The organism is Saccharospirillum sp. (assembly GCF_040881935.1).
In the GTDB taxonomy this organism is placed as follows: domain Bacteria; phylum Pseudomonadota; class Gammaproteobacteria; order Pseudomonadales; family Natronospirillaceae; genus Saccharospirillum.
The window spans coordinates 1-46,268 of the sequence record NZ_JBBECH010000005.1; the positions used below are offsets into that span (position 1 = coordinate 1).

Annotated in this window: 46 protein-coding genes; 37 read left to right on the plus strand and 9 right to left on the minus strand. The window is 55.0% G+C overall.

What is annotated here, in order from left to right:
• Positions 1 to 22 precede the first annotated feature (22 nt).
• Together rluC and WEB54_RS00280 are read left to right on the plus strand one after the other, a co-directional pair.
• The gene (gene rluC / locus WEB54_RS00275; protein ID WP_368052689.1) at positions 23 to 982 is read left to right on the plus strand and encodes a 23S rRNA pseudouridine(955/2504/2580) synthase RluC; all 960 of its coding nucleotides are present in this window, start codon (positions 23 to 25) and stop codon (positions 980 to 982) included.
• Positions 983 to 1,018: 36 nt separating this feature from the next.
• Positions 1,019 to 2,008 (plus strand): S49 family peptidase, encoded by a 990-nt coding sequence (locus WEB54_RS00280; RefSeq protein WP_368052645.1) that lies wholly within the window; start codon positions 1,019 to 1,021, stop codon positions 2,006 to 2,008.
• A 30-nt stretch (positions 2,009 to 2,038) separates the two neighbouring features.
• Here WEB54_RS00280 and WEB54_RS00285 read toward each other — a convergent pair whose 3' ends face one another.
• On the minus strand, positions 2,039 to 2,614 hold the full coding sequence (locus tag WEB54_RS00285) for a nucleoside triphosphate pyrophosphatase (RefSeq protein WP_368052646.1): 576 nt from the start codon (positions 2,612 to 2,614) through the stop codon (positions 2,039 to 2,041).
• A gap of 131 nt (positions 2,615 to 2,745) precedes the next feature.
• Here WEB54_RS00285 and WEB54_RS00290 point away from each other — a divergent pair, with 131 nt between their 5' ends.
• The 14 genes from WEB54_RS00290 (at position 2,746) to WEB54_RS00355 (ending at position 13,430) form a co-directional block, all read left to right on the plus strand.
• On the plus strand, positions 2,746 to 3,273 hold the full coding sequence (locus WEB54_RS00290) for a YceD family protein (protein ID WP_368052647.1): 528 nt from the start codon (positions 2,746 to 2,748) through the stop codon (positions 3,271 to 3,273).
• A 91-nt stretch (positions 3,274 to 3,364) separates the two neighbouring features.
• Positions 3,365 to 3,547, plus strand: coding sequence for a 50S ribosomal protein L32 (gene rpmF / locus WEB54_RS00295; RefSeq protein ID WP_028669943.1), 183 nt, complete (start codon positions 3,365 to 3,367; stop codon positions 3,545 to 3,547).
• 6 nt (positions 3,548 to 3,553) lie between these two features.
• Entirely contained in the window at positions 3,554 to 4,561 is a 1,008-nt protein-coding gene (locus tag WEB54_RS00300; protein WP_368052648.1) for a hypothetical protein, read from the plus strand.
• A gap of 396 nt (positions 4,562 to 4,957) precedes the next feature.
• Entirely contained in the window at positions 4,958 to 5,896 is a 939-nt protein-coding gene (fabD, locus tag WEB54_RS00305) for an ACP S-malonyltransferase (protein WP_368052649.1), read from the plus strand.
• Positions 5,893 to 6,633 (plus strand): 3-oxoacyl-ACP reductase FabG, encoded by a 741-nt coding sequence (fabG, locus tag WEB54_RS00310; RefSeq protein WP_368052650.1) that lies wholly within the window; start codon positions 5,893 to 5,895, stop codon positions 6,631 to 6,633. The genes fabD and fabG overlap by 4 nt, the downstream gene beginning before the upstream one ends.
• An 88-nt stretch (positions 6,634 to 6,721) precedes the next feature.
• Positions 6,722 to 6,958, plus strand: a complete 237-nt coding sequence (acpP, locus tag WEB54_RS00315) for an acyl carrier protein (protein ID WP_127555348.1) — start codon at positions 6,722 to 6,724, stop codon at positions 6,956 to 6,958.
• Positions 6,959 to 7,040: 82 nt separating this feature from the next.
• On the plus strand, positions 7,041 to 8,279 hold the full coding sequence (gene fabF / locus WEB54_RS00320) for a beta-ketoacyl-ACP synthase II (protein ID WP_368052651.1): 1,239 nt from the start codon (positions 7,041 to 7,043) through the stop codon (positions 8,277 to 8,279).
• A 138-nt stretch (positions 8,280 to 8,417) separates the two neighbouring features.
• A complete protein-coding gene (gene pabC / locus WEB54_RS00325) occupies positions 8,418 to 9,239 on the plus strand; it encodes an aminodeoxychorismate lyase (RefSeq protein ID WP_368052652.1) in 822 nt (273 codons plus the stop codon).
• Positions 9,229 to 10,278 (plus strand): endolytic transglycosylase MltG, encoded by a 1,050-nt coding sequence (mltG, locus tag WEB54_RS00330; RefSeq protein ID WP_368052653.1) that lies wholly within the window; start codon positions 9,229 to 9,231, stop codon positions 10,276 to 10,278. The genes pabC and mltG overlap by 11 nt, the downstream gene beginning before the upstream one ends.
• Positions 10,275 to 10,895, plus strand: coding sequence for a dTMP kinase (gene tmk / locus WEB54_RS00335; RefSeq protein ID WP_368052654.1), 621 nt, complete (start codon positions 10,275 to 10,277; stop codon positions 10,893 to 10,895). Before mltG ends, tmk begins: the two co-directional genes overlap by 4 nt.
• On the plus strand, positions 10,892 to 11,848 hold the full coding sequence (gene holB, locus WEB54_RS00340) for a DNA polymerase III subunit delta' (RefSeq protein ID WP_368052655.1): 957 nt from the start codon (positions 10,892 to 10,894) through the stop codon (positions 11,846 to 11,848). The genes tmk and holB overlap by 4 nt, the downstream gene beginning before the upstream one ends.
• Positions 11,845 to 12,198 (plus strand): PilZ domain-containing protein, encoded by a 354-nt coding sequence (locus tag WEB54_RS00345; RefSeq protein ID WP_368052656.1) that lies wholly within the window; start codon positions 11,845 to 11,847, stop codon positions 12,196 to 12,198. Before holB ends, WEB54_RS00345 begins: the two co-directional genes overlap by 4 nt.
• A 78-nt stretch (positions 12,199 to 12,276) precedes the next feature.
• On the plus strand, positions 12,277 to 12,903 hold the full coding sequence (locus tag WEB54_RS00350; protein WP_368052657.1) for a TetR/AcrR family transcriptional regulator: 627 nt from the start codon (positions 12,277 to 12,279) through the stop codon (positions 12,901 to 12,903).
• Positions 12,903 to 13,430: a DUF1285 domain-containing protein gene (locus tag WEB54_RS00355; protein WP_368052658.1), complete on the plus strand. Its 528-nt coding sequence runs from the start codon at positions 12,903 to 12,905 to the stop codon at positions 13,428 to 13,430. The genes WEB54_RS00350 and WEB54_RS00355 overlap by 1 nt, the downstream gene beginning before the upstream one ends.
• A 199-nt stretch (positions 13,431 to 13,629) precedes the next feature.
• Here WEB54_RS00355 and WEB54_RS00360 read toward each other — a convergent pair whose 3' ends face one another.
• The gene (locus WEB54_RS00360; RefSeq protein WP_368052659.1) at positions 13,630 to 15,285 is read right to left on the minus strand and encodes an electron transfer flavoprotein-ubiquinone oxidoreductase; all 1,656 of its coding nucleotides are present in this window, start codon (positions 15,283 to 15,285) and stop codon (positions 13,630 to 13,632) included.
• A gap of 371 nt (positions 15,286 to 15,656) precedes the next feature.
• On the opposite strand from WEB54_RS00360, the gene WEB54_RS00365 reads away from it, so the two are divergent.
• The 14 genes from WEB54_RS00365 (at position 15,657) to gorA (ending at position 29,796) form a co-directional block, all read left to right on the plus strand.
• Complete coding sequence (locus WEB54_RS00365; RefSeq protein ID WP_368052660.1) at positions 15,657 to 16,409, plus strand: electron transfer flavoprotein subunit beta/FixA family protein; 753 nt, start codon at positions 15,657 to 15,659, stop codon at positions 16,407 to 16,409.
• Positions 16,406 to 17,332, plus strand: coding sequence for an electron transfer flavoprotein subunit alpha/FixB family protein (locus WEB54_RS00370; RefSeq protein WP_368052661.1), 927 nt, complete (start codon positions 16,406 to 16,408; stop codon positions 17,330 to 17,332). Before WEB54_RS00365 ends, WEB54_RS00370 begins: the two co-directional genes overlap by 4 nt.
• 368 nt (positions 17,333 to 17,700) lie before the next feature.
• Positions 17,701 to 19,872, plus strand: a complete 2,172-nt coding sequence (locus WEB54_RS00375) for a response regulator (protein ID WP_368052662.1) — start codon at positions 17,701 to 17,703, stop codon at positions 19,870 to 19,872.
• Between the two features lie 136 nt (positions 19,873 to 20,008).
• Positions 20,009 to 21,502, plus strand: coding sequence for a type II secretion system ATPase GspE (gene gspE / locus WEB54_RS00380; RefSeq protein WP_368052663.1), 1,494 nt, complete (start codon positions 20,009 to 20,011; stop codon positions 21,500 to 21,502).
• Between the two features lie 3 nt (positions 21,503 to 21,505).
• Positions 21,506 to 22,717 (plus strand): type II secretion system inner membrane protein GspF, encoded by a 1,212-nt coding sequence (gene gspF, locus WEB54_RS00385; protein WP_368052664.1) that lies wholly within the window; start codon positions 21,506 to 21,508, stop codon positions 22,715 to 22,717.
• A gap of 6 nt (positions 22,718 to 22,723) precedes the next feature.
• Entirely contained in the window at positions 22,724 to 23,179 is a 456-nt protein-coding gene (gene gspG / locus WEB54_RS00390) for a type II secretion system major pseudopilin GspG (protein ID WP_368052665.1), read from the plus strand.
• Positions 23,176 to 23,739, plus strand: coding sequence for a type II secretion system protein (locus tag WEB54_RS00395; protein ID WP_368052666.1), 564 nt, complete (start codon positions 23,176 to 23,178; stop codon positions 23,737 to 23,739). Before gspG ends, WEB54_RS00395 begins: the two co-directional genes overlap by 4 nt.
• Positions 23,729 to 24,103, plus strand: a complete 375-nt coding sequence (gene gspI, locus WEB54_RS00400) for a type II secretion system minor pseudopilin GspI (protein WP_368052667.1) — start codon at positions 23,729 to 23,731, stop codon at positions 24,101 to 24,103. The genes WEB54_RS00395 and gspI overlap by 11 nt, the downstream gene beginning before the upstream one ends.
• Complete coding sequence (locus WEB54_RS00405; protein WP_368052668.1) at positions 24,100 to 24,816, plus strand: type II secretion system protein GspJ; 717 nt, start codon at positions 24,100 to 24,102, stop codon at positions 24,814 to 24,816. The genes gspI and WEB54_RS00405 overlap by 4 nt, the downstream gene beginning before the upstream one ends.
• Positions 24,806 to 25,765, plus strand: a complete 960-nt coding sequence (gspK, locus tag WEB54_RS00410; RefSeq protein WP_368052670.1) for a type II secretion system minor pseudopilin GspK — start codon at positions 24,806 to 24,808, stop codon at positions 25,763 to 25,765. Before WEB54_RS00405 ends, gspK begins: the two co-directional genes overlap by 11 nt.
• A gap of 16 nt (positions 25,766 to 25,781) precedes the next feature.
• Positions 25,782 to 27,041, plus strand: a complete 1,260-nt coding sequence (gspL, locus tag WEB54_RS00415; RefSeq protein WP_368052671.1) for a type II secretion system protein GspL — start codon at positions 25,782 to 25,784, stop codon at positions 27,039 to 27,041.
• Entirely contained in the window at positions 27,038 to 27,538 is a 501-nt protein-coding gene (gene gspM / locus WEB54_RS00420; RefSeq protein WP_368052672.1) for a type II secretion system protein GspM, read from the plus strand. Before gspL ends, gspM begins: the two co-directional genes overlap by 4 nt.
• Positions 27,539 to 27,642: 104 nt before the next feature.
• Complete coding sequence (locus WEB54_RS00425) at positions 27,643 to 28,299, plus strand: GNAT family N-acetyltransferase (RefSeq protein WP_368052673.1); 657 nt, start codon at positions 27,643 to 27,645, stop codon at positions 28,297 to 28,299.
• Positions 28,300 to 28,404: 105 nt separating this feature from the next.
• Positions 28,405 to 29,796, plus strand: coding sequence for a glutathione-disulfide reductase (gorA, locus tag WEB54_RS00430; protein ID WP_368052674.1), 1,392 nt, complete (start codon positions 28,405 to 28,407; stop codon positions 29,794 to 29,796).
• Here the strand turns inward: gorA and WEB54_RS00435 are convergent.
• Positions 29,793 to 31,052: a tyrosine-type recombinase/integrase gene (locus WEB54_RS00435; protein ID WP_368052675.1), complete on the minus strand. Its 1,260-nt coding sequence runs from the start codon at positions 31,050 to 31,052 to the stop codon at positions 29,793 to 29,795. The two genes, gorA and WEB54_RS00435, sit on opposite strands and share 4 nt — an antisense overlap.
• Before the next feature lie 153 nt (positions 31,053 to 31,205).
• Here WEB54_RS00435 and WEB54_RS00440 point away from each other — a divergent pair, with 153 nt between their 5' ends.
• The 5 genes from WEB54_RS00440 (at position 31,206) to WEB54_RS00460 (ending at position 37,375) form a co-directional block, all read left to right on the plus strand.
• Complete coding sequence (locus WEB54_RS00440; protein WP_368052676.1) at positions 31,206 to 32,363, plus strand: sensor histidine kinase; 1,158 nt, start codon at positions 31,206 to 31,208, stop codon at positions 32,361 to 32,363.
• The gene (locus WEB54_RS00445; RefSeq protein WP_368052677.1) at positions 32,360 to 33,016 is read left to right on the plus strand and encodes a response regulator; all 657 of its coding nucleotides are present in this window, start codon (positions 32,360 to 32,362) and stop codon (positions 33,014 to 33,016) included. The genes WEB54_RS00440 and WEB54_RS00445 overlap by 4 nt, the downstream gene beginning before the upstream one ends.
• Before the next feature lie 81 nt (positions 33,017 to 33,097).
• The gene (locus WEB54_RS00450; RefSeq protein ID WP_368052678.1) at positions 33,098 to 33,847 is read left to right on the plus strand and encodes a hypothetical protein; all 750 of its coding nucleotides are present in this window, start codon (positions 33,098 to 33,100) and stop codon (positions 33,845 to 33,847) included.
• The gene (locus WEB54_RS00455; protein WP_368052679.1) at positions 33,848 to 35,554 is read left to right on the plus strand and encodes a cation:proton antiporter; all 1,707 of its coding nucleotides are present in this window, start codon (positions 33,848 to 33,850) and stop codon (positions 35,552 to 35,554) included. It begins immediately after the preceding gene.
• A gap of 84 nt (positions 35,555 to 35,638) precedes the next feature.
• On the plus strand, positions 35,639 to 37,375 hold the full coding sequence (locus WEB54_RS00460; protein WP_368052680.1) for a potassium/proton antiporter: 1,737 nt from the start codon (positions 35,639 to 35,641) through the stop codon (positions 37,373 to 37,375).
• 311 nt (positions 37,376 to 37,686) lie between these two features.
• Here WEB54_RS00460 and WEB54_RS00465 read toward each other — a convergent pair whose 3' ends face one another.
• From WEB54_RS00465 to WEB54_RS00490, 6 genes are all read right to left on the minus strand, one after another.
• Positions 37,687 to 38,079, minus strand: a complete 393-nt coding sequence (locus tag WEB54_RS00465; protein ID WP_368052681.1) for a hypothetical protein — start codon at positions 38,077 to 38,079, stop codon at positions 37,687 to 37,689.
• An 89-nt stretch (positions 38,080 to 38,168) separates the two neighbouring features.
• Positions 38,169 to 39,392, minus strand: a complete 1,224-nt coding sequence (locus tag WEB54_RS00470) for a tyrosine-type recombinase/integrase (protein WP_368052682.1) — start codon at positions 39,390 to 39,392, stop codon at positions 38,169 to 38,171.
• A gap of 409 nt (positions 39,393 to 39,801) precedes the next feature.
• The gene (locus tag WEB54_RS00475; protein ID WP_368052683.1) at positions 39,802 to 41,748 is read right to left on the minus strand and encodes a UvrD-helicase domain-containing protein; all 1,947 of its coding nucleotides are present in this window, start codon (positions 41,746 to 41,748) and stop codon (positions 39,802 to 39,804) included.
• Complete coding sequence (locus tag WEB54_RS00480; RefSeq protein WP_368052684.1) at positions 41,741 to 44,050, minus strand: ATP-dependent endonuclease; 2,310 nt, start codon at positions 44,048 to 44,050, stop codon at positions 41,741 to 41,743. Before WEB54_RS00480 ends, WEB54_RS00475 begins: the two co-directional genes overlap by 8 nt.
• Before the next feature lie 47 nt (positions 44,051 to 44,097).
• Positions 44,098 to 44,556, minus strand: coding sequence for a phospholipase D-like domain-containing protein (locus WEB54_RS00485; protein WP_368052685.1), 459 nt, complete (start codon positions 44,554 to 44,556; stop codon positions 44,098 to 44,100).
• A gap of 201 nt (positions 44,557 to 44,757) precedes the next feature.
• The gene (locus WEB54_RS00490; RefSeq protein WP_368052686.1) at positions 44,758 to 45,132 is read right to left on the minus strand and encodes a hypothetical protein; all 375 of its coding nucleotides are present in this window, start codon (positions 45,130 to 45,132) and stop codon (positions 44,758 to 44,760) included.
• A gap of 469 nt (positions 45,133 to 45,601) precedes the next feature.
• Here WEB54_RS00490 and WEB54_RS00495 point away from each other — a divergent pair, with 469 nt between their 5' ends.
• On the plus strand, positions 45,602 to 45,835 hold the full coding sequence (locus tag WEB54_RS00495) for a hypothetical protein (protein WP_368052687.1): 234 nt from the start codon (positions 45,602 to 45,604) through the stop codon (positions 45,833 to 45,835).
• A 57-nt stretch (positions 45,836 to 45,892) separates the two neighbouring features.
• Positions 45,893 to 46,132, plus strand: a complete 240-nt coding sequence (locus WEB54_RS00500; protein ID WP_368052688.1) for a hypothetical protein — start codon at positions 45,893 to 45,895, stop codon at positions 46,130 to 46,132.
• Positions 46,133 to 46,268 lie beyond the last annotated feature (136 nt).

The following is a 46,268-nucleotide window of genomic DNA, read 5'->3' on the forward strand; positions in this document are numbered from 1 at the left end:
GGTATGTGCAAAGCAGGTCATTGTGGCAAACGTCGAATTGTACGAAGTAGAAGAAGACCGGGCCGGTCAGCGAATCGATAATTTTCTGATCGGGCATTGGAAATCTGTTCCCAAGAGCCGAGTTTACCGGGTGTTGCGTAAGGGAGAGGTGCGTGTAAACGGTAAGCGGGTCAAGCCTGAGTATCGTCTGGAAGCCCAGGATACCGTGCGCATTCCTCCGGTTCGCATCGCTGAGAAACCGGTCAATACCGCCATACCCAGTCAGTCACTGCGCCACCAGCTTGATAAAGCCATTCTGTATGAGGATGATGTATTGGTTGCGCTGAACAAACCCCACGGTCTGGCTGTGCACGGCGGGTCGGGTATTTCGCTCGGCCTGATAGAATCTTACCGGATCATTCGCCCTGAGCTGAAGTTTGTCGAATTGGTACACCGGCTCGACCGTGACACCTCAGGCGTTGTGCTGATCGCGAAGAAACGCTCTGCATTGAAAGCGCTGCAAGAAGTCTTTCGGCATAAGACTGAGGTAAAAAAGGTGTATTGGTGTTTGGTGCACGGCCACTGGCCGGAAGATCAGCGCTTTATTGATGTACCCTTGCGCAAAAATGAAGCTCAGAGCGGGGAACGTATGGTCCGTGTCGCTCCGGATGGCAAGCCGTCTCAAACCCGGTTTCGGCTATTAAAGGCATTCGCCCGGTGCAGTTGGGTGGAAGCTCAGCCGGTAACCGGCCGGACACACCAGATCAGAGTGCATACCCAGTACGCCGGACACCCTATTCTGGGAGATTCCAAGTACCAGTCGAGTCGGGCCGAAGCGGTTGCCAGGGAGTTGGGTCTCGGTAGACTCTTCCTGCACGCGGCGCAATTGACCGTGCCGCACCCGGTTTCCGGGGAGTTGTTAACCCTGAAAGCACCCCTGGACCCAGTATTGGAGCGGCTGTTAACCTCCCTGGCAGAAACAAAAGCCAACAACGCATCCTGAAACATCTTTCCCAGTCACTGACAGGACATTGAACGAATGTTTGGAAAAAATTCTCAACCGGAATCGACGGACGATTCCTGGGCTGGCTCCCGCAAAGAATGGCAACTGATCGAAAAGGTTGTGATGGCCAATACCGTCGAGCTTAAAAAGCAACGGCGCTGGGGCATTGTTTTTAAGTCACTCAGCTTTATCTATCTGTTTGCGCTGTTATGGCTTTTTATCAGCAACAGCGATATCGGCCTCATGGTTCCGGAAAAAACCGGCGGACATACCGCCATTGTCGACGTTCGCGGGCTAATTGCTCAGAGCGAACCGGCCAATGCGGATGCCATTGTGACGTCGTTGCGTAATGCTATGGACCACAAGGACACCCGGGCGGTCATTGTCCGCATCAACAGTGGCGGGGGTAGCCCGGTGCAGTCAGCCTACGTATACGATGAGATTCAGCGTCTGCGGTCTTTGCATGAGGATGTGCCCATTCACGCGGTTATCTCCGATACCGGCGCCAGCGGTGCCTATTATATAGCGTCGGCAGCTGAGAATATTTATGCCAACGGGTCCAGTCTGGTGGGGTCCATCGGTGTAACGGCGGCCAGCTTCGGCTTCGAGGAGTTGATTGGGAAGCTGGGCATTGAGCGCCGCTCCTTTGCCTCTGGTGAGCACAAAACCTTCCTGGATCCGTTTCAGCCAGTCAATCAGGAAGAGCGGATATTGTTTGAAACCCTGCTCGGAAACGTTCATCAGCAGTTTATTGCGGATGTCAAAGAGGGGCGCGGTGACCGGCTGGTAACTGACAATGACAAACTGTTTTCCGGGCTGGTATGGACTGGTGCCCAGGCGCTGGACCTTGGTCTCGTTGATGGCCTGAAGTCGACCTCCGAGCTTGCCCGTGAACTGGGTTACCCCAACACCGTTGATTTTACGTTGAGAGCGTCACCCTTGCAGCAGTTTGCCCGTAACCTGGGCGTATCAGTGGCTGAAACTCTGGTTAAGCTGGGGGCTACCGAGTCGATTCAATTACGCTGACACGATACCAGTGGCCTAAGCAGTGGTACATCAGGGCAGGGCATAGCCCACCTGACGCAACTTGCTGGCCAGTGAGATTAATGGCAGCCCAATCAAGGCGTTTGGATCATCGCTGCGAACCGATTGGAACAGGGTGATCCCCAGTGCCTCAACCTTAAAACTGCCCGCACAGTCGAGCGGGCTTTCCTTTTCGATATAGCGTTCAATTTCTTCCCGGGTCAGATCCCGGAAAACCACCTCGGTTGTTACCACCCAAGCGTCGTCGCTGAAACCGGCAAGCGCCACACCGCTGTAAAATGTCAGGGAAGTGCCGGAACAGCGCGACAACTGATCGACCGCGCGCGCCACACTGCCCGGCTTGTCCAGCAGGACGCCCTGATAATCGGCAGCCGTCTGATCACTGCCGATTATCAGGTGGCTCGGGTAAGCCTTGGCCAGGCTCCGGGCCTTCCCCTGTGCGAGGCGAAGTGCCAAATCGAACGGCGTTTCACCGGGCAAGGGAGTCTCATCCATGTCTGGCTTGGACTGGTCAAACGGCAGATTTAGACTGGCCAGGCGTTCCGCCCGGTAGGGTGAGGTTGAGGCCAGCAAGACCGGTGGCAACATGGTCGCACTCCTTTAGGATTAGTATCAGTTGAATGAAACATCATAATAAAGGCGTGTAGCCTACTGTTTATCGGCCATTTGCGCCAAAAAGCCTTTGACTTGAACAGTCTCATCCGTATCATACCGCGCCTATGTCGAAATCCGAGCTCCCAGAACGCGTTGATGCCTATAAGTTGGCTGATCAGGGCCCCCAGAATCTTGAGGGTGTTGTGCCGTCAACCCGGTTGTCACGCCTGACGGATGTGGTGCTCAGTCAGGATGCCGAGTTTAAAGCCACTTTAAACTTTGATCGTGACGCCGAGCAGCGCCGCATCGTTACAGGCGAGGTGTCTGGGCAGGTTGTACTCGAATGTCAGCGGTGTTTGCAGCCAGTGCCTGTGGCACTGAACGGTCAGTTTACCATGGCCGTGGTGTACAACGACGAAATGGCGAAAGCGTTGCCTGCTGATATCGATCCATTGATGTTGCTGCCGGATGAACCTCTAGTGGTAGCAGAGCTGGTCGAAGACGAGTTGTTGCTGTGCTTGCCGATGCATGCGATGCATGACGATGGCGAGTGTCAGATACAGACTGAATTTAAACCGGATGAAGCCGAGGTTGAAGAAACCCCGGTTAAAGACAATCCGTTTAAGGTATTGGAATCTCTGAAGAGATCCTGACAGTTTCACAGTGATGGGTGGCCTGCAACCGGGCCATGCGTGTAGCACCCATGACTGATATTTTAAGTGTCCTATTTAGGAGGCCCCGGCCATGGCAGTTCAGAAAAGCAAGAAGACCCGTTCACGTCGCGGAATGCGTCGCTCGCATGATGCGTTGACTACAACCGCTCTGGCGGTTGATCCGACTAGCGGTGAAACTCATCGTCGTCACCACGTCTCTCCAGACGGCTTTTACAAAGGTCGTAAAGTTGTTGCTGAAGCGGACGTCGAGTAACACTCATTGGCTGCTCTGGCCATTGATCTAGAGGGAGGGGATTTCGGCCCCTCCCGTTTGCTTCCCGCCTCTATTCAGTTCTTCCAGAACCACCCCGAGCACAGTGGCACGCTCTTTGGCAGCGCATCGCTGCAGTCTTCCATGTCGTCCTTACCTGCTAATCTACGCTTCGAACCTTGCGCCGGTGCCTTGCCACCAACCTTGAATCCCGGTCGTTTATTGCGCCATGAATACGGCAGCAGCATTGAGCGGGCGGTATCCGAGTTAAAACAACAGCGCGTCGATGCCGTTGTTTCTTCGGAGCATACCGGTATTCTGATGGCGTTGTTGCATCGCCATGGGCGGGTGCACCCGGCGCTGGATCGACCGGTACTGGTCAGTTGGGTGCCAACGTCGAAAGACGCCATGTTAATGCTCGATCTGGGTGCTTCGTTCTCAGCTACCGCCGAACAGTTATTGGGGTTTGCCGCCGTTGGCGTGGCCATCGCCTCCGGGCAGTTAGCGCGCAAACCCCGGCTGGCATTACTTAATCTCGGTGTGGAAGCCAATAAGGGGCCGCAATCCATTCGTCTGGCAGCCGAGCATCTGGCCCGCTGGACGGAGATTGACTACCGTGGTTTTGTGGAAGCCGGAGAGGTTTTTCAGGGTGACCTTGACCTGGTTATTACCGATGGATTTACCGGGAACGCGGTAATAAAAGCCGCAGAAGGAACTCTGGACCTAACGCTGGGGGCCATCCGACACGCCTTAAACCGGGATGTGGTGGGTAAACTGCTAGGTTACATGTTGCGCAATCGGCTGCGCCCCATCATGCGACAGCTGGACCCAAGGCGCAGCAACGGCGCGTTATTGGCCGGTACTGATATGGCGTTGATAAAAAGTCATGGTGATGCCACCGGGGTGGCTTTTCAGGCAGCATTGACCCGTGCCGTGGAAGCCAGCGAGGGGCGGTGGTGTACAGCGATTCAGGCTCAGCTCGACACCTTGCTGGACACGTCGGCAGCGCCTAATTAAACAGTGCTGTCGCTTGATTTCTGAACTCACGTTTTGGAGCTTGCAACCAATTGAGTGTTAGGTGCCGGGGGTGCCTATCCGGGGGAGTCTGCAGCATGGATGCTGCAGTCTAGGCCCCATGGATGGGTTCACGCCGACCCCGGATCGGTACCCCCGGTGCCTAACACGGACTCATGGCACCAATGTACAACCGAACCCCAAAACATGAGTGATTAGAATTGAGGCGTCAATAATACGCTTCGTGCTGTTCCCAGAATTCATAAATGTTTTAACAGGGGTTGTCTTTACTGAGCGGCCGTTGCGACCATAATGCACGCCACTGGGAAGTTCAGTGTCGATGGTCCGAAGAACACAAGACCGCCGGGCTGACCCTCCATAACAACAGGAACGTATTGCATGAGCCAAAAACTCGCTTTCGTCTTCCCGGGTCAAGGATCTCAGCAGGTGGGCATGTTGTCCGATCTGGCTGAACAGTATCCGCTGATTCAGGACACCTTCGCAGAAGCCTCAAGCGCACTCGGTTACGACCTGTGGGCACTGGTTAGCCAGGGGCCGGCCGAAGAGCTGAACAAAACCGAAAAGACGCAGCCAGCACTGTTAACCGCGAGCATCGCCTTGTGGCGCTTGTGGCAAGCTGAAGGCGGTCAACAACCCGACTATCTGGCAGGCCACAGCCTGGGCGAATATTCTGCCCTCGTAGCCGCCGGTGTTTTGCCGTTGGCAGATGCAGTCGTACTGGTCGAAAAGCGCGGGCAGTTAATGCAAGCCGCCGTGCCAGCGGGGCAGGGTAGCATGGCCGCCATACTGGGGCTCGACGACCAGGCTGTGATTGATGGGTGTGTTCAGGCTGCCCAGGGCGACGTTGTTGAAGCCGTTAACTTCAATACCCCTGGTCAGGTTGTTATCGCCGGTTCAGTCGCCGCCGTGGAGCGCGCTATCGACCTGTTGAAAGCCGCCGGAGCCAAGCGCGCCATGCCGCTGCCGGTCAGCGTACCGTCGCATTGTTCGCTGATGCAAAATGCCGCGGCTCAGCTGTCGAGCCATTTGGACACACTCGACTGGCAAAACGCCGGGTTGCCCATTATTCAGAATGTGTCGGCAACCGCTGAAGACAACGCCGATACGCTCAAGCAGAACTTGGTTGAGCAGCTGTATCGTCCGGTATTGTGGTCGCAATCGGTTACCGAGCTGGCACGACTTGGCGTTACCGAAACGGTAGAATGCGGCCCGGGTAAAGTTCTGTCCGGGCTTAACAAGCGCATCGAGAAAACACTGACCTTGTCGGCCCTGGGGTCGCTGGCAGCCTTTCAGGAACGCATAGGGAGCAACGCATGAGCGATAACAAGTGGGTTTTGATTACCGGCGCAAGCCGCGGCATTGGTGCGGCGATTGCCGAGACACTGGGCCGTCAGGGCTACCGCATTGCCGGTACTGCCACCTCTGACTCGGGTGCCCAGGCGATTACCGAACGGCTCCAGGCGGCGGGAATCGACGGCGGTGGCTATAAGCTCGACGTGACCAATCCGGAATCGATCGATCAGCTAATGGCCGAGCTGAAAGAAGCTGACGCCACGCCCGAAGTCCTGATCAATAACGCTGGCATCACCAAAGATAATCTTTTCCTGCGCATGAAAGAGGCGGAGTGGGATTCGGTCATCGACACCAACCTGTCTTCAGCCTATCGTATGAGCAAGGCGGTCATAAAGTCGATGACCCGAGCCCGTTTTGGCCGGATTGTGAATGTTTCGTCGGTAGTTGCTTCCATGGGCAACGCAGGTCAGGCAAACTATTGCGCGGCCAAGGCCGGGCTCGAAGGCTTCACCCGATCATTGGCGCGGGAAGTCGGTTCGCGTAATATCACCGTGAATGCGGTGGCACCCGGTTTTATTCAGACCGATATGACACATGAGCTGCCAGAGGCCACACGCGAGACATTGCTTAAGCAAATCCCGCTGGGCCGGATGGGAGATCCGAACGAAATTGCCGCTGCCGTGGCGTTCCTGGTCAGTGACCAGGCATCGTACATCACGGGTGAAACCTTGCACGTGAACGGTGGCATGTATATGGGTTGATCGGCCAGTTTTGACTTGCCGGCAACGAATAACGTTTAATACACTAAATCGCACCTTGAAGTGCAATTCCAAGTAGGGAGTGTTCGTAATGAGCAACATTGAAGATCGTGTAAAGAAAATCGTCTGTGAACAGCTGGGCGCAAAAGAAGAAGACGTAACTGCGCAGGCGTCTTTCGTAGACGACCTGGGTGCTGACTCTCTGGACACCGTTAACCTGGTTATGGCGTTGGAAGAAGAGTTTGAAACCGAGATTCCGGACGAAGAGTCCGAGAAGCTGGGTACTGTTCAGGACGCGATCGACTACATCAACGCCCACCTGGGCTAAGTGCGGTAGCCATTCGGCTATACCGCTCTGGATTCAAGCCGTATTGTCGTCAGACAGTACGGCTTTTTATTTGGAGAACACTATGTCACGTCGAAGAGTCGTTGTGACCGGTTTGGGTTGCCTCAGCCCGCTGGGGAATGATGTTGCTTCTACCTGGGCTGGAATACTGGCAGGTAAGAGTGGGGCATCCAAAATCGAGAAATTCGATACCGAAAAATTCACCACAAATTTTGCCTGCATGGTGAAAGGGTTTGACCCTGCCGCTTACATCAATCCCAAAGACACCAAGAAGATGGATGGCTTTATTCAGTACGGCTACGCAGCCGCCATCGAAGCGATTCGGGATTCGGGCATTGAAGCCACCGAGAGTAACGCTCATCGTATCGGCCTGGCTATCGGCGCCGGGATTGGCGGGCTGGACACCATTGAGCGCAATCACGATATCCTGAACAAGTCCGGGCCACGCCGGGTGTCTCCGTTCTTCGTACCCTCGGCCATTATCAACATGATCGCTGGTTACTTGTCGATCGATTACGGATTCAAAGGGCCGAACATCGCCATTACCACGGCCTGCACCACCGGCACCCATAACATTGGTTATGCCGGTCGAACCATCGCTTACGGTGATGCTGATGTGATGGTGGCTGGCGGAGCAGAAATGGCTTCTACGCCGCTGGGCATTGCCGGCTTTGGTGCTGCTCGTGCGTTGTCGAACCGCAACGATGACCCGACCCGCGCCAGTCGTCCCTGGGACCGGGATCGCGATGGCTTTGTGCTGGGTGACGGTGCGGGCGTTCTGGTACTTGAAGAGTATGAGCACGCCAAGTCACGGGGCGCGACCATTTATGCCGAACTCGCCGGTTTTGGTATGAGCGGTGATGCGTATCATATGACTTCGCCTCCTGAAACCGGGGCAGGCGCCTGCGCGTCGATGCGTAATGCGGTTCTGGATGCCAAGTTGAACCCCATTGATATCAACTACATCAACGCACACGGCACCTCCACGCCAGCAGGCGACAAGGCTGAGACTCAGGCCGCCAAGTCGCTCTATGGCGCCGATGCTGACAAGATCGTCATGAGTTCAACCAAGTCGATGATTGGCCACTTGCTGGGTGCTGCAGGTGCGGTGGAAGCTATTTTCTCGGTACTCGCCATCCGCGACCAGGTGGCGCCCCCGACCATCAACCTGGATAACCCGAGCGAAGGCTGTGATCTGGATTACGTGCCTCATACGGCCCGTGAAATGCCGATCCAGCACGCCTTGTCGAATTCATTCGGGTTCGGTGGCACCAACGGCACGCTGATCTTCAGTAAGGTTTAACGGCCTATTAGCGGGGCAGGGGTAATTGAACATTGCCGTCATTTATCCCTGGCCTGCTAACGGTCAAACCTTCCCTGAACTGGGCGAGTTGCCCAAGTTCGGGTACACTGATGGCCGACTTCCTCGTGCCAGAATCCCATGTTAGCCTGCCTGCTCAACAGTCAACCGACCGACCATTTGCCGCTACCCAGTCGAATGCTGGCTTTCGGTGATGGCGTCTTTGAAACCTGTCTGGTGACTGGCCCGGGGGTGCGATTTGTTGACGATCATCTGCAGCGTTTGCGAGAAGGTATCGTCCGGTTGAACCTCGCCTGGTCTGATCAGGACCAGCAGCGTCTCCAAGCGGACATTGACACCTTGCTGAAGCCACTTAACTCAGTGGCTGTGCTCAAGATTATTCTGGGTCGGCAGTCAGCCGGCCGAGGGTACGATTACGATCCTGCAACCCAACGCACAGATCGCCTGCTGCAGCTCTTTGAATACCACCCGGCACCCTGGTACAAGACAGGCGCGCGGCTGGTAACCTCAGGGGTTCCGGCGTCGATTAATCCGGCACTGGCTGGCGTCAAACACCTGAACCGGCTGGATTCGGTGCTGGCCCGGCAATCAGCCCGCGAACGTCAGGCCGAGGAAGCCATTCTCTGCGACGGGGACGGCTGGGTCGTTGAAGGCAGCATGAGCAATGTCTTTTATCGTCGCCACGGTCGTTGGTTTACCCCAGGTCTGGATCGAGCCGGAGTGAACGGTATTATTCGCCGACGCTGGCTGCAGGTGGGTGACGATGCCCTGGTTGTAGCCAATATCAAGCCAAGCGACCTGACCGATTGTGAGGCAGTGCTCATCGGTAATACCTTGATGGGGCTGGTACCGGTGACTCATCTGGATGAAGCTCCCATTGCCCGCGCAAACGAGGCTGAGCTGGCTTCCCTACGAACCCAAATTGGACTGAATGTTGATTAAACGACTGTTAATTATACTGGCCCTGCTGATGTTTGGTGCGGGTTTTGGTGCTGTTTTCTACATCAAGGATCAAATCGATTCGCCGATGGCGCTGACTACTCCGGAAATCTACCCGGTACCGGCCGGTGCCTCTCTGCGGCGGGTTTTGAGCGATTTCGAGGCGAACGGCTGGATCCAGTATGCCCGGGCACATGAGTTGTGGTTGCGGTACCAGAAGCAGACGGCGATTCATCGCGGCGAATATCAGTTGCAGCCCGGTGACACTACCAGTGCGGCCATTGCCCGTATGGTCAGCGGCGAAAAAATTCAGCACAGCGTGCAGTTTATCGAAGGCTGGACATTTCGGCAGTACCTGACGGCGCTGGCGGCCAGCGAAGCCGTGACTCAGACGCTGACAGACACCGATACTGGAACCGTACTGGAAGCGCTGGATATCGATCAGCAACACCCGGAGGGCTGGTTTTTTCCGGATACCTACCTGTTTGAGCGCGGAACAACCGATGCTGACATCCTGAGGCAGGCACACGACCGGATGCAGCAAGAATTGGCCCGGGCCTGGGAAAGCCGGTCTGAATCAACTCAGGTGAATACTCCATACGAGGCCCTTATTCTCGCCTCTATTATTGAACGTGAAACCGGCGCGGCCTTCGAGCGCCCGGAAATCGCCGGTGTGTTTTCCCGACGTCTGGCTCAGAATATGCGTCTGCAAACCGACCCGACGGTCATTTACGGACTGGGCGAGGATTTCAGTGGCAACCTGACGCGCAGCCATTTGCGCCAGGATACGCCCTATAACACTTACACCAGAAACGGTTTGCCGCCAACGCCGATTGCCAACCCAGGGCGTGGTGCACTTGAGGCCGCCGTTGACCCGGCGGAAGGCACAACATTATTTTTCGTCGCTCGCGGTGATGGAACCCACCTGTTTTCTGATACCTACGAAGAACACAATGCCGCCGTTCGTCAGTACCAGCGTTTCCAGCGACGTGACGATTACCGCTCGGCACCACCGGTGGAAACCGAAGGAGACGGGTCGTGAACCCCCAGTTTATTTCCATTGAAGGCCTGGAAGGGGCTGGCAAGTCAACCCAGCGCACTGTGTTGGCCGCCTGGGTCGCGAAGCGTTTTGGCCAGCCCATGGTTACCCGGGAGCCTGGCGGGACCGTTATGGCCGAACAGATCCGCGAGGTACTGCTGGCTCATCATGATGAACCCGTCGATGTCCTGACCGAGCTGTTACTGATGTTTGCTGCCCGGCGTCAGCACTTCAGTGCGGCTATACGGCCTGCGCTGGCCAATGGCCAGTGGGTGGTGAGCGACCGGTTCACCGACGCCAGCTATGCCTACCAGGGGGGGGGGCGTGGCATCGCCTGGGAGCAGATTGCGGAGCTGGAAAACCTGGTGCTGCAGGGGGCCAAACCCGACTTGACGTTGTGGCTTGATTGCCCAGCCGAGATAGGGCTGGCACGTGCCCGACAGCGGGGCGAGCTGGATCGTATTGAAACCGAAGACATCGCCTTTTTTGAACGCTGCCGTGCGGCCTATGAACGCCGCCGCAGCGAAGACCCGCAACGCATTATTCGGCTCGATGCGACCGGCTCCATCGAATCGGTCAGCGCCGCCTTGATACAAGCCCTGGAGGCGCGATACTCATGACTGAGTTGCCGGTCTGGACCCACGCCATTGCCGAACAGGTAGCTACGAGTTTTTCTCAGCAGCGGCTGCCACACGCCCTGATGCTGGTCGGCCGGGAAGGGGACGGACTGGCATTGCTGGGTGACTTTCTGCGCCGGGGTTTACTGTGCAGACAGGCCGGTATTGAGCCCTGTGGTCAGTGCAAGTCCTGCTTGCTGGTTAGGGCGGGAGCTCATCCGGACAGTAGGGTGCTGGAGCCGGAGGGCAAAAGCCTGACCATCAAGGTGGATCAGATACGCAGTGTTGCCAACTTTATGCACGAGACACCTCAGCAAGGGGGCAATAAAGTCATTCGCCTGACACACAGTGAGAAGATGAATACCGCGGCGGCCAACGCTGTATTAAAAATGCTGGAAGAACCCACGCCCAACACCTACCTGATTTTGGAAAGTACCTCGTTGTCGCGCATGCTGCCCACCGTCAGGTCCCGTTGCCGTCTGTACAAGCTCGAGCAACCCGGTCCGGTTGAGGCTCGTCAATGGCTGACCGCCAATGGTATTGGCCAGCCAGAGCAGCGTTTGGCCATGGCAGACGGTGCACCACTGGCGGCTGCCCGGGTAACAGATGAGGCCATCGAACAATGGCACAAACAGGTCAGTTGTTTTCTGCAGGAACGAAATTTCACCACGCTGGCTGCCTTTATTCAGCAACAGGAGCCGGAAACCCTGTTGAACCAAACATTACTGTGGGTCGATACCGCCATTCGTCGCCTGCACCAGCAAGCGGCATCGGTGCCACAGCGCGATGAAGATCTCGTTCAGGCACTGCAGGGGCTGTCAACTGTGTCGCTTTTTCACTTTAGAGACTATATTGTGCAGTTAAAACAGGGCTTGCAGCAGCAAGCGAACCTGAATCAACAGATGTGGAGCGAGCAATTGTCGGCTCGCTGGCTGGAAATGACAGGACACGCATGAATCCAAAACTCGGTGGACCGCGCAATGGCATCTTGTCGCTGACGATGAAAGATAAGGCCGTGTTGTACGCAGCCTATATGCCTTTTGTGAAAAACGGTGGTTTGTTCATTGCCACCAATAAGAAGTTCAATCTTGGTGACGATGTGTTTTTGTTGCTCAACCTGATGGAAGAGCCGGAAAAAATACCCGTCGCGGGGAAAGTCATCTGGGTGACGCCTCGTGGTGCCCAAGGCAACCGGGCAACCGGCATCGGCGTTCAGTTCAGCAAAAAGAACGAACTGGCCAAAGACAAGATTGAAACCTACTTGGCTGGCGCGCTGAATTCCGAAAAACTCACCCATACCATGTAAGCCTGTTTTGCTGTCGGCTGCAGAGCAGACGACAGCAAAGTCCCGGTTCCGACCCTTCTGCGACAGACGAGCTCGAACATGTTCAGGCCGATTGCCAGCGTTTCCGATCAGCACCCCACCGAAGTCGCTATTTTAAGCTCAGCGCTGAACCTGTTTATGCTGGTCGGCGAGAATCAGGTATCGGTAACTCGCCTGATTCAAACCGCTGCCATCAGTCGCTCTGTGTTTTATCACTACTTCAGTGGCAAGGAAGATGTCTACGCCGCCTTGCTGTTGAATGATGAGCTGGGGCTGAGCCCGCTGTTCAAACAATGCCGGGAAGCGCCAGAGCTGGGCATCGCACACCTAATGAGAGAGCTCCTTAACTATCGCCTGCAATCCATTGATAATTATGGTCTTTTTCTTAGACTTGAGAGTCACCTGAATGCCGAAAACTGCCAGCTGGAGCGGTTCCGGCAATGGCAGCGCCTGCGTCGTAATCATGTTGAACAGTTCACTGAACTGGCGCGCCGGCAATGGGCTGTTGAGTCGCATCAGGACGACGATGACCTGCGCTATCTGTACACCCTGGTCTGGTTACTGGCCGACGGCATGGTATCGCTGAGCAACAACCCCATGTATCTGGAACTGGTTCAGGACCGACGCGGATTAAAACGCTTTCTGACCCGGCTGGCCGAACAGGCCGGAACCCGAGGACTGACCTGATGAGACTGGACGACCTGCTGAAACAGATTGGCAATCAGAGCTTTCCGCCAGTAGAGCAATGGAGCCCTGATTTTTGCGGTGATCTGGATATGGTCATTCACCGGTCGGGCCAATGGTCGTACCAGGGGTCGCCGATTGGCCGACCGGCAATGGTCAAATTATTCGCCTCCATCATAAAACGGGAAGGGGACGACTACTTTCTGGTGACGCCGGTCGAGAAGGTAGGCATACGCGTAGAGACCACGCCCTTCGTCGCGGTATCGGCCGAGTGCATTGACAATACCTGGATCGTGACCAACAACCTGGGTGAGCAGCAGCCACTGGATGCATCGCATCCGCTGGACATAAATGACTCGTCCAGTGAACCGGTTATGCTATGGCGACGGAACTTGCCCGCACGAATTCATCAGAATGTGATGTATCAATGGCAGACCAGCGCGCTGGAAACAGCAACACCTGACAATCAGGGCAGGCTTTGGCTGAGCAGTGGCGGGAGACGGTTTTTGCTGGCTGAACTGGGAGACTAGCACCGGGTGCCGGGTATGCCTCTGTGGGGTAGTCCGCAGCAGGGATGCTGCGGTCTAGGCCCCATGGACGGGTTCACGCCGACCCCACAGAGGCATACCCGGCATCCGGTGCGGACCAAAGCCTGTGAGGTGACCCGAACTCCGAACTTGAGTAACCCGGGCGTCTGAACTGTCAGTCAGTGCCCGGGCTGAGCCTGCCTTACATATTCGGGTAGGTTGGGCCACCCGCGCCCTCTGGCGTTACCCAGGTGATGTTTTGTGCGGGGTCTTTGATGTCGCAGGTTTTACAATGCACGCAGTTCTGCGCATTGATCTGAAACCGTTTTTCACCGGCATCGTCCTCAACCACTTCGTACACAGCGGCCGGGCAGTAACGCTGGGCGGGTTCCGCATATTTCGGCAGGTTGCTGGCGATTGGGATAGACGGATCGGCCAGTTTCAGGTGTACCGGCTGGTCTTCCTCATGGTTGGTATTGGATAGAAATACCGAGCTGAGCTTGTCGAAACTCAGGACACTGTCCGGTTTTGGATAGCTCAGTTCCGGGCAATCGGCGGCCAGTTTGGTCTGGGCATAATCCGGCGTTATGTCCTGCATTGTCCAGGGCAGTTTGCCGCGGAACAGGTTGATGTCGATAAAGGCATAGGCCGAACCGAGTAGATTGCCGAACTTATGCTGTGCCGGGCCAAAATTACGCTGCTGATGCAGTTCCTGGTATGCCCAGGACTGTTCAAACGCAGTGGCATACTCAGCCAGATCCTGACCGGCTTGCCACTCACCCTGAGCGCGCTTCAGAATGACATCAGCGGCCACCATCCCGGATTTCATGGCGGTGTGACTGCCCTTGATCTTGGCAAAGTTCAGGGTTCCAGCATCGCAGCCGATCAGCAAACCGCCAGGAAAATGCATTTTCGGCAGGCTTTGCAGGCCGCCTTTGGCAATGGCGCGGGCACCGTAAGAGACACGTTTGCCGTTTTTCAGCGTGTTGGCAAACAGCGGGTGGTGCTTCATGCGCTGAAATTCATCAAACGGGCTAAGGTAGGGGTTTTGATAACCAAGATCAGTAATCAGGCCCAGTACCACCTGATTATTCTCGATGTGGTACATGAACGAGCCACCGTGAGCGCCATGCTCTGCCAGCGGCCAGCCTGCGGTGTGGACCACCTTGCCCGGCTGATGGACTGATGGGTCAATGTCCCATAGCTCTTTGATACCCAGACCGTAATGTTGCGGGTCTTTACCGGCATCCAGATTGAACGTCTGGATCAGGGATTTACCCAGATGACCGCGTGCGCCTTCGGCGAACAGGGTAGTTTTGGCGCGCAGTTCCATACCGGGCATATAGCCGTCTTTCTCGGCACCGTCGGCAGCCACGCCCATATCACCGGTGATGATGCCCTGCACAGAACCGTCGTCGCCGTAGAGGACGTCGGCAGCGGCAAAGCCTGGAAATATCTCAACGCCCAGGTTCTCGGCCTGTTCCGCCAGCCAGCGGCACAGATTACCCAGGCTGATGATGTAGTTGCCCTGGTTGTGCATGGTAACTGGCACAAAGGCACCGGGTACCTTTATGCTGGCCTTTTCATTGCGCAACATATAGATGTCATCGCCGGTGACGGCGGTGTTCAGCGGGGCGCCTTTGTCTTTCCAGTCGGGAATCAGCTCATTCAGGGCGCGCGGCTCAAACACTGCTCCGGAGAGAATATGGGCACCGACTTCAGACCCTTTCTCCACCACACAGACGGATAACTCCTGACCAGCGTCGACAGCGCCTTGCATCAGCCGAATGGCTGCAGACAGACCGGCCGGGCCTGCGCCGACTACAACAACGTCAAATTCCATGGATTCGCGTTCCATCGGGACCTCCTGAACGAGTTACCGGGGCGAACGGCCCGGTAACTGGGCTTTACGGCAACCAGACAATGCGACCTCTAGTAGCAACGCACCTGTTACTCGTAGATAATTGTAATGACCGGAAATGGCGCCATATGTAATGTGAAGGTCACTGTCGATGTGAAGACTGTGCAGTGACGCCATCCCGATTTGGCACCGAGTTTACCTGCTCAACCGGAAAAATTAAAACAACTGTTTGAAATTTTCGTTTAAAACGGATTAAATGACCGCCCTGTGCGGTTGCAAAGCAGATGTATAGATAGGCAATAAGCCGCCAACCCCAAACTTCGACCGTCAATTCGACTGTCACCTGACCATGAGGACACGAGACCACTATGAAAATTCTGGTTCCGGTAAAGCGTGTTGTGGACTACAACGTCAAGGTCCGCGTCAAGCCAGACAACAGCGATGTGGATCTGGCCAACGTGAAAATGGATATGAATCCGTTCTGCGAAATTGCCGTCGAAGAAGCCGTGCGACTGAAAGAGCAGGGTGTTGCTACCGAGATTGTGGTGGTATCCATAGGCGAACCCAAGGCGGAAGAGCAACTCCGTAAAGCCATGGCACTGGGGGCGGACCGTGGCATCCTGATCACCACCGAAGAAGCGCCGGGTTCACTGGGCGTCGCTAAATTGCTCAAGGCGATTGTCGATGAAGAACAGCCCGGCCTGGTGTTATTGGGCAAGCAATCCATTGACAGCGACAATAACCAGACCGGCCAGATGCTGGCCGCGTTGACCGGCATGGCTCAGGGCACCTTTGCCAGCAAGCTGGTAATCGACAGCGACAAGGCCCAGGTAACCCGTGAAATTGACGGTGGTCTGCAAACCTTGTCACTGACTCTGCCAGCCATCATTACCACCGACTTACGCTTGAACGAACCTCGTTACGCCAAGCTGCCAGACATCATGAAGGCCAAGCGCAAACCGCTCGACAAAAAAACCGCTGCGGATTACGGCGTGACGCTCAGCAACAGCGTCAAAATGCTTCGCGTAGAGCCACCTGCTGAGCGCAAAGGCGGCATTACCGTAGGCTCGGTGGCCGAATTAGTCGATAAACTGAAAAACGAAGCGAAGGTGCTGTCATGAGTATTCTGATCATAGCTGAACACGATAACGCATCGCTGGCTCCGGTAACGTCCCACGTGGTTACGGCCGCATCTGCTATCGGTGGCGCCATCGACGTGCTGGTAGCCGGATCCGGCGTCCAGTCTGTTGCTGATGAAGCCGCCAAACTGTCTGGCGTAAGCAAGGTCCTGATTGCCGATGACGCCGCCTACGGTCATCAACTGGCCGAAAACCTGGCCGATCTCGTTGCTGAACTTGGCAAGGAATATAGCCACATACTGGCGCCAGCGACTACCAACGGCAAAAACATGATGCCACGTCTGGCGGCTCTGCTCGACGTTGAGCAGATTTCCGATATTCTAAGCGTTGAATCGGCTGATACGTTCAAGCGCCCCATCTACGCAGGCAACGCCATTGCCACCGTGCAGTCGAGCGACGCCATTAAAGTGATTACCGTGCGCGGTACCGCCTTTGATGCCTGTGCAACCGATGGATCAGCCAGCATTGAAGCGGTGTCTGGCGGACACGATAAAGGCATCAGTGCTTTTGTGGGCGAAGATCTGGCCCAGTCGGACCGCCCCGAGCTGACCGCTGCCCGCATCGTCGTCTCCGGTGGTCGTGGCATGCAGAATGGAGATAACTTCAAACTGTTGTACACCCTGGCCGACAAATTGAATGCAGCCGTCGGCGCCTCGCGTGCCGCTGTCGATGCCGGTTTCGTGCCCAACGATATGCAGGTTGGTCAGACCGGTAAAATCGTAGCGCCGGAGCTGTACATTGCCGTCGGTATTTCCGGTCAGATTCAGCATCTGGCGGGTATGAAAGACAGCAAGGTGATTGTCGCCATCAACAAGGATGAAGACGCGCCTATCTTCCAGGTAGCCGACTACGGCCTCGTTGCCGATTTGTTTGACGCCTTGCCCGAGTTTGAAAAGGCCCTCTGAGCCATAGTTTGATTGTGATTCAGAAACCCGGCTTGCCGGGTTTTTTTAAATTCAAGTTTCAGAGTTGGCAACCAACTGAGTGTTAGGTGCCGGGTGTACCTATCTGGGGATGTTTGAGGCATGGACTAAAACGCCTGGAGCGTTTTAGCATGAGCGCAGCGAGCCCGAAGGGTGAATCCCATGGATGGGATTCATATCCCGAAGCCTAGGCCCCATGGAGGGGTTCACGCCGACCCCAGATAGGTATACCCGGTGCCTGACACGGACTCCAGGCACTAATGGATATTTGGCCTGCTTACGGTTGGGCAGCAGGCCAACAGAGGGTATAGTTGCGATCTTTGCAGGCGCTTAGCGTCGGATGAATATCTATGAGTTGGTTTTTCACGCCGCAGCACAAAGCACAAAAAGATCGGGCGATTCTTAAGCGTATCGATGAAACCCTGAGCCGGCAAGGACTGCCCAGTGCCGTTCTGCATTTTGTGGTGTTTCTGTTGTTGGAATGGCAATGGCTGACGGTTGGGCCGACGCCCAATACCAGTTACGTGTTTGGCCTGGCGCTGGTTATTATGGCAGCCTGGCGGTTTATCATGATTGCCCAGTTTTCTGAATGGTACGCCCGTGGCCCGGCTCGCTGGCGCGATACCTTCATCCTTTCTGGTTTTATGCATGCTGGTGTCTGGACAGCTTACCTGATTTACCGCCTCGATGGGCCGGAGCACACCATTGCCTTACTCGGTCTGCTTTACACCCTGTCTGTTGCCGCCGGTGGGACCTTCGTCTATTCCCTCTATGGCCGTACCGTACGCGTGTATCTGGCGGTGCTGCTGCTTCCCATTGGCCTCTATTACCTGATTCGTGGAACGTCGCCAGCGCACCTCTGGATCGGGCTGGCATTTGTGGCCGTTTATTTCTATCTGGTTAGCACCGCCGGTCGTGTCTCGGAGCTGGTCTGGAGTTTTCTCACCCACAACCATGAGCTAAAAGTGCGTCTTAAGACGCTCGAAGAAGCGCGTGAGGAAAATGTGTTGCAGGCCACGACCAACCGGCGCTTTGTCAATCAGCTGTTGCACCGGGTAAAAACACCGTTGAGTGGTTTGCTGGGCGTGCTCGGCATGCTCAGCCACGATGAGCAGTCGACCGAGCATCAGGGCATGCTCAGCATAGCCCGGCGCAGCGGACGCTCCATTCTGGATCTGGTGACTGACCTGGAAGCCTTTATCGAGCAGCGCGATCAATCCCGGGTGCCTCAGTCGATTGTGTTCAACCTGCGCAAAACGCTGGAACACGCCTTAACAGACATGGGTAGCAAGGCCCATGAACATGGACTGGAACTGGCGTATCTGTACCACCCATTGGTTCCGGAACGGATAGAGCTAGATCCGCAATGGCTGTCCAACGCCTTTCGCCGCCTGCTGGATTTTGCACTCGACAGCGCGGAGGAGGGTGAGATCACGGTTCGCATCGCGATGGATGGCGAAACCGAGCAGGGTCAGGATCAGTTGTTATTGTCGTTCTACTTCATCAACACCGAAGTCAGTGATGATGATTTGCGCGCTGCGATTAACCGCAACATGAACACCCTGCCAGAAGACGAAGATGTGTCCGATCAGCTGACGCTGATGGTTGCAGCAGCACAGTTCAAGTCGATGGACGCCAGGCTCACTGTCTCGTCAAAGCAAGATCTCAGAAAGATTGTGGTTTCATTACCCATACAGGCAACCTCCCAGCAAGCCAGTTCCTTTCGCCCGGCCAAATATATGGCTGGCCGGACCATTACGCTGATCGATTTGAGCCCCGTCACCGAGCGTGCCCTCAGTGCTGAGTTCTACAGCTGGGACATGACGGTGTCTACCTGGACGATGGAGCGGTTACTGGAAGATGACACCATTCAGCCAACCGATTTTATCCTGATAAACTTGCCCGTGGAGGACGCGCGTGCCCAAAGTTATCTCGAACAGGTAAAGCTACTTCAAAGCCGGTTGCAAACGGAGGCGCCACAGACCACTGTATTCCTATATGCCTCCCAGCTGCAGCGCGGCTTGCTGGCGGATATGGAAGGTGGTTTTCGATTTATCGAAAAACCGGCGGCCCGGGATGAGTTGTTACAGATGCTACGGCAATCTCACGAGGCAACCCGGGTTGATGCCAACGTCGAATATCGATGTGAGAACGTGCGCGTTCTGCTGGCAGAAGACAATATGGTCAACCAGAAAGTCGTGGTGCGTTTGTTGCGCCGCATGGGCGCACAGGTCGATACCTGTATAAATGGCCTCGAAGCGTCGCAACAGGCTATTCAGGATCCGCCCTATAATCTGGTGATTATGGATTGCCTGATGCCTCGTATGGATGGGTTGGAAGCAACGCGCATTATACGGCAACGGGAGATGGGGACGGGGGCTCATCTGCCCATCATCGCCCTGACCGGTGAAGACACACCCGAACAGGAACGAGCTTGCCTGGCGGCCGGTATGGACGATTTTATGACCAAACCGGTGACCAATGAGAACCTGATCACACTGATACAGCGATGGGTAGGTTGATGCCCCCGAAATGGATAATATTCTTCTGCGAATTCAAATGGTTACAGCCCGTGGCTAACGTCGGGCGCTGTCCCAGAATGAGCGACAGCCAACCGATGACCCCGGCACACGACGGTCTACAGTACAGGACACAGTAATGAATGCGGTACCCCAGGGCGTTACGGAACGACGCCTGCCTTTTACATTCGCCAAACGTCATGGCGTGGTTATCGATTATGACCATGCGGACGGGCCACGCTTGCTGTACCGGCCGGATGTGAATCTGAACGCGTTGCAGGAAGCGCAACGCCTGATGCAAGGCGTGTTTCCGCACCGGCAAGTGAATGAACAGGAATTCTCCGAGTACCTGAATCGCGCTTATCACACCGATTCCGACGACGCCATGCAGATGGTTGAGGGGCTGGGTGACACCATGGATCTGAGTTCACTGGCCAATTCAGTGCCGGAAACAGAAGATCTGATGGAGCAGGAAGACGATGCACCCATTATCCGGCTGATCAACGCCATTTTGTCGGAAGCGATTCGTGAGCAGGCATCGGACATCCACATCGAAACTTATGAAAAGCGGCTGTCGATCCGGTTCAGGGTCGATGGCGTATTGCGCGAAGTGGTGCAGCCAAAGCGGGCGTTGGCGCCGTTACTGGTGTCGCGTATCAAAGTCATGTCGCGTCTCGACATCGCTGAAAAACGCGTCCCGCAGGATGGCCGTATCGCATTGCGGGTCGCGGGTCGGGAAGTGGACTTGCGGGTCTCTACTATTCCCTCCAATCACGGTGAGCGGGTAGTGTTGCGTTTGCTCGACAAGCAGGCGGGGCGTCTTGATGTGAACCAGCTGGGTTTACATCCACGCGATTTGAAAACCATCAATGACCTGATTCAGCGGCCGCATGGCATCATTTTGGTAACCGGGCCTACGGGGTCAGGTAAAACCACGACGCTCTACGCGGCGTTACAATCGCTCAACAGCCACAGTCGCAATATCATGACGGTCGAAGACCCCATCGAATACAGTTTGCCGGGTGTCGGACAGACCCAGGTGAACACCAAAGTCGATATGACGTTCGCGCGCGGCCTGCGCGCCATTCTGCGTCAGGACCCGGATGTGGTGATGATCGGTGAAATTCGTGACTATGAAACGGCCGATATTGCCGTTCAGGCCAGTCTGACCGGTCACCTGGTGTTATCCACCCTGCACACCAACAGCGCAACTGGCGCCGTGACCCGGTTGCAAGACATGGGTATCGAACCGTTTTTGCTGGCATCGAGTCTGATTGGCCTGGTTTCCCAGCGCCTGGTCAGAACCCTGTGCCCGGATTGCAAAAAACCTTATCAACCGGACGAGGCTGAGTGCGAGTTCTTGGGAATACCTCTGGAATCGAGACCCACTATTTATCACGCTGCAGGGTGCTCAGCCTGTAAAAACACCGGTTATCGCGGACGCCTGGGTCTGTATGAGTTTATTCGTGTAGACGAAGGCATGCGCCAGCTGGTGCATGACCGGGCCGGTGACATCGACCTGGAACGTCACGCCCGCACCTTGTCGCCCAGCATATTGCAAGACGGTAAAGACAAGGTACTCGGTGGTTTGACCACCGTTGAGGAAGTACTGCGCGTGTATCGGAGCTATTAAACCATGGCGGCTTTCGAATACGCGGCTCTGGATGCAAAAGGCAAACGCCGCAAAGGCGTAATTGAGGCAGATAGCAGCCGCCAGGTGCGTCAGCAATTACGCGATAAAGGCTGGTTTCCAGTCGATGTCGAGCTGACCCAAAAGCGACAGTCCCGCTCGACCGGGCTGTTTGGGGGGCCTTCGGTATCGGTGGCGGATCTGGCATTGCTGACCCGACAGTTATCAACGCTGGTCGCTTCTGGCATGCCATTGGAAGAGTGCATTCGTGCCGTTGCGGAGCAATCTGAACGCGCCCGGGTGCGCAGTCTGATGCTCGGCGTTCGGGCGCGGGTCATGGAGGGGCATAGTCTGGCCCGTGCCCTGAGCGACTTTCCGCGTGCCTTTCCTCCGCTGTATCGGGCAACGGTTGATGCTGGTGAGCACAGTGGGCACCTGGATCGCGTCATGCTGCGCCTGGCCGACTATATGGAAGATCAGCAACGCACCCGCAAGCAAGTGCAGATGTCGTCCATCTATCCGGCGTTTCTGACGCTGGTGGCGGTGGGCATTGTGGTATTTTTGCTTAATTCTGTGGTACCAGACATCGTCGGCGTGTTTTCTTCTACCGGGGAAGCGCTGCCGGGGCCAACACGGGCATTATTGGCGGCCAGTGAATGGATACAAAACTGGTGGCTGGTGTCCTGTCTGGTCATTGTTGCCCTGGTGATTGCTTTGATGCTCTGGAACCGGGCACCACGCCGGCGCCGGGTCACCCATCGGGTGCTGTTGCGCCTGCCGCTGATAGGTCGCGTATCCCGGGGTTTTAATACCGCCCGCTTTATCAGCACGGTGGCCATTCTCTCCGGATCCGGAGTGCCGTTGGTCGAGGCCATGCGCATCTCGGCCGAGGTGGTTACCAATCTTGAAATTCGGGCACGCGTAAAGGAATCTGCGTTACGGGTGTCGGAAGGTGGCAGTCTGGGCAAGGCCCTGGCTGACGCCGGACACTTTCGGCCAATGATGTTGCACATGATCGCCAGTGGTGAAGCCAGTGGTGAGCTCGACAGCATGCTGCAACGCACGGCCGATGCCGAGGACCAGCAGGTCAAGGAACTCATCACCACCATTCTGGGGCTGTTCGAACCCTTGATGGTGTTGTTGATGGGGGGCATCGTGCTGATTATCGTATTAGCGATCGTACTGCCCATAATGGAAATGAACAGCTTTGTAGGTTAGGACACAATGATGAAACGCAAACCGAACACACGTATGCCGAACACGGGTAAGCAACAGGGTTTTACGCTGATCGAACTGATGGTGGTGCTGGTCATTCTCGGCGTATTGTTTGGTCTGGTCGTGCCCAATGTAACCGGTCGGGGCGATGAAGCCCGGGTGACCGGTGCCAAAACGGACATCAAAACCATTGAGAATGCGCTGGAGACCTACCGCCTGCACAACTCCCACTACCCCTCTACAGATCAGGGGCTGGGTGCGCTGGTGACCAAACCATCCGGCAACCCGGAACCACGCAACTGGCGTGGACCCTACCTGCGCCAGGCACCTACCGACCCCTGGGGCAGTGAATACGCCTATATCAATGACAGCAATAACAATTTTGAGGTCATTTCCTACGGTGCGGATGGTCAGCCAGGTGGCGACGATCTGGATCAGGATATTTCGTCCAACGATACGGAATGAAACCGACCCGTCGAGTTTACAGCAGCGCGCACAACCGGGGCTTCTCGCTGCTGGAGTTGATGGTGGTGATTGTCATTATCGGCATCGCGGCGGGTGCGGTGCGTCTGGCGGTTACCAGTAACGACCCGGTACAGGAACTGGAGCAAGCCGCTGGCCAGTTTGCTTACCGAATGGAACGTATTCAAGACCAGGTGCTGCTCAGTAACCGCGAACGCGGCCTGGTATTTGTTCAGGACGGCGTCTATCAACTGGAATGGCAAGAGGGCGATGAAACGCTCGGTGAGCCGGACATCGTCTGGTCGCTGGTGGAAGAGACCAGGCTGTGGGGTGTCTCTGAGGACATTCAGTTGAATTTAACACTCGATAATCAATGGGTTGAACTCAACCAGGCCCTGCCCACAGAGCAATTTGCGCTGGAGCCGCATGTCATCCTGCTGCCTTCGGAAGACTACACCCCCGCCTACGATCTTGTGCTCAGCCTGACGGACAGTACCAACGATGAAGTCCGGGTGCGGGCCGATGGCTTTAACTCGCCAGAGGTCCTGCGTGATGAACGCTGAACGCGGCTTTACTCTGATCGAAGTCATGGTTGCACTGGCTATTTTCGCGGTGATGGCAGGTGCGGTCTCACTGGCCAATACCCAGAACCTGATGTCCGCGCGCCAGATTCAGGAACAAACCCAGGCGCGCTGGGTGAACGATACCGTGCTGAGTCAACTGCGCATGAGCGCGCTGCCAGACCCCGGCACCCAAACTGAGCAGGTCAGTTTCAACAAGCAGTCGTGGCGAGTTGAAGTAACGGTCACCGCCGTCGAGATGGAACTCCTGGGTCCGTATTTGCGGCGGGTCGAATTGCGTGCCTTTCCTCCTGGCAGCGAGTCGTCGGTCGATGCACTGATCGCGGTGCTGGGGGCAACCCCATGACCATGCCTGGCCGCCATTCCGGTTTTACCCTGATCGAACTGCTGATTGCGATGGCCATTTCGGCCATCCTCGCTGTAGGCACTTACTATCTGGTACAGGTATCACGTCAGACTCAGGATACCCTGGTCGTTCAGAACGAATACTATTCACAGCTGACCCGGGTAGTGCGTACGCTGGTCACCGATCTCCACCAGTGGGTGCCTGACCGTCCGGTCCGGGACCCTTTTGGAGACTATCAGGAGGCCATGCTGCTTGACCAGGATGCACTCTATCTGACCCGAAACGGCTGGGCTCTGAGCCGGTTTGTCGATATGGAGCGGTCCAGGTTGCAGCGAGTCAGTTACCAGTTGGCAGAGCAGGGCAGTGAACTGTGCCCTGAAGAACAGAACCGGCAGCAAGCAGAGTCCGGAGATCGACACTTTTGCCTGATTCGCAGCCAGCGTCAGCATCTGGATGACGACGGACGCCTCGAATGGCAACATCGGTTGCTGATGCGACCGGTGCAGTCGTTGCAATGGCAGTTTCTCGCTGAAATCGAGGGGCAGCAAAACTGGCTGAACACCTGGCCCCCCGAAGACCTGTTGAACGAGGACACGGTACCACGACTACTGGCGGTACAATTTGAACTGCAAACCGGACAGGACGATGCGGTGCGCCGCATGATTCGGGTACCCCAGAGTTACCAGGCATCGGAGGTAGCCGATGAAAGCTGAGCGCGGCTTTGCCCTGATCCAGGTTTTGCTGGTGTTCGCCATGCTGGCGATCATCGTTGCGCGGCTGCAATATGAGCAACGTATTCAGATCGAGCGGACCTATCAGTCGTTGTTTCTGAGCCAGGCACAGGCTTATATCGACAGCGCGGAAGACATCGCCCGTGTGGGTCTGGTATTGGACGTTAAGGACAACGAAACCGATCATCTGGGCGAACTCTGGAATCAGCCTGCAGTGTCATTTCCTGTGGATCAGGGCGTTATATCCCTGGAGATGAACGACCTGCAGGGCCGGTTCAATCTGAACGCCCTGCATCCAGCCGCTGCCAATCCCGAGGGTGCGGAAACCGGCCTGAAACGCCTGCTGCTGACTCTCGGGCTGGAAGAATCCATTGCCGACGAGCTGAGCGACTGGTTCGACCAGGATAGTGGCGCCGAGTTTAACTACGGTGATCAGGAACCGCCCTATACACCCTCTTTTCAGCCGATGGCGGACAGCAGTGAACTGCTGTTGCTAAAATCGGTAGATCGGGAAGCGTTGGCAACCTTGCAACCCTATGTAGCAGTCTTGCCGCCCAAGACAGAACTGAACATCAACACGGCACCGGCCGAAGTACTGATGACCATCGCCCCGTTTCTGAGTGAAAGCGACGTGGATACTTTCGTCCAGGAACGCGAGGAAGAACCTTATGAGTCGGTCGATGACCTGTTGAATCAGGCGGTATTCCAGGTTGAAGAAAATGAACAACCGGTGCCGCTGCTGAACGATCAACTGACCGTTCGGTCCGACTGGTTTACGTTATACGCTGAAGTGACACTGGACGGACGAACACTGACCCAAAGCAGCCATATACTGCGCGACGACGAGGCTGCTCGCATCGTGCTCAGATCCCAGGCCAGCACCGAAGCCAACCGGACGCCGGGCGATACCACCAAGGACGAAACCTTATGATTGCGCTGGAGTATTCATGAACGTGCAGATTTCGATTTTCTGGCAGGACCCAACGCACCTGAGGTGGCACTGGACCGATTCAGCCGAGGTCCAGGAGGGGCGCTGGGACGACGTGCAACTGCAACGTCAGAACCAGAATCTCGAGGGTGTCTCGACCCGCCTGTATTTGCCACATCAGGGGTTTACCGCGCTGCAGGTAACGGTGCCAGGTGGGGGGCGCCGGATCCCAGAAACGGTATTGCGGTTTGCCGCTGAAGAACAGCTGGCTCAAGACATCGACAGTTTGCACATTATCCCGCTGGCCAAACCCGGCCAGGGAACCTTGCCGGTGCTGGTCATCGAGACCCAGCGCCTGCGGGAGCTGCGAAAAACCCTGGCCGAGGGTGGCTTTAATCTGGTTCAGGCCTTCGATGCCGGTTACTGTCAGGTCAGCAAACCGGAAACTCAGGACGTCAGTATCGACGTCTCCCCGGACCGGGTACTTTGCCGTGCTGGCTGGGAACTTCACCAGATCCATCCAAACGGCTTTTCGCAATGGTTTGAGTTATGGAAACGCAGTCAGAACCTGGACGAAACACCCCTACAAATTATCCTGACCAGCCGCAGCGCAGACGATATTGGCCGGACACTGAAAACGGAACTGGAGGCGGCCGGAGACGACGTCAACTGGCAGGTTCAGGCGGAAACGGACCTGCCCGACTGGGATGAGACCGTGGTCGATACCCGCTACCAGGGCAACCTGATGACCGGCCCGTTTGCACTGCGTAAATCCAGCGGGCACAGCGCTTACTGGGTCCCTTCGGCGCTCGCGGCCAGTTTTTTTCTGGCCATATGGATCGTCCTGACGGTCAGCCAGGGCTGGCAGGACAAAGCCGAAGCCGAGTCTACCTGGACGGCCAGTGAGACCGTGTTCAAACAGGTATTTGGCCAGGACAAACGCATTCAGCGACCGCTGATGGTACGTGAGCTGGATAACCGGATTCAATCATTACAGCAGCCCGCCGACGCCGGGGGAGGCTCGGTTCTCGCGGCTATGGATGCACTGGGCACCCTCGATACCGGTTTGGTTTTGGAAGATTTTCGTTATCAGGCCAGCCGACAGGAAATGCTGTTTACCGTGATCCGTAATGGCGATGCCCAGGCTGACGCGTTTGGAGCGTTTGAACAGTTGAAGCGTAAGCTGGAGCAAGCCGGCTATAGCGTCGAGTACTCAGCCAGCCAGGATCGGGATACCGTGCGTGGCCGGTATCGCGCTACCCGGGAGGTGCAATCATGACCGTTCAGCTGACCACCTGGCTGGAACCGCTAACGATGCGCTGGCAAGGCCTGCCAACGCGCGATCGTCGCGCCTTATCCGTATTGCTGGTCACCGTCGGAGCGCTGGTGCTCTGGTTCGGTATTGTTAACCCGACTCTGGCATGGCGCGAGTCAACCCAGTCTGACCTGAGAGCGGCCGAAGAAACGTATCGGCAATTGGTTGAACGGGCACCGTTGGCCCTATCGACGGCGAATAACAACACCCAGTCGCCAGTGGCGGGGGGCGGTTCACTGAACGCAGTGGTGCGCAACCAGGCCAACCGGTTTGGTGTGGTGATACAAAGCTTTGAACCGGATGGCGAGCACATTCGTGTTCGGGTAGACAGCGTACGCTTTACCAGCCTGATGCATTGGCTGGGTGCTCTGGAAGCCCAGGACATCGACGCCGCCCAACTGACACTGGAAGCAACCGACCGGGCCGGGCAGGTTTCGGTACAGGCCAGCTTCAGTCGCTGATCTGGATCATTTCATCCCTGGCTGAATACTGGCAAAATAACGGCCGGTATGTCTCGCTATGATCAGCAATATAAACATAATCATTCAGAGGGCATGGAGTCAGTATGGCGGCTATGGATCTAAACGACGTCGAAGTCATGGCGCTGGATGAACGTTGCAGTCGCCAGGCACGGTCGCTGTTGTATCATTCTTATAAAGACGAACCTACGTTCAACTATTTGCTCGACAGCAGTCGCCCTGGCTACAAACAACGTATACGGGCGACCATTCGCGAACTGATTCACCTCCATTTTGAACGCGGTGAAACCGTGTTGGGCGTTGTCCACAAGCAGGATCGCAGGGTGCTTGGGGTGGCGTTTGTCAGTGATGTCGGGTTGAAAATGGATATTTCTCGTCAGTTTCTGTGGCGCTTGAAAATGACATTGACTGCGGGTTTTGAAAGCACGCGTCGTTACATTCAATACTTTAACGATGTCCAAAGCAGTTTGCCCAACATGGCCCACCGAACGGTGAGCCTGATCGGCATACACCCCGAGTTCCAAAAACAGGGCCTGGGTCGCTTACTTATGGAAACCGTGCATCAACAGGTCAGTAATGATGCCCAGTCGATCGGCGTTTTTCTGGATACCGGTAACAACCGCTATCTGACCTTCTATGAAACCCTCGGCTACGAGCGTTTCGCCGACATCAAGATGGGCACCGACCTGACTGAAGTCGTCCTGTTTCGGGCAAATCCCAATTATGTCGAGGCGGCTGCTTAGGGGATGATTGAGCTACGAGCTAACAGTAAACGACTCATAGCTAATAGCTAACAGCTCAAAAAACCGGCTTAACCGGTTTTTTTCATATTTGAATCGGGAAATACTATGACTACTTCACCTAATGACTACGACCTCATCGTTATCGGCGCTGGCTCCGGCGGTGTTAGGGCGGCTCGCATGGCGGCGACAAAAGGCGGGCGCGTCGCTGTTATTGAATCCCGGTATCTGGGCGGAACTTGCGTTAACGTGGGGTGTGTGCCGAAGAAGCTCTTTGTATATGCTTCTGAATTCTCCCAAGCCTTCAAAGATTCGGCTGGTTATGGCTACACGGTAGACAAAAAACCTGAGTTTGACTGGCCCACGCTGCGGGACAATAAAACCAATGAAATTAAACGATTAAATGGGGTTTATGATGGTTTATTGAACCGTGCCGGGGTCGATATTATCCATGGCCATGGCCGGTTTATCGATGATCACACCGTGGCCGTGGGTGACCGCGAAATCCGCGCCGCCAACATTCTGATCGCGACCGGCAGTTGGCCGGTTATGCCTGAGATCGACGGGGCCGAACACATTATCAGCTCCAATGAAGTGTTTTACCTCGACACCTTCCCGCAGGATGTCATCGTAATCGGCGGCGGCTATATCGCCGTCGAATTCGCGGGCATTTTCAATGGCCTGGGCGCGAAAACGCACTTGGTACACCGCGGTGAACCCGTCTTGCGTGGTTTTGACGACGATATTCGTGAATTTGTCTCCAGTGAACTGGAGCAGGCTGGCATTCAACTGCTCTATAACCGTGAGATTTCCCGGGTCGAGATACTGGGCACCGGTCGGTACCGGGCAACGCTGTCCGATGGCAGCGTACGCGAGACCGATCTCATCGTCAGCGCGATTGGTCGCCGCCCCTTACTTGACGGCCTTGATATTGATAAAGCCGGCGTTGAGGCCGCATCCGCCGGGCATCTGGAGGTGAATGAACATTACCAGACCAATGTTCGGCACATTTTTGCACTGGGCGATGTGATTGGCCGGGTACAGCTGACACCGGTGGCTCTGGCTGAAGGCATGTACGTTGCCGATTATCTGTTCGGCGATGTGCCCGGAGCGGTCGATTATGATCGGATCCCAACCGCCGTCTTTTGCCAGCCCAACATTGGTACCGTCGGCTTGACGGAAGCTGAGGCAGCAAAACGCTACGAGCGAGTAGAAGTCTATGAGGCCAATTTCAAAGCTATGAAAAACACGCTTTCCGGAAACCCGGAGCGAACCCTGATGAAGCTACTGGTGGACTGCGACTCGCGCGCGGTGATCGGAGCTCATATGGTGGGCGAGAGTGCCGCTGAAATCATTCAGGGACTGGCGGTTGCGATGACAGCGGGTGCGACCAAAGCTGACTTTGACCGCACCATCGGTATTCACCCCACAGCCGCAGAAGAATTCGTGACCATGCGCTCCCCGGCGAGGATCATCGGTCGAGATCGTGAAGATGATTAAACCGGGCTGATTTTCTTGCCCCGGGCCGAGTTGTGGCGCGCTTGGCGCTCGACATCGATGTAGCGATCGGTGATGGCGCTGGAGCCGTGGCCCGCATCATCGCGAACGTGCTCTCTGGGCCGTAATTTAACGTCTTCGGAAATACCAGTGTGGCGTAACCAGTGCACGGTTGCGGCCTGCAGGGCATCGGCCTCCTCGGGTTCGCTCTGGGCTCTGAGGCGCTCGATGGCCCGGTCAAAACAGTCCTGAACAATAAAGCGTATTTGCCTTGTACTGCTGATGCCGCCTTTGCCGCGAAGTTTCGGGATCAGTGGGCTTGACTCACCGGGTAATGGCAAGGGTGTCATGCCCAGATATTCCCGGAACCGCCTCAGCGCATCGAGCATGGCATCCGACACCGAGATATCGCGCTCCTTATTGCCCTTGCCGACTGTGGTAAACCACCAGTTGCCCTGGGTATCCTTGTGAAAGTCGCCCATGCTGGGTTGCCAGCGGTCTGACTCGGCCAGTTCCGAGATTCGCAAATACATGCCGAACAGACAGCTCATGATAAACAGAGCGCGCTCGAAACGCGGAGGGTCTTCCGGCAGGGCCTGATCCATGGCGTTCAGCACCTCATGCCACTGGGCTTCCGACAACCGCCGAATGGCCTGTGAACCCTGGCGTTTACGCAGAAACTTACCCTTTTGACGAATCTGGGCGACCGGGTTCAGGTCAACATGTTCTTCCTGGATCAGGTAATTGAAATAGGTGCTTAACACTGAAAAAATCGCCTGCAGCCCACTCTGGCTCAGCACATAGGCTTTCGGGTCGGCCGCTACGCCCAGTTTATGGTCGCGTTTGGATACTTTTGCCACAAAAGGGCGCCAGTCCGGGTTAATCGCCCGTTCACCGCCGGCGTTCAGGAAGCGGGCGACACTTTTGGTGCCGACCCAGTGCCGGGGCGGGTTTTGGCAAAATTCGACAAATTGCTCGATGTGCTGGCGTCGCACCTCAGCCAGCGATAACCCCTGTATAAGCCAGCACCACTGTACAAACCGCTCGATTTCCCGCCGATAACTGGCAAAGGTATCCGGGCTGCCCCGATAGCTGTACAGAAACTCGCTGGTGCGTTGCAGGTCGGCCTGCAGGTCCATGCTGCTGATGCGCGCTGCCTGTTCAAGGAAATCCCCGGGCGTCACCCGGTCCCGAAACGGGTTACCCATTTCACTCAGGTTATCAAACACCGGGCTGGGGGCCGGGTAGGGGGCGTTCAACAGGGGCTCTCCTCAAACGTTGGATGCAATCAGCGGGATTTTTGGCTTACCGGTTTCATTATCAGTGATTGAAGTATGCGCGAGCCGGACCGGCGCTGACAAGGTGACCTTCGGATGTGGGCGCCTCGCGGATCTCAGGATACACTACCCACCATGAAAAGATTCACATCACGACATGGCTTACCCGTACACTGCCTGACGCAATCGCTCGAGGGCGTTATGGGCTATATTGCCTGGGCTATTGTCTGCTACCTGACGCTGAGCAACGCGCCAGCTCATACTGAAGCCGGGCAGATTCGTCTGTTTGTTATTGTCGCCTTGTTACTGCTGTTCATCGTCGGGTTTTTCTACACCACCCGGGAACAGCAATACCAGCGTATGGATATGCGCATTCGGCAGCTGTCGTTTACCGTACAGTTTCTGGCGGTACTCGGCATACGCTTTGTTGCCGATTCCGGGGTGATCGCCATCTTGAGCGTCTCCCTGGCGGCGCAACTGCCGTTTCTGATGTCCCGATCGGTCTCTTATTTGACCGTTCTGGTTCTGGTGTTGATCGATCTGGCGTTTATCTGGGGCGAGCCTGATGCCATCATCTGGACGGCCCTGGGTGCTGCCTTTCATGTGTTCGCCCTGTTGATGAGCCAGCGTGTTATACAGGAACAGGAGGCGCGCGATCAGATCACCATTCTGAACCGGGAATTACTTGCGACTCAGGCCTTGCTGGAAGAGTCGGCAAAACAAACCGAACGCATCCGCATCGCCCGGGATTTGCACGATGGTCTGGGCCATCACCTGACCGCCCTGATCCTGAAACTGCAATATCTGACCTACACGACCGAGGGTGAGACCCGCACCCGAATTGAGGAAACACACCAGCTATCGCGCCTGTTACTGACCGATGTACGCAACACCGTCCACGAAATGCGTGGTGACTCCAGCATTCGCCTCAAGGAAGCGCTGGAAGCCCTGATTTCCCAAATCCCCCGGCTACGAATCAACCTGCGCATGGACGATAACATCAGCGTAGCGGACATCGAAGTGGCCGAAGCTCTGTTTCGCTGTATCCAGGAAGCCGTTACCAACACCCTTAAACACGGCAATGCCAGCGAGATGAACATTGAACTGCAGCACGGCGTGAATGACGTGGTACTGACCATTACCGATAACGGCGGTTGTCAGCTCGACTGGCGCGAAGGCGCGGGGTTACGAGGCATGCGTGAGCGCATCGAAGCACTCAAAGGCAAGCTCGACGTCGCCTCGGGTTCCGGATTCAAACTCAACATCACCATTCCTGTTATGGAGTCGCTATGATCGAGTCAGTCAACGTCATGCTGGTCGACGACCAAACCCTGGTGCGCGAAGGCATCAAATCACTGCTGCAACTGGCTGGTCATATTAACATTCTGGGCGAAGCCAGCGATGGTGTGGAAGCGCTGGAGGCACTGAACACCCTCACGCCCGATGTCATTCTGATGGACATACGGATGCCGCGCCTCGACGGCATAGAGACCCTAAAAACCCTGACCGGTCAGGGCAATACTATTCCGGTCATCATCCTCACAACCTTCGATGACCATGAGCTGGTACTCAGTGCCATTCGCGCTGGTGCCCGTGGGTTTCTGCTCAAAGATGTATCGCTGGAGAGCCTGGTAGAAGCCATTGATGCAGTGCACCGTGGTGAAACCCTGATTCAGCCAGCCGTGACCGAACGGGTACTGAAAGGCTTTACCGAACTGCAAACCCAGACCAAAGTGGAACGGGACCCGGTTCAGGAATCGTTGACGCAGCGCGAAATTGAAATCGTGCGGCTTATGGCTGGCGGCTACAGCAACAAAGAGATCGCGCGCGCCATTTTTAAGTCTGAAGGTACGATCAAAAACCATGTCTCCAACATACTCGCCAAGCTGAATGTCCGGGATCGTACCCGGGCCGTATTGAAAGCACTGGAGCTGGGGTTGATCTGAATCAAGGCAGGAGTGTGTGAGACTTGTACCCTGAGGTGAAAGCCGCGATACTGACGCAATATAATCTACCGTGTAGACAATATGCCCCGTCCACGCTTTCACATCACCCCCGACGACTGGTTCGATACACTGGACTGGCTCGACTATCAGATGTCGCAGCCGGGCTGGCTGTTGGACGAAGACCACCCGGTTCACGCCCAGGGGCTGGCGCACCTGACCGAGCGCCTTCACCAGTGCCGCTATGTACAGTCGCCGACGCATCCGGACTGCGATGCCTTGCAAACGCTGCTAGAGCATAACCTGAACCGCCCCGACTGGGACCGGTTGCGCAAGACACTCTCGGCCAGGCGCCGCCGCCGGCGCGAAAAACGCCTGGCACAATCACCCGTTAATCTGACGCTCACGACACAGGCCCATCACTGGGTAAAACAGTTGGCCCGGGCAGGGCAGTTCAGTACTCTCAGTGAGGCACTGGTAGAAACACTCCCCGGCCTGGTAGCGGACCTGGAACAGCTCAAACAGACCGAGTTGAAAGGCCAGCTGGAGCAGGCTATTGCCAATTGGTCCGAACGGAACCTGATCATGGCGGCAGAACACTACCTCGACGCTGCCCGCGCCGACCGGAGCCTCGCTACCGCCTGCCGGATTGCCTTTCAATGGCATCAACGCGACCCGGACCGGCATAAAGCCCGGATGCTGAGGGAACGTTTCATTGAAGATCTGGTCTGGAACCAGGTGCATCTGGATAAACCAGCCACGGCCTTTTTGAAGGCCACACTGGCCGATGCTCCGGTAGATCGGCCCAGGCACACCGAACACAAGGATGGCTAGATGGATGTATTAACGTCACTCATCCAGGGCAATGCCTTTTATGAACTGACCGCAATGCTGACTCTTGCGGCCCTGTTAGGGCTGGTGGGGCAATGGTTGCGACAACCGATGATCGTCACCTTTATTGCCGTCGGCATCATTTCAGGGCCTTCGGTGCTGGGTCTGGTCGAAGATGCCGGTTACATTGCACTGTTGGCGGAACTGGGGATCGCGATCTTGCTGTTCCTGGTCGGACTCAAGCTCGATCTTGCCCTGATACGGACTCTGGGACCAGTGGCCCTGGCGACCGGTTTGGGGCAGGTTGCCTTTACCGCCATTGTCGGCTTTTTGCTGGGTTTGCTGCTCGGTTTAGGACCGGTTGTGTCGATCTACGCCGCCATCGCGCTGACGTTCTCGAGCACCATCATCATCGTCAAGCTGTTGTCCGACAAACGGGAAACCGACTCCCTGCACGGGCGCATTGCCATTGGCTTTCTGATTGTCCAGGACGTTGTCGTCGTGCTCGCCATGATTGGACTGTCGGCTATTGGTGTCGGCGGTGAGGGTGCGGGTGAGTCGACCGGCAGCCGGCTGATCGGCATCGTACTGGGAGCCGTGATCATGCTCGGCCTGGTTGCTCTCTTTGTACGGTTCTTTGCCGACGCCCTGATGCGGCGGGTCGCCAACTCGTCCGAACTCCTGCTGGTCTTTGCCATTGCACTGGCGACGCTGCTGGCCGCTCTGGGCCATCTATTGGGCTTCAGTATGGAACTCGGTGGCCTGCTGGCCGGGGTTGCACTGGCGTCTACGCCGTACCGGGAGGCCATCGTTTCACGGCTGTCGTCACTGCGTGATTTTTTATTATTGTTCTTTTTCATCGCACTGGGCAGTCAGCTCGACCTGGGGCTGCTGGGCGAACAGGTTGCTCCGGCCCTGGTCTTGTCGGTCTTTGTTCTGATCGGCAACCCGCTGATTGTTATGGCGATCATGGGGTATATGGGGTACACCAAACGAACCGGGTTCCTGGCCGGGCTGACTGTTGCGCAGATCAGTGAATTCTCGCTGATCTTCATGGCCATGGGCATGACCCTGAATCACGTGGCCGCCAGTGCCCTGGGGCTGGTCACCCTGGTGGGGTTGATCACCATCGTTCTGTCGGTCTATATGATTACCTATTCTCACACCCTGTATCGGTGGCTTGAGCCTTATTTGGGGGTATTCGAACGCCGCCACTTAACCAATGCGGAAAAACCGGCCGACGAAGAGGTTCACCTCGAACACAGGCGATACGATGCTATTCTCTATGGCTATGGACGTTTTGGTTCTGAAATTGCCAACCGGCTGAAAGAGCAGGGGTATCGCATCGCGATCGTTGATTTTAATCCGGAAACCGTTAAACATTGCCGCCTCGATGGCATGGAAGCCTACTATGGTGATGCCTGCGACCCGGATTTCGTCGAGCATCTGCCGCTGACCCATACGCGCTGGGTCATATCAACACTGCGTGGGCAAGACAATGCCATCTCGGCGGAAGACCCCCGGCTGGCATTGATCAGCGCATTACACCGTCATGGTTTCGATGGCCAGATTGCGCTGACTACCCACAAGGTCTCAGACATCGAGATGCTGAAGCGCAAGGGGGCCAACCTGGTATTTTTACCTTACCGGGATGCGGCCGGTGAGGCATCCCGACTTATTCTTGAATCAGATGTTGAGATAACATCCTGACTGCGCAGGGCATTTTCAACCTAATTTAAGCAGTCGCACAATTGGCTGCCAGATAAACCGAATTGCAAAGGATTCACCGACCCAATGGTTGATACCAATACGTTCCTGCTGATTGCCGGCCTGTTGCTGCTGATCGGTATTATTGCCAGTTCACTGACCGTTCGACTGGGGCTACCGTTTCTGCTCCTGTTTTTGGGTGTCGGCATGCTTGCCGGTGAAGACGGCGTGGGCGGCATTCCCTTTGACAACTTCGACCTGGCCTTTCTGGTTGGCAACCTGGCCTTGGCCGTCATTCTGCTCGACGGTGGTATGCGCACCAAGCGCAGTACGTTCAGGGCAGCCCTCTGGCCATCGGTAACGCTGGCCACCGCCGGGGTCATTTTAACCGCAACCGGCGTTGGCCTCTTTGCCACCTGGTTACTGGGTGTCGACCTGCGCTACGGGCTGTTACTCGGCGCCATTGTTGGCTCTACCGACGCGGCGGCGGTGTTCAACCTGTTGCGCAACAGTGGCATACGACTGAATGAACGGGTAGGGGGTACGCTCGAGATTGAATCGGGTGCCAACGACCCGATGGCCATTCTGCTCGTGGTGATCATGATCGAGCTGCTGACCGGTTCAGCCCAGTTCACACCCGGCGCCTTGCTGCAGCTGGTGCTGTTGCAGTTCCTGCTCGGTGGGTTGATCGGGGTGTTCGGTGGCTGGGTGCTGGTTGGTCTGCTGAAGCGCTTGCACCTGGCCGAAGGCTTGTATGCGATCCTGATTGTCTCCTTCGGTCTGGTCGTCTTTGCCGGCGTTAACCGGCTGGGCGGCAGCGGTTTTCTGGCGGTTTACCTGCTGGGCCTGGTGGTCGGCAACGCCAAAACCAAGCCCCCGGAGTCGGTATCGCAGATCATGGACGGCCTTGCCTGGTTGTCTCAGGCTGGCATGTTCCTGATACTGGGGCTGCTGGTTAGCCCGGCCAATATGTTCGAGAACGCCCTGGCCGCGGTTTCCATTGCCGCCTTCCTGATGCTGTTCGCACGACCACTGGCCGTGATCCTCTGTCTGCTGCCGTTCCGGTTCCGCTGGCAGGAGCGCTGGTACATCAGTTGGGTGGGTCTGCGAGGCGCCGTTCCCATCATTCTGGCGGTTTACCCGGTAATGTCGGGCCTGGAAAACTCCCAGTTGCTGTTCGACATCACCTTTGCGGTGGTGTTGGTGTCATTGCTGATTCAGGGTTCAACGGTACCCGTGGTAGCGCGCCTGCTGAACGTGCTGATACCCGCGCCACCGGCACCGACCAATCGCCATCCGCTGTTGAACGAGGCGGACCTGTCGCTGGAAGTCGACGAATTCGTGGTGCAGCCCAATGCGCCCGTGCTGTCGCCGTTCTTTAACGCCAACCAGAACGACAGTGCCAACCCGCAATGTGTGGCGCTGATTCGAGACAAGCGTCCCATGGATGTCGATGGGGCCATCAAATTCAAGGCGGGTGACCGTGTCTGGATGCTACTGCACTCTGAAGACGTCGACGACGTGGCCGCTCAGTTCAGTGGCCAGAAACAACAGGGCATGCTGACCGCTCAGAATTTTTACGGGGAATTCGTGATTCGGCCGGAAGCCCTGGTGGATGATCTGGTTAAGTCTTACGGTATTGCGATGGCACCAGCCGAGCAACGCCTCACCGTCGCCGAGCTGTTGCAGCAACGACTGGGTAAACACCCCGTAGAAGGCGATCGGATTCGTCTGGGCGGGTTGCGTCTGACCATCCGGCAAATGGATGGTGACACCATACTGGCCATTGGTTTGAAGCTGGGTTCCCATAAGAATCCGCAGTAAGTAATGAAAAACTTCTATACCGATTCAGTTTAAAAAATGGGATTGACAACTGGGATTTGGCCAGGGAGTGATCAGCAGTAAAGTCCGGCGGGTCGTTTGAATACCTTATTTCCTGTAATAAAGATTACAGGAAATAGTGAGTCAATATAGCCAGCTCCAGATACCCTCTCTTGGGCAACCAAGCAAATTTGGAAATCTAACAGCGTGTTATGACCCTTTTTCCAAGCAATATTGGAAATCATTTGTTTGAACTTAAAACTGAGACAAACTCAAATCAGCACTTTCTAGGATGGCAGCAAGTCTTGGAGAGTTCAGGTGGTCCAATAATCGAGGAATCGTCTGATACTGAGTAAGGTTTCAAAATCACCCTTAAGCATTAGTTGTCTTGGTGTTTTACCTGAAAATGGCGGGAGTTCATTGGATCGATCAATCCAGGATGCTGCTTGAGTTGGTGAACTAAAAATGGCCTGCAAGGCCTGGTCTATGCCCAATAAAGCGGAAACCCGATCTTTCACCGCAGGCTTAACAGGTACATTTTGAGTTTTCAAACCTTCATGTAAGGCGGTTGAGGACAGGCTACTTCCCAAGAGTGAAAGAATCTCAGGCTCGCTGAACCCAAAACGCGCAGTTATAGTGTCAATAGCCAGCCACAAAGCGCGCAAATGCGCGGTTTCATCACTTTCGGACGGGCATTTGGAGCTCATAGTTCTGGTTCTCCTGAAAAACAGTACGGATTATTGAAGTATAGCTTTCTCTCGAATCAGGATTTGAATCAATCGCCAGGCACCAATACCTACACCTCACGGCTCTTTCCGCTTTTAGCTCGGTTTTTAGCACTCGCCTGAACATAGACACTGTCAGTAGTTGCCATGCTGGAATGTCCGAGATCTTCTGAAACGTCTTTCAAAGCTCTTCCACGATCGATTTCAAGGCTAGCTCCTGTATGCCGCAACCAGTGAGATGTTGCATCCTTGAAGACCTGAGCTGCTTTTGAACCCTCATTGTTTAGCTTAATCAGATAAGCCTTGCTGAGCACATGATCAACGAGTCTAGACAATTGTCGTGCTGTCATACCACCTGTACCACGGCTTTTTGCTATTATCGGCTGCCTTTCATGGCTGGTAGGCAACTCAGGCAAACCTCGGGAAATGCGATATCGCTCAAGGTACAGGATGAATCCGTCCGGTACTGACACATCCCGTAGCTTCCGTCCTTTGCCATAGACATTCAGCCACCAATTCTTGTCATCATCCTGCCAAAAGTGACTCATGATGGGGATCCAGTCATCTCGTTCTGATAACTCAGAGATCCGTAAAAACATGGTTTTCATGGCCGCAATCAGAAAAAGATTCCGCTCGAAAGTCGGGTCTTCATTCGCCATCTGGGTTGCCACTTCTAACAGGAAAGCCCACTGCTCCTTGTCCAGACGCTTCGTTTTCCTGATTTGTGTGTCCTTAATCAGCCGTTTGCAGTCTTTCTTGGCGATCTGAGCGGGATTACCCAAACAGACTTCTTCATCCATTAAAAACTTATAAAATGCAGTAATTGCAGTGAACATGGCCTGCATTGACTGCTGAGAAGGTCGATACTGCTTTTTATCTGGAACGGTAGTATCAGAAATATACCTGAATGGGCGCCATTCGGGGTTTTCGCGGTACTCACCACCTACTCTCTTAAATTTTTCAACGTTGACCAGGCCTATCCAAGACTGAGGTGGCTTAAAAAAGAACTCCGCATAGTCCAATACATCCGACTTACGAAGTGTATCCACCCGCTTTTGGGTGACTAGATTTACCCAGAGAAGAAATTTCTCAACTTCGGACCTGAATCTGGTAAATGTATGGTCTGACTTATTCCGGCCGACATAAAGAAGGAAGTCAGTAGCCCAACCCCACTGCACTGCGCACCAATCAGGCAATTGGTCCAAATGAACTTTGAGATCCGGATAGGATCCCCAGTTGAAATCTGACAGTTCCTCATATGATGGGAACAGTGGTACGGGTTTTGGTATAGCCACTGGTCTCTACCCTGAATTTATATATTAATTCAATACTATACTTGATTGCATCCCTATGTCGAATACTAAACAGTATTGGACATAGGGGGTGGGTCATGGTGCGCCTCCTGTCCAATTCCCTGTTCAAGCAAAGATGTGATTTTTTTCAAGCTAAGTTCAAAATTTTGAAGCAAACATAAGTTTTATTTAAGGGTTGTTTCCCACCTGCCATCAGATCCTGATTGCTTGTAAACCGAGCTGGCTCTGATTCAACTGTCGGTGAAACAATCAACCGCCAGGCGTGAATAGTGTCGACTGCTAGCAGAGTAAAACAGCGCATTTAGCGAGGCCCTTGGGCCGAGTTAAGGACATCCGATCTTAACCCCTGGCAAGCTCTGTTCGCGAACTGATATTTCCATGGAAATGCGATTTATCCTGCCTCAAAAACATTATGCGTATGGATGGAGTCACCTTCAAAAAGATCAAGCTGGCGCAGATGCGCCTCAGCCTGTTCAGGGTCAGCGGTGAAGAGGACGACCGCCAGTTCTTTTAGTGCCCTTGTGCAGCTCACATAGAAAAGACGGCGAGTTCGATCCACAACTGTTTCTTCGCCTGCATCGATGTGTTTTTGATCTGTGTCTGAGGGCGCTTTGAGACGCAGGTATTTTTCGTAAGAAAACTGGAAATGGGTACTCTCCGCATCGTCTAAGACGACGAGAACCCTTTCAAATTCAGCCCCCTTGATGCCTTGTTGAGTTCCAAAAGGTGAGCGCTCTGAAATGTAGGTCTGGTACGCCAGAAGCTGCTTAGCGGGGCAAGCTAAGAAAGCGTCCATTGAAGCCATTTCCCTATCGGATCCATCCTCACCTTGGGTGTCATCACTGCCCGCCCCCTCTGCGGGTTGACCAGATAGAGCAGCGTCTGGATTCAAATAGGATGCAAGCCGTGGATCGAAGATAAGTAACCCTGCGTCGTTCACCTGCCTCAGAAGGTCGCCGATTGTTACATTTGAATCCCCTGCTATGCCTTCTGCAATTGAGATTACAAGCTCATTTATTGTCTTTAATCGCTCTGCGACGGTCACTCCGGCGAGGTCGCCTTTTTCAAGAAGGGGCGAATATTCCCGGATCAGTCGCATTACTTCGAGCTGCCGGTTTCCTGTATGGGCAATCGCTATCGGAATCAGAAATTTCACACACGGTGAAAGAGGCCATGCAGTGCCGTCCAGAAACCCGTCTTTGAATGATGACGGCGCTCTTGAATTGAGCGCCGTGTAAAGTTCACCGAACCCTAGGCGCTTTGCGGCCATCTGGTGAACGATGACCAGAAGCTTTACGCGCTCATGGTCATCATCATCCGATCGCCAGCGATCATCACCGGTTCGGGCAGCCATCCATTCGCGCACCCGAACCAAGTTGGCATCTCGCGTATCGTCCGCAGATAATACAAAAAGATGAGCCGCTCCTTCTGGCGTTGGAATGATGCCGTCGGGGCCAAGACGCTGGCCAGGAACCTGAACAAGGTCATCACCATCGCGCCGAATGGCGTTTGCCAGATTGAGTACCTGGATGGAGCACCGAAAATTCTCTGGCTTAGGAATGTCGGCCCAATGTGGCTCCGCTTCAACCAAACCGGTACCCGTGGCATAAATCTGTTGCATTGGGTCGCCAAAAAAGCCGAGACAACACCTAACGCCTGGTTCGCGCCCAACAGTTTTCAATGCTTCTATGACTTCAGTGGTCGTATCCTGGCTCTCGTCGACAAATACGAAAGGAAATTGGCGCGCGAGAAGAGTTCGAAAGAGAGGGCGCTGCATTATGAGGTACGTAACCATCTTCAAAATGTCATCGTGTCCTAAGGTCCCTTTTAGGTAGTCGCTACCTTTTCCGTATCGGAAGCCTTTAACTTCGGCGATCCCGTCTAACTGGCTGCGAAGCCACTCAAGGTCTCGGGTGTCTTTGTCCTTTGTACGCTGTTGAACCCTAGGGCCGTAGGATGCCTGTTTCTGTTCAAGCACCTCAATTTTCTCCGTGATGCGCTCAGAGACCCAGGCCTGAATGTCGTTCTGAAACGGTTTAGCTAGCAGCCAGAAGAAACTGTGGATTGTCGAAACGTGAACCAGTGGATCACTGCCGACATCTCGCCATATCTCTCCGGCTGCAATCTCCGTGTAGGTAATGCAGGCGATGCGCTGACGGAGTTTCCTCAGCTGTTCGCCGTGTATTTGAATGGCTGAAGACAGCCCCTTAATGAGAGACGTGGTTTTGCCGGAGCCGGCGCCAGCCTTCATTATGAAACTGCGCGGTTGAACAGCTTGAAGGCAGTTTCGCAAGTCGATGTCTGCCTGGGTGTCAGGCTTGTTCGCTCGACTACTCATCGGCTTCCCCTATCCCACCAGTTTCAGCCATTGGATCGACGTCGGGAATTACGGTTTCGAGTTCTATCCGCACTTCTTCATTAAGCCAGACCAGCCCTTCACGGATGTACGTCGGGACATCCCAAGCATCTTCGTCCTCAGTGAGTAAGGCGAGTGCAAACTTTGTCTTATCGAAGCTCTTTCGCGAAACTCTCTTGTGAAGACCTTTAGCAAGAGTACTGGGATCAGCAATTTCACCCTTTACAATCAGGCCAAGAGGCTTCCTCTCAACAGATTGAGACCATCCTGGGTTCTCAAGGCTAAAGTCTTCCTCAAGGGTTCGCCCGCAGAGGTTTTCAGTAGCGCCATTCCAAGTGATAGGCCGTTCAGTCTGATAGGCCACGCGAACCTTGGTGTTATCTTTAAGTTCGTGAGTTTTGTCGGTTTCCGAGGCGTTACGTAACTCCTCAATGGTTCGCTTGCCAGGAAGCCATTTTATCAGGGTCTGATTCGAGGTTGCAGCGCCTGGTTCATTGGGCAGACAAGCCTTACCGTATTTCCTTTTAGGTGGCGACTCTACCGGCTTGGCAGCCGGATTTTGACCACCATCCTGGACCTGCCTAGCGACGTCTTCTTCTTCATCGGCAGGAACCTCGAACTCCTCGACTTCCTCATCATCAATGTCAGCGTCAGCTTCAGGAACTACAAGGGCAACACTATCAATATCTGTAATGATCAGTGTCGTTAAACCGAGAAACTCGATGAGAGACTGGAAGCGGTGCCCAAATGCACCACCTACTTCCAAAATACACAAGCAAGCAGATCGGAGGGGCCTCGCAACCTTGCGGATCATGACGGGCAGGAGCAATCGTTCAACATTGCCTTCAACAAGAATAGCAGCATCTGAAAAGAAGAGGTCGCAATGCGTTAGTTTCAGATATCGTTCTAGAAAATCGCGATCATCTGATTGATCTTGATAGAACGCTGATAGATTTAGAACTTCCGTCAACTGTTCCCTGCCGATCTTCGTTCGTCGGAAGTAGCGGATCGGCTTGAATCCTCGTTCGTAAAGGATGTGTGGCGAGTGGGTCGTGATGACCATTTGACTGCTAAAAATACTATCGACGTCGTCTTTTATGTTCAAGAGCTCAAGAACATTGCGGATGAAGACCTGCTGGAGTTGGGCGTGCAGATGGGCCTCTGGTTCCTCGACGAAAATAAGATGCAAAGGAGGGCGATTTTCCATTGCCACCCACTTGGCTTGCGCATCAAGTATCTCCACAACCATGTATATCAAATTCTTGAATCCAAGCCCGTTGTAACTATCAGGAAGGGTCGCAGTGTCTTCGCCTTCTCCGATTTGATAGTGAACTCGGGCGTCCTGACTCATGACATGGGCGGGGTCTAACGCTGACATGATTTTCAGGCGCGGGTTATTAACACCCGGATAACCAAGCTTCGAGAGCCGATCAAGCATCGGCTTGAACACGCCATCTAAGTGACTGTTGAGCGCTTGCTCGGATTCGAACAGTGCCCTAAGGGCAGCATGATCGTCTTGCCTTTGATCAAGGTTACGCTTGTAGAAGCGGCTCAAACGCTTTGACAGGTCTTCTGATCGTCCTCCAGCTTCCGGATTAGGGTCAGCGAGATGTCGTTGAGCCCCCAAATTGTCGATATGGATGAGTGACTTCAAAATCGCTCCGCCACCCTGCTCTTTACGCAACTCTTCTGGAACGTAGTCCCCTATTTCGAGGAAATTCTTATCAAATTGCGTGTGATCTAAGACGAAGTAACGCAACTCATATTCGTTCTTGAGTTCGCGCTGAAGATAGTCCGTCATGGATCGAGGCCAAGGAACATATTCCGATCCCGGCGATAACTCTGCTGCCTGCGCGGCACCTTTAGCTTTAGCTGCTCGGTAATTCTGAATTAGGTTTAAGGGGCTACGTGCGGTAAAAGAAACCCGGATTCCGACCTTGCTTCCCTCCCATGCAGCGCTCGGAAGTAAGGGAATTACAAGATAGAGATCCGGTACTGCAACCTCAAACCAGAGATCAAGGTCTATGCTTGGTAGCAAGCCATCGGGAATAGGATCGTCCACATTGTTGCTTTCCGCTTCATCGAAGGCCTTCCAGCACGAAGAGCTAAAGTCATAAAGGCTGAAGCGATCTCTCCCACCCGTGACAAACGCCTGGATGGCTTGAGTTGCTGACGTTTTCCCGCTGTTATTGGATCCTACAAATATGGATATGTCATCAGCCAGCTCAATATGAGCAGCCTTCAGACGTCGAAAATTCCTTAGACGGTACGAGTGAAGTTGCACGAATCCCTCCGCAGTGCCTTTTGATGATTTATAACAGACTGTATTCGCTATTGGTGATGAAGTGTAGTTGTAGTTGCCCCCGTTAAACCGGACACCGATTGACCATCGGCGATGATGAACTTGTTGTGTTGGATCCCGGAGCCAGCGGAACCATCTGCAGTGTCATCGATCCAGGGAACACCGCCATTGGAGAGGATACCCAAGGCTTGGGCATTTTCAGGGCCTGTATTGTCTTCGTCTGTGATGAAGCGCACCGTGACACCGCGATCACCAGCGTCGACCATGGTTTGAGCGATACCTGGCAGATCCAGATCGTAAACGGCTATATCGAGTGATGAGGTGGCGCCGTCTATGATCCCGATGATCTCCGCTTCTAAATCTGCCTGAATGGCTGGGGCATCAACCGGATGGTTAAAGTAGGTTTTGATGTCGTCGGCGATCGCTGGCAACGACAGTGATAGGCACAGTCCAGCCGTGGCCAGGAAGCGAAGTCTTTTGGCAGGCATAGCGACTCTCCATTTGGCTCTAGAGTTTTTGATTGTTATTTGACCAATAGATCAGTAATCAGCAGTAATTGCAAATTGAGAACTGCTCTTATTTCAATTGCAGGGGGAGTTTCGATTGATGTCGGAGGCGGATCCCGGTTCTAAGACTTCCTGATCTAAAGGCCGACTTTACTGTTTATCAGCGCCAGTCTTTACCCGTGCCTACTGATCAAGCTGTCTTCGAACGTAATAGAAGCTCTCTACTGTACCGGCCGCTAGCAGGTAGTCCCGGATAGACTTCCCATTGAGGTCATACATGGCGGTTGGCGTTTGAAACCACTGCCATACGAGGTCTGGTCGGTTGACCGGTGTCAGCAGCATCAATGCCTTGTGTATGCCCAGCAGGAGGCTTATGCGCTCTACTACATTCCTAGGCAAAGAAAGCACCGCACCTTGCTCGATTTTCCGTTCCCAATCTTCAACGGTGTGCGTCGATAGCCCACCAAGTAGCTCGGACACATTGTCAATCGACAAGCTCCACTTTTGTCGGTGTTCAAGCAACCATTTCAAACCTTTGGTGGCAATGTCATCTGGCATAGTAATCACCCCCGGCTAGCAGTAAGACAGAAATACTGAAATATACTTAACCTGCATTGGAGCGGAGTTTGGCTTTGGAGTATGCATCCAGCCGTGCCACGTGTTGTATAAAACCAAAAGCCCGCAGACTGAAGATTTATCAATGCAAACTCAGGGCGAACGACGCTCTTTGTGAGCAGAGCATCTTAAGGATTGCTCCGAGAGCGTGCTGACCAAGGTCTCCACTGCCAGACAGCACCGCCCTATCTCCACAAAACAGGTCCATCCGGACAGGCTTTCTGGTGCTGAATAGCTGGAGGCGCCTGCCTACGCAGGACGAAGTGGTGTCTGCGCTCCGCGTGCCGGACGGGAAGAGCACGGCCAAAGCGAACGTCAACATTTACTGGCTAGCCTACCAGACTGCCCTCGCCTGGGAGCTCACCTTGGCGACTGGCTGCCATCGGAGATCCCGGAAATCGTCAACGATCACATGTGCGCCCTGCTCGACTGGGCTCGCCAAGAAGCCGAAAGACGATTGCAGGATCAGCAGCGGGTGCTGGAGGCGCGTCGGCAACGGTTCGAGAATGAGGCGGCGGCGCTGAAACAGGCGATCGACGAGCTGAACAGCACTGTCGAGCCCCTGGAAACAGGCCTGTCCCGTTTGAGCGACCAGGTCGAGAGGCTCAGAAAAGACCGCGATCACTGGCAAGACTGGTGCTCCTAGGCCGAGCATCATCGGGCGTTGTCCGAAGCACAGTGAGGCCATCTGGAGGATTCGTTAGTGAACGAGCGAGTGGCGCAAATGGAGTTGAAACAGCAAATGGGGAAACTGTTGCAGTCGCTCAAAGCGGTCAGGGAGGGTCGCGTTCAACACGGAAAGTATCTGGCCCAGCTGACGGCTCAGCATCAGACGTTGCAGGCGAAACACCGAGAGACCTTGGCAAATCTGGCCAAACGCAACACAAAAGTGGAAGCACCAACCGGATCTCGGGCGTCTCTGATCTCGGCCAATTCGACCTAAAACACCAACTGGACATCGCCCGTGACGCCACGCACTAGGCGGATCGAAGCCGGGAACGCCTGGAGGCCCAAGCCGGCCGGTTGTAAGCGCCAATAAATCAGCCCCTTGACTCCCCCCAACTTAGTCACCTCTACTC

Bases quoted from the DNA above. Each gene is read 5' to 3' on its own strand.
- WEB54_RS00280 (WP_368052645.1), top strand. From the start codon at position 1,019: ATGTTTGGAAAAAATTCTCAACCGGAATCGACGGACGATTCCTGGGCT.
- WEB54_RS00285 (WP_368052646.1), bottom strand. From the start codon at position 2,614: ATGTTGCCACCGGTCTTGCTGGCCTCAACCTCACCCTACCGGGCGGAA.
- WEB54_RS00290 (WP_368052647.1), top strand. From the start codon at position 2,746: ATGTCGAAATCCGAGCTCCCAGAACGCGTTGATGCCTATAAGTTGGCT.
- rpmF (WP_028669943.1), top strand. From the start codon at position 3,365: ATGGCAGTTCAGAAAAGCAAGAAGACCCGTTCACGTCGCGGAATGCGT.
- fabD (WP_368052649.1), top strand. From the start codon at position 4,958: ATGAGCCAAAAACTCGCTTTCGTCTTCCCGGGTCAAGGATCTCAGCAG.
- fabG (WP_368052650.1), top strand. From the start codon at position 5,893: ATGAGCGATAACAAGTGGGTTTTGATTACCGGCGCAAGCCGCGGCATT.
- acpP (WP_127555348.1), top strand. From the start codon at position 6,722: ATGAGCAACATTGAAGATCGTGTAAAGAAAATCGTCTGTGAACAGCTG.
- fabF (WP_368052651.1), top strand. From the start codon at position 7,041: ATGTCACGTCGAAGAGTCGTTGTGACCGGTTTGGGTTGCCTCAGCCCG.
- pabC (WP_368052652.1), top strand. From the start codon at position 8,418: ATGTTAGCCTGCCTGCTCAACAGTCAACCGACCGACCATTTGCCGCTA.
- mltG (WP_368052653.1), top strand. From the start codon at position 9,229: ATGTTGATTAAACGACTGTTAATTATACTGGCCCTGCTGATGTTTGGT.
- holB (WP_368052655.1), top strand. From the start codon at position 10,892: ATGACTGAGTTGCCGGTCTGGACCCACGCCATTGCCGAACAGGTAGCT.
- WEB54_RS00345 (WP_368052656.1), top strand. From the start codon at position 11,845: ATGAATCCAAAACTCGGTGGACCGCGCAATGGCATCTTGTCGCTGACG.
- WEB54_RS00350 (WP_368052657.1), top strand. From the start codon at position 12,277: ATGTTCAGGCCGATTGCCAGCGTTTCCGATCAGCACCCCACCGAAGTC.
- WEB54_RS00355 (WP_368052658.1), top strand. From the start codon at position 12,903: ATGAGACTGGACGACCTGCTGAAACAGATTGGCAATCAGAGCTTTCCG.
- WEB54_RS00360 (WP_368052659.1), bottom strand. From the start codon at position 15,285: ATGGAACGCGAATCCATGGAATTTGACGTTGTTGTAGTCGGCGCAGGC.
- WEB54_RS00365 (WP_368052660.1), top strand. From the start codon at position 15,657: ATGAAAATTCTGGTTCCGGTAAAGCGTGTTGTGGACTACAACGTCAAG.
- WEB54_RS00370 (WP_368052661.1), top strand. From the start codon at position 16,406: ATGAGTATTCTGATCATAGCTGAACACGATAACGCATCGCTGGCTCCG.
- WEB54_RS00375 (WP_368052662.1), top strand. From the start codon at position 17,701: ATGAGTTGGTTTTTCACGCCGCAGCACAAAGCACAAAAAGATCGGGCG.
- gspE (WP_368052663.1), top strand. From the start codon at position 20,009: ATGAATGCGGTACCCCAGGGCGTTACGGAACGACGCCTGCCTTTTACA.
- gspF (WP_368052664.1), top strand. From the start codon at position 21,506: ATGGCGGCTTTCGAATACGCGGCTCTGGATGCAAAAGGCAAACGCCGC.
- gspG (WP_368052665.1), top strand. From the start codon at position 22,724: ATGATGAAACGCAAACCGAACACACGTATGCCGAACACGGGTAAGCAA.
- WEB54_RS00395 (WP_368052666.1), top strand. From the start codon at position 23,176: ATGAAACCGACCCGTCGAGTTTACAGCAGCGCGCACAACCGGGGCTTC.
- gspI (WP_368052667.1), top strand. From the start codon at position 23,729: ATGAACGCTGAACGCGGCTTTACTCTGATCGAAGTCATGGTTGCACTG.
- WEB54_RS00405 (WP_368052668.1), top strand. From the start codon at position 24,100: ATGACCATGCCTGGCCGCCATTCCGGTTTTACCCTGATCGAACTGCTG.
- gspK (WP_368052670.1), top strand. From the start codon at position 24,806: ATGAAAGCTGAGCGCGGCTTTGCCCTGATCCAGGTTTTGCTGGTGTTC.
- gspL (WP_368052671.1), top strand. From the start codon at position 25,782: ATGAACGTGCAGATTTCGATTTTCTGGCAGGACCCAACGCACCTGAGG.
- gspM (WP_368052672.1), top strand. From the start codon at position 27,038: ATGACCGTTCAGCTGACCACCTGGCTGGAACCGCTAACGATGCGCTGG.
- WEB54_RS00425 (WP_368052673.1), top strand. From the start codon at position 27,643: ATGGCGGCTATGGATCTAAACGACGTCGAAGTCATGGCGCTGGATGAA.
- gorA (WP_368052674.1), top strand. From the start codon at position 28,405: ATGACTACTTCACCTAATGACTACGACCTCATCGTTATCGGCGCTGGC.
- WEB54_RS00440 (WP_368052676.1), top strand. From the start codon at position 31,206: ATGAAAAGATTCACATCACGACATGGCTTACCCGTACACTGCCTGACG.
- WEB54_RS00445 (WP_368052677.1), top strand. From the start codon at position 32,360: ATGATCGAGTCAGTCAACGTCATGCTGGTCGACGACCAAACCCTGGTG.
- WEB54_RS00450 (WP_368052678.1), top strand. From the start codon at position 33,098: ATGCCCCGTCCACGCTTTCACATCACCCCCGACGACTGGTTCGATACA.
- WEB54_RS00455 (WP_368052679.1), top strand. From the start codon at position 33,848: ATGGATGTATTAACGTCACTCATCCAGGGCAATGCCTTTTATGAACTG.
- WEB54_RS00460 (WP_368052680.1), top strand. From the start codon at position 35,639: ATGGTTGATACCAATACGTTCCTGCTGATTGCCGGCCTGTTGCTGCTG.
- WEB54_RS00465 (WP_368052681.1), bottom strand. From the start codon at position 38,079: ATGAGCTCCAAATGCCCGTCCGAAAGTGATGAAACCGCGCATTTGCGC.
- WEB54_RS00475 (WP_368052683.1), bottom strand. From the start codon at position 41,748: ATGAGTAGTCGAGCGAACAAGCCTGACACCCAGGCAGACATCGACTTG.
- WEB54_RS00485 (WP_368052685.1), bottom strand. From the start codon at position 44,556: ATGCCTGCCAAAAGACTTCGCTTCCTGGCCACGGCTGGACTGTGCCTA.
- WEB54_RS00490 (WP_368052686.1), bottom strand. From the start codon at position 45,132: ATGCCAGATGACATTGCCACCAAAGGTTTGAAATGGTTGCTTGAACAC.
- WEB54_RS00495 (WP_368052687.1), top strand. From the start codon at position 45,602: ATGTGCGCCCTGCTCGACTGGGCTCGCCAAGAAGCCGAAAGACGATTG.